The 54,848-nt window shown below is 62.1% G+C and carries 57 protein-coding genes (2 of these 57 only partly in view); 22 read left to right on the top strand and 35 right to left on the bottom strand.

What is annotated here, in order from left to right; translation table 11 throughout:
* Both AB4Z25_RS01705 and AB4Z25_RS01700 read right to left on the bottom strand, forming a co-directional pair.
* Positions 1 to 1,707, bottom strand: partial view of a PrkA family serine protein kinase gene (locus tag AB4Z25_RS01705; protein WP_112537793.1) — the 5' portion only. The gene continues 237 nt to the left of window position 1, outside the view; only the first 1,707 of its 1,944 coding nucleotides appear in the window; its start codon is at positions 1,705 to 1,707; the stop codon falls past the left edge of the window.
* Positions 1,708 to 2,056: 349 nt separating this feature from the next.
* Positions 2,057 to 2,308 carry a DUF982 domain-containing protein gene (locus AB4Z25_RS01700; protein ID WP_162698676.1) on the bottom strand — a complete coding sequence of 84 codons (252 nt, stop codon included), beginning with the start codon at positions 2,306 to 2,308 and terminating at the stop codon, positions 2,057 to 2,059.
* 195 nt (positions 2,309 to 2,503) lie between these two features.
* Here AB4Z25_RS01700 and AB4Z25_RS01695 point away from each other — a divergent pair, with 195 nt between their 5' ends.
* Positions 2,504 to 2,644 carry a hypothetical protein gene (locus AB4Z25_RS01695; protein WP_162698677.1) on the top strand — a complete coding sequence of 47 codons (141 nt, stop codon included), beginning with the start codon at positions 2,504 to 2,506 and terminating at the stop codon, positions 2,642 to 2,644.
* A 3-nt stretch (positions 2,645 to 2,647) separates the two neighbouring features.
* Here the strand turns inward: AB4Z25_RS01695 and AB4Z25_RS01690 are convergent, their stop codons facing one another.
* Positions 2,648 to 2,893, bottom strand: coding sequence for a BON domain-containing protein (locus tag AB4Z25_RS01690; RefSeq protein ID WP_162698678.1), 246 nt, complete (start codon positions 2,891 to 2,893; stop codon positions 2,648 to 2,650).
* 176 nt (positions 2,894 to 3,069) lie between these two features.
* On the opposite strand from AB4Z25_RS01690, the gene AB4Z25_RS01685 reads away from it, so the two are divergent.
* Both AB4Z25_RS01685 and AB4Z25_RS01680 read left to right on the top strand, forming a co-directional pair.
* Positions 3,070 to 3,657 (top strand): hypothetical protein, encoded by a 588-nt coding sequence (locus AB4Z25_RS01685; RefSeq protein ID WP_112537796.1) that lies wholly within the window; start codon positions 3,070 to 3,072, stop codon positions 3,655 to 3,657.
* A gap of 97 nt (positions 3,658 to 3,754) precedes the next feature.
* A complete protein-coding gene (locus AB4Z25_RS01680) occupies positions 3,755 to 3,901 on the top strand; it encodes a hypothetical protein (RefSeq protein WP_442207820.1) in 147 nt (48 codons plus the stop codon).
* A gap of 32 nt (positions 3,902 to 3,933) precedes the next feature.
* Here the strand turns inward: AB4Z25_RS01680 and AB4Z25_RS01675 are convergent, their stop codons facing one another.
* Positions 3,934 to 4,116 carry a hypothetical protein gene (locus tag AB4Z25_RS01675; protein WP_112537797.1) on the bottom strand — a complete coding sequence of 61 codons (183 nt, stop codon included), beginning with the start codon at positions 4,114 to 4,116 and terminating at the stop codon, positions 3,934 to 3,936.
* Positions 4,117 to 4,321: 205 nt separating this feature from the next.
* On the opposite strand from AB4Z25_RS01675, the gene AB4Z25_RS01670 reads away from it, so the two are divergent.
* Entirely contained in the window at positions 4,322 to 4,573 is a 252-nt protein-coding gene (locus AB4Z25_RS01670; protein WP_112386920.1) for a DUF2188 domain-containing protein, read from the top strand.
* Positions 4,574 to 4,634: 61 nt separating this feature from the next.
* On the top strand, positions 4,635 to 4,946 hold the full coding sequence (locus AB4Z25_RS01665) for a hypothetical protein (protein ID WP_442207819.1): 312 nt from the start codon (positions 4,635 to 4,637) through the stop codon (positions 4,944 to 4,946).
* A 3-nt stretch (positions 4,947 to 4,949) separates the two neighbouring features.
* On the opposite strand, the gene AB4Z25_RS01660 is transcribed toward AB4Z25_RS01665, so the two are convergent.
* Entirely contained in the window at positions 4,950 to 5,438 is a 489-nt protein-coding gene (locus AB4Z25_RS01660) for a GAF domain-containing protein (protein WP_112537798.1), read from the bottom strand.
* A gap of 151 nt (positions 5,439 to 5,589) precedes the next feature.
* On the opposite strand from AB4Z25_RS01660, the gene AB4Z25_RS01655 reads away from it, so the two are divergent.
* Genes AB4Z25_RS01655 through tsaA form a run of 4 tightly spaced genes read left to right on the top strand, consistent with a single transcriptional unit; the run spans position 5,590 to position 8,974 of the window.
* Positions 5,590 to 6,624: an iron ABC transporter substrate-binding protein gene (locus tag AB4Z25_RS01655; RefSeq protein ID WP_112537799.1), complete on the top strand. Its 1,035-nt coding sequence runs from the start codon at positions 5,590 to 5,592 to the stop codon at positions 6,622 to 6,624.
* Positions 6,624 to 7,658: a FecCD family ABC transporter permease gene (locus tag AB4Z25_RS01650; protein ID WP_112538009.1), complete on the top strand. Its 1,035-nt coding sequence runs from the start codon at positions 6,624 to 6,626 to the stop codon at positions 7,656 to 7,658. The genes AB4Z25_RS01655 and AB4Z25_RS01650 overlap by 1 nt, the downstream gene beginning before the upstream one ends.
* Positions 7,655 to 8,437: an ABC transporter ATP-binding protein gene (locus AB4Z25_RS01645; RefSeq protein ID WP_112537800.1), complete on the top strand. Its 783-nt coding sequence runs from the start codon at positions 7,655 to 7,657 to the stop codon at positions 8,435 to 8,437. Before AB4Z25_RS01650 ends, AB4Z25_RS01645 begins: the two co-directional genes overlap by 4 nt.
* Before the next feature lie 12 nt (positions 8,438 to 8,449).
* Positions 8,450 to 8,974, top strand: coding sequence for a tRNA (N6-threonylcarbamoyladenosine(37)-N6)-methyltransferase TrmO (gene tsaA / locus AB4Z25_RS01640; protein ID WP_112537801.1), 525 nt, complete (start codon positions 8,450 to 8,452; stop codon positions 8,972 to 8,974).
* Between the two features lie 11 nt (positions 8,975 to 8,985).
* On the opposite strand, the gene AB4Z25_RS01635 is transcribed toward tsaA, so the two are convergent.
* Complete coding sequence (locus tag AB4Z25_RS01635) at positions 8,986 to 9,195, bottom strand: TOBE domain-containing protein (protein ID WP_112386914.1); 210 nt, start codon at positions 9,193 to 9,195, stop codon at positions 8,986 to 8,988.
* 110 nt (positions 9,196 to 9,305) lie between these two features.
* On the opposite strand from AB4Z25_RS01635, the gene AB4Z25_RS01630 reads away from it, so the two are divergent.
* Positions 9,306 to 9,716 (top strand): NUDIX hydrolase, encoded by a 411-nt coding sequence (locus tag AB4Z25_RS01630; RefSeq protein WP_442207818.1) that lies wholly within the window; start codon positions 9,306 to 9,308, stop codon positions 9,714 to 9,716.
* 57 nt (positions 9,717 to 9,773) lie between these two features.
* On the opposite strand, the gene AB4Z25_RS01625 is transcribed toward AB4Z25_RS01630, so the two are convergent.
* From AB4Z25_RS01625 to AB4Z25_RS01615, 3 genes are read right to left on the bottom strand one after another with little or no spacing between them, the layout of a single operon-like run.
* Entirely contained in the window at positions 9,774 to 10,124 is a 351-nt protein-coding gene (locus AB4Z25_RS01625; protein WP_112386912.1) for a hypothetical protein, read from the bottom strand.
* Positions 10,125 to 10,181: 57 nt separating this feature from the next.
* The gene (locus AB4Z25_RS01620) at positions 10,182 to 10,850 is read right to left on the bottom strand and encodes a GntR family transcriptional regulator (protein ID WP_112537803.1); all 669 of its coding nucleotides are present in this window, start codon (positions 10,848 to 10,850) and stop codon (positions 10,182 to 10,184) included.
* On the bottom strand, positions 10,847 to 12,016 hold the full coding sequence (locus tag AB4Z25_RS01615) for a DUF2325 domain-containing protein (protein ID WP_162698679.1): 1,170 nt from the start codon (positions 12,014 to 12,016) through the stop codon (positions 10,847 to 10,849). The genes AB4Z25_RS01620 and AB4Z25_RS01615 overlap by 4 nt, the downstream gene beginning before the upstream one ends.
* 313 nt (positions 12,017 to 12,329) lie before the next feature.
* On the opposite strand from AB4Z25_RS01615, the gene AB4Z25_RS01610 reads away from it, so the two are divergent.
* The gene (locus tag AB4Z25_RS01610; RefSeq protein WP_112386909.1) at positions 12,330 to 12,590 is read left to right on the top strand and encodes a hypothetical protein; all 261 of its coding nucleotides are present in this window, start codon (positions 12,330 to 12,332) and stop codon (positions 12,588 to 12,590) included.
* A gap of 450 nt (positions 12,591 to 13,040) precedes the next feature.
* Here AB4Z25_RS01610 and AB4Z25_RS01605 read toward each other — a convergent pair whose 3' ends face one another.
* The 4 genes from AB4Z25_RS01605 to AB4Z25_RS01590 form a co-directional block, all read right to left on the bottom strand.
* Positions 13,041 to 13,346, bottom strand: a complete 306-nt coding sequence (locus AB4Z25_RS01605; protein ID WP_112386907.1) for a hypothetical protein — start codon at positions 13,344 to 13,346, stop codon at positions 13,041 to 13,043.
* Between the two features lie 105 nt (positions 13,347 to 13,451).
* Positions 13,452 to 13,874, bottom strand: a complete 423-nt coding sequence (locus AB4Z25_RS01600) for a secondary thiamine-phosphate synthase enzyme YjbQ (protein WP_112537805.1) — start codon at positions 13,872 to 13,874, stop codon at positions 13,452 to 13,454.
* Positions 13,875 to 13,938: 64 nt separating this feature from the next.
* Positions 13,939 to 14,292, bottom strand: coding sequence for a DUF1428 domain-containing protein (locus AB4Z25_RS01595; protein WP_112386905.1), 354 nt, complete (start codon positions 14,290 to 14,292; stop codon positions 13,939 to 13,941).
* A gap of 89 nt (positions 14,293 to 14,381) precedes the next feature.
* Positions 14,382 to 15,605, bottom strand: coding sequence for an MFS transporter (locus AB4Z25_RS01590; RefSeq protein ID WP_112515809.1), 1,224 nt, complete (start codon positions 15,603 to 15,605; stop codon positions 14,382 to 14,384).
* 304 nt (positions 15,606 to 15,909) lie between these two features.
* Between AB4Z25_RS01590 and AB4Z25_RS01585 the strand changes: the two genes are divergently transcribed.
* The 3 genes from AB4Z25_RS01585 to AB4Z25_RS01575 all read left to right on the top strand — a co-directional run bounded on the left by AB4Z25_RS01585 (position 15,910) and on the right by AB4Z25_RS01575 (position 18,933).
* A complete protein-coding gene (locus tag AB4Z25_RS01585; protein ID WP_112386903.1) occupies positions 15,910 to 16,908 on the top strand; it encodes an ABC transporter substrate-binding protein in 999 nt (332 codons plus the stop codon).
* A 116-nt stretch (positions 16,909 to 17,024) separates the two neighbouring features.
* Entirely contained in the window at positions 17,025 to 17,912 is an 888-nt protein-coding gene (locus AB4Z25_RS01580; RefSeq protein WP_112387442.1) for an ABC transporter permease, read from the top strand.
* Positions 17,905 to 18,933, top strand: coding sequence for a quaternary amine ABC transporter ATP-binding protein (locus tag AB4Z25_RS01575; RefSeq protein ID WP_112537806.1), 1,029 nt, complete (start codon positions 17,905 to 17,907; stop codon positions 18,931 to 18,933). Before AB4Z25_RS01580 ends, AB4Z25_RS01575 begins: the two co-directional genes overlap by 8 nt.
* A gap of 40 nt (positions 18,934 to 18,973) precedes the next feature.
* Here the strand turns inward: AB4Z25_RS01575 and AB4Z25_RS01570 are convergent, their stop codons facing one another.
* Both AB4Z25_RS01570 and AB4Z25_RS01565 read right to left on the bottom strand, forming a co-directional pair.
* Entirely contained in the window at positions 18,974 to 19,372 is a 399-nt protein-coding gene (locus tag AB4Z25_RS01570) for a DUF427 domain-containing protein (protein ID WP_112537807.1), read from the bottom strand.
* A 278-nt stretch (positions 19,373 to 19,650) separates the two neighbouring features.
* On the bottom strand, positions 19,651 to 20,592 hold the full coding sequence (locus tag AB4Z25_RS01565; RefSeq protein WP_112537808.1) for a phytanoyl-CoA dioxygenase family protein: 942 nt from the start codon (positions 20,590 to 20,592) through the stop codon (positions 19,651 to 19,653).
* Between the two features lie 132 nt (positions 20,593 to 20,724).
* Between AB4Z25_RS01565 and AB4Z25_RS01560 the strand changes: the two genes are divergently transcribed.
* Positions 20,725 to 21,594 carry an AraC family transcriptional regulator gene (locus AB4Z25_RS01560; protein ID WP_112537809.1) on the top strand — a complete coding sequence of 290 codons (870 nt, stop codon included), beginning with the start codon at positions 20,725 to 20,727 and terminating at the stop codon, positions 21,592 to 21,594.
* On the opposite strand, the gene AB4Z25_RS01555 is transcribed toward AB4Z25_RS01560, so the two are convergent.
* The 11 genes from AB4Z25_RS01555 to dnaG all read right to left on the bottom strand — a co-directional run bounded on the left by AB4Z25_RS01555 (position 21,591) and on the right by dnaG (position 35,203).
* Positions 21,591 to 22,475, bottom strand: a complete 885-nt coding sequence (locus AB4Z25_RS01555) for a DMT family transporter (protein ID WP_112537810.1) — start codon at positions 22,473 to 22,475, stop codon at positions 21,591 to 21,593. The genes AB4Z25_RS01560 and AB4Z25_RS01555 overlap by 4 nt on opposite strands.
* Positions 22,476 to 22,542: 67 nt before the next feature.
* Positions 22,543 to 23,343 (bottom strand): AraC family transcriptional regulator, encoded by an 801-nt coding sequence (locus tag AB4Z25_RS01550; protein WP_112537811.1) that lies wholly within the window; start codon positions 23,341 to 23,343, stop codon positions 22,543 to 22,545.
* 63 nt (positions 23,344 to 23,406) lie between these two features.
* Positions 23,407 to 23,568 (bottom strand): hypothetical protein, encoded by a 162-nt coding sequence (locus AB4Z25_RS01545; RefSeq protein ID WP_442207817.1) that lies wholly within the window; start codon positions 23,566 to 23,568, stop codon positions 23,407 to 23,409.
* A 74-nt stretch (positions 23,569 to 23,642) separates the two neighbouring features.
* Positions 23,643 to 24,890 (bottom strand): DUF930 domain-containing protein, encoded by a 1,248-nt coding sequence (locus AB4Z25_RS01540; RefSeq protein WP_442207816.1) that lies wholly within the window; start codon positions 24,888 to 24,890, stop codon positions 23,643 to 23,645.
* 120 nt (positions 24,891 to 25,010) lie between these two features.
* A complete protein-coding gene (locus AB4Z25_RS01535; protein ID WP_112537813.1) occupies positions 25,011 to 25,718 on the bottom strand; it encodes a DUF930 domain-containing protein in 708 nt (235 codons plus the stop codon).
* A gap of 187 nt (positions 25,719 to 25,905) precedes the next feature.
* The gene (rpoD, locus tag AB4Z25_RS01530) at positions 25,906 to 27,963 is read right to left on the bottom strand and encodes an RNA polymerase sigma factor RpoD (protein WP_112537814.1); all 2,058 of its coding nucleotides are present in this window, start codon (positions 27,961 to 27,963) and stop codon (positions 25,906 to 25,908) included.
* Positions 27,964 to 28,422: 459 nt separating this feature from the next.
* Positions 28,423 to 28,770, bottom strand: a complete 348-nt coding sequence (locus AB4Z25_RS01525) for a GFA family protein (RefSeq protein ID WP_112537815.1) — start codon at positions 28,768 to 28,770, stop codon at positions 28,423 to 28,425.
* 17 nt (positions 28,771 to 28,787) lie between these two features.
* Positions 28,788 to 29,825 carry an L-threonine 3-dehydrogenase gene (tdh, locus tag AB4Z25_RS01520; protein WP_112537816.1) on the bottom strand — a complete coding sequence of 346 codons (1,038 nt, stop codon included), beginning with the start codon at positions 29,823 to 29,825 and terminating at the stop codon, positions 28,788 to 28,790.
* 197 nt (positions 29,826 to 30,022) lie between these two features.
* Positions 30,023 to 31,210, bottom strand: coding sequence for a glycine C-acetyltransferase (locus AB4Z25_RS01515; protein WP_112537817.1), 1,188 nt, complete (start codon positions 31,208 to 31,210; stop codon positions 30,023 to 30,025).
* Between the two features lie 136 nt (positions 31,211 to 31,346).
* Complete coding sequence (gene recQ, locus AB4Z25_RS01510) at positions 31,347 to 33,203, bottom strand: DNA helicase RecQ (RefSeq protein ID WP_112537818.1); 1,857 nt, start codon at positions 33,201 to 33,203, stop codon at positions 31,347 to 31,349.
* Positions 33,203 to 35,203, bottom strand: a complete 2,001-nt coding sequence (gene dnaG / locus AB4Z25_RS01505) for a DNA primase (RefSeq protein ID WP_112537819.1) — start codon at positions 35,201 to 35,203, stop codon at positions 33,203 to 33,205. Before dnaG ends, recQ begins: the two co-directional genes overlap by 1 nt.
* Before the next feature lie 689 nt (positions 35,204 to 35,892).
* Between dnaG and AB4Z25_RS01500 the strand changes: the two genes are divergently transcribed.
* On the top strand, positions 35,893 to 36,750 hold the full coding sequence (locus AB4Z25_RS01500) for a hypothetical protein (protein ID WP_112537820.1): 858 nt from the start codon (positions 35,893 to 35,895) through the stop codon (positions 36,748 to 36,750).
* 14 nt (positions 36,751 to 36,764) lie between these two features.
* On the opposite strand, the gene AB4Z25_RS01495 is transcribed toward AB4Z25_RS01500, so the two are convergent.
* Positions 36,765 to 37,217 carry a GatB/YqeY domain-containing protein gene (locus AB4Z25_RS01495; RefSeq protein ID WP_112537821.1) on the bottom strand — a complete coding sequence of 151 codons (453 nt, stop codon included), beginning with the start codon at positions 37,215 to 37,217 and terminating at the stop codon, positions 36,765 to 36,767.
* A 273-nt stretch (positions 37,218 to 37,490) separates the two neighbouring features.
* Here AB4Z25_RS01495 and carA point away from each other — a divergent pair, with 273 nt between their 5' ends.
* Complete coding sequence (carA, locus tag AB4Z25_RS01490; protein WP_112538010.1) at positions 37,491 to 38,696, top strand: glutamine-hydrolyzing carbamoyl-phosphate synthase small subunit; 1,206 nt, start codon at positions 37,491 to 37,493, stop codon at positions 38,694 to 38,696.
* A gap of 80 nt (positions 38,697 to 38,776) precedes the next feature.
* Entirely contained in the window at positions 38,777 to 39,808 is a 1,032-nt protein-coding gene (locus AB4Z25_RS01485; RefSeq protein ID WP_112537822.1) for an acyltransferase family protein, read from the top strand.
* Between the two features lie 86 nt (positions 39,809 to 39,894).
* Here AB4Z25_RS01485 and AB4Z25_RS01480 read toward each other — a convergent pair whose 3' ends face one another.
* The 3 genes from AB4Z25_RS01480 to AB4Z25_RS01470 all read right to left on the bottom strand — a co-directional run bounded on the left by AB4Z25_RS01480 (position 39,895) and on the right by AB4Z25_RS01470 (position 43,748).
* The gene (locus tag AB4Z25_RS01480; protein WP_112537823.1) at positions 39,895 to 41,298 is read right to left on the bottom strand and encodes an MATE family efflux transporter; all 1,404 of its coding nucleotides are present in this window, start codon (positions 41,296 to 41,298) and stop codon (positions 39,895 to 39,897) included.
* A gap of 144 nt (positions 41,299 to 41,442) precedes the next feature.
* Entirely contained in the window at positions 41,443 to 42,687 is a 1,245-nt protein-coding gene (locus AB4Z25_RS01475; protein ID WP_112537824.1) for a TCR/Tet family MFS transporter, read from the bottom strand.
* A 155-nt stretch (positions 42,688 to 42,842) separates the two neighbouring features.
* On the bottom strand, positions 42,843 to 43,748 hold the full coding sequence (locus AB4Z25_RS01470) for a LysR family transcriptional regulator (protein WP_112537825.1): 906 nt from the start codon (positions 43,746 to 43,748) through the stop codon (positions 42,843 to 42,845).
* Positions 43,749 to 43,846: 98 nt separating this feature from the next.
* On the opposite strand from AB4Z25_RS01470, the gene AB4Z25_RS01465 reads away from it, so the two are divergent.
* Positions 43,847 to 44,842, top strand: a complete 996-nt coding sequence (locus AB4Z25_RS01465) for an aldo/keto reductase (protein WP_112537826.1) — start codon at positions 43,847 to 43,849, stop codon at positions 44,840 to 44,842.
* Positions 44,843 to 44,881: 39 nt separating this feature from the next.
* Here the strand turns inward: AB4Z25_RS01465 and ypfJ are convergent, their stop codons facing one another.
* Together ypfJ and AB4Z25_RS01455 are read right to left on the bottom strand one after the other, a co-directional pair.
* Positions 44,882 to 45,796, bottom strand: coding sequence for a KPN_02809 family neutral zinc metallopeptidase (gene ypfJ / locus AB4Z25_RS01460; protein ID WP_112537827.1), 915 nt, complete (start codon positions 45,794 to 45,796; stop codon positions 44,882 to 44,884).
* 80 nt (positions 45,797 to 45,876) lie between these two features.
* Positions 45,877 to 46,362, bottom strand: coding sequence for a DUF2306 domain-containing protein (locus tag AB4Z25_RS01455; RefSeq protein WP_112537828.1), 486 nt, complete (start codon positions 46,360 to 46,362; stop codon positions 45,877 to 45,879).
* Positions 46,363 to 46,519: 157 nt separating this feature from the next.
* Between AB4Z25_RS01455 and AB4Z25_RS01450 the strand changes: the two genes are divergently transcribed.
* The 3 genes from AB4Z25_RS01450 (at position 46,520) to AB4Z25_RS01440 (ending at position 52,303) form a co-directional block, all read left to right on the top strand.
* On the top strand, positions 46,520 to 47,545 hold the full coding sequence (locus tag AB4Z25_RS01450; protein WP_112537829.1) for a zinc-dependent alcohol dehydrogenase family protein: 1,026 nt from the start codon (positions 46,520 to 46,522) through the stop codon (positions 47,543 to 47,545).
* Between the two features lie 173 nt (positions 47,546 to 47,718).
* Positions 47,719 to 51,207, top strand: a complete 3,489-nt coding sequence (gene carB / locus AB4Z25_RS01445) for a carbamoyl-phosphate synthase large subunit (RefSeq protein ID WP_112515786.1) — start codon at positions 47,719 to 47,721, stop codon at positions 51,205 to 51,207.
* 67 nt (positions 51,208 to 51,274) lie between these two features.
* The gene (locus AB4Z25_RS01440; RefSeq protein ID WP_112537830.1) at positions 51,275 to 52,303 is read left to right on the top strand and encodes an alpha/beta fold hydrolase; all 1,029 of its coding nucleotides are present in this window, start codon (positions 51,275 to 51,277) and stop codon (positions 52,301 to 52,303) included.
* Positions 52,304 to 52,336: 33 nt separating this feature from the next.
* Here AB4Z25_RS01440 and AB4Z25_RS01435 read toward each other — a convergent pair whose 3' ends face one another.
* The 3 genes from AB4Z25_RS01435 to AB4Z25_RS01425 all read right to left on the bottom strand — a co-directional run.
* The gene (locus tag AB4Z25_RS01435) at positions 52,337 to 52,774 is read right to left on the bottom strand and encodes a VOC family protein (protein ID WP_112537831.1); all 438 of its coding nucleotides are present in this window, start codon (positions 52,772 to 52,774) and stop codon (positions 52,337 to 52,339) included.
* 94 nt (positions 52,775 to 52,868) lie between these two features.
* Complete coding sequence (locus AB4Z25_RS01430) at positions 52,869 to 54,344, bottom strand: UdgX family uracil-DNA binding protein (RefSeq protein ID WP_112537832.1); 1,476 nt, start codon at positions 54,342 to 54,344, stop codon at positions 52,869 to 52,871.
* On the bottom strand, positions 54,344 to 54,848 hold the 3' end of the coding sequence (locus AB4Z25_RS01425) for a putative DNA modification/repair radical SAM protein (RefSeq protein ID WP_112537833.1). The gene runs 728 nt beyond the window's last position; the window shows 505 of its 1,233 coding nt (coding positions 729–1,233); its start codon lies beyond the right edge, outside the window; the stop codon is at positions 54,344 to 54,346. The genes AB4Z25_RS01430 and AB4Z25_RS01425 overlap by 1 nt, the downstream gene beginning before the upstream one ends.

Below are 54,848 nucleotides of genomic sequence, written 5' to 3'. Positions count from 1 at the left end.
GTTCGCCCGCGACCGCAAGCAGAACTTGACGATCTCGTTGCGGAAGTCCTTCGGATTGGCGATGCCGGCGGGCTTCTCGATCTTTGTCAGCTCCTGGTTCAGGAGCTCGCGGTCGAGCAGCTGGCCGGTGTCGGGATCCTTGAAATCGACATCCTCGATCCAGGCATCGGCATAGTCGACATAGCGGTCGAAAAGGTTCTGGCCGTAGTCGGAATAGGATTCCAGATAGGCTTTCTGGATCTCGTTGCCGATGAACTCCGCATAGCGCGGCGCAAGATCGGCCTTGATGAACTCCATATAGCGTTTCTCGGTATCGTCAGCGAACTGCTCCCTGCGGATCGCCTGTTCCAGCACATACATCAGATGCACGGGATCGGCGCCGACCTCGCTCGTATGATGGTTGAAGGTCGAGGCGAGAATCTTGAAGGCGAAGCGGGTCGAGACCCCATCCATGCCCTCATCGACACCGGCCGCATCCTTGTATTCCTGGACGCTTCTGGCGCGCGGATCGGTTTCCTTCAGGCTCTCGCCGTCATAGGCCCGCATCTTCGAGAAGTAGGTCGAGTTTTCATGCTTGCGCAGGCGTGAGAGCACCGAGAAGCGGGCCAGCATTTCGAGCGTGCCGGGTGCGCAGGGCGCATCGGCCAGTTCGGATCCCTCGATGAGCTTGTCGTAGATCTTCTCTTCCTCGGTCACCCGCAAACAATAGGGAACCTTGATGACGCAAATGCGGTCGATGAAGGCCTCATTGTTCTTGTTCGCCTTGAAGGTCTGCCATTCCGCTTCGTTGGAATGGGCGAGAATGACGCCGGAGAACGGCACCGCACCAATATTCTCGGTGCCGATATAGTTGCCCTCCTGCGTCGCCGTCAGCAGCGGATGCAGCATCTTGATCGGCGCCTTGAACATCTCGACGAATTCGAGAATGCCCTGGTTGGCCCGGTTGAGGCCGCCGGAATAGGCGTAGGCATCGGGGTCGTTCTGCGAATAGTGCTCGAGTTTGCGGATATCGACCTTGCCGACCAGCGAGGAGATGTCCTGGTTGTTCTCGTCGCCCGGCTCCGTCTTGGCGATGCCGATCTGGCGAAGCCGCGACGGCTGCATCCGGACCACCCGGAACTTGGAGATATCGCCGCCGAATTCATCGAGCCGCTTCAGGCACCACGGGCTCATCAGCCCGGTCAGCCGCCGTGTCGGGATGTTGTACTGCTCCAGCAGCATCGGGCCCATGATCGCGGGATCGAAGAGGTTGAGCGGGCTTTCGAAAACCGGGCTGACATCGTCGCCGGCTTTCAGCACATAGATCGGATGCACTTCCATCAGTTGCTTCAGCCGCTCTGCGAGCGACGACTTGCCGCCACCGACAGGGCCGAGCAGATAGAGGATCTGCTTGCGTTCCTCGAGACCTTGGGCGGCATGCCGGAAGAAGGACACAATCCTCTCGATCGTCTCTTCCATGCCGTAGAAACCGGTGAAGGCGGGATAGGTACGGATGGTCCGGTTCATAAAGATCCGCCCGAGGCGGGCATCCTTCGAACTGTCGACCATCTCAGGCTCGCCGATCGCCGCGAGCAGCCGCTCGGTGGCGTTGGCATAGGCCATCGGATCTTTCTTGCAGAGGGTCAGATAGTCGGCGATCGACATATCCGTTTCGCGTCGCGCTTCGTAACTCCTCGCAAACGCATCGAACAACGATTCATTCAGCATGGGGCCTCCATTGCGGGTTGTGCCACAGCCTCCGGAGTGCCCGATCACGTCACACGTGATCTTGCATCCCATTGGGAATCAATATGTTTCGTGAATTGATAGGACACCTGACGGTCAACCATTTCAATGCACGTTTACGTGCATTCACCGAAGTCGAGGGTCGTACCAAACTATCTGCTATATTAGCGAATTACGCCGTCGAGCGGTATCGGAAAATTTGGGGACATGACATATCCGTCAAAAAGGTGTGTTATTTCGCCACTGATTCTTTTGGCGTATTACCGACTCTGCCGCGCAGGTTTTTCGCAATGCACTCGGTTATTTTTGCGCCGCACAATCACCAGAAGACTTAGGCCGCTACGTTTATGTGGATATGTGCCTCGTTTGCCGCATCGATGAATGCGCGCCGCGCGGTGGTGGGCTGCTTCTTTCCACGAATCGACAGCAGGCACATTCTGATTGCCCGGTCATAGGCCTCGCCGTGATCGACTGGCCACTCCTCCATCAGATAGGCCGCCGCGTCATAGGTATTCTCGACCGTGCGAAGGCCGAGATGCGGAAGGCGAAGAGCGACCGGATTTTCCCAATAGTTCTTGTCCATCGTGAACACCTCCTGCATGGTTAACGGCGCAGGCGCGCATTTGGTTTTCACCGGTTGGCATGTGTGGTTTACGCTTCGTTTGCCGATCGCCTCTATGGTGTCGCGCCATGGCACACCGGAAAATCGCCGGAGGTTCGCGCTGAGCGGGAACTTTACGCTTCCGCATGTGTTTTTGCTTGAACGGGGAATAGTCAGATGTTGCTAAAGTCGCCGGTGTTCCGCATATCCGTTTTGGCCATCATCATGGCGGGGCTGGTCGTGCTCAACCCCTTCGGCCGCAACCTCGGGGACCCGGTGACCACGGGAAGCATTCCCGCGGCGTCCCCGGTGCATTGAACCTCAGAGCGTTCTGACAAGGTTGCAGACATGCGCGCCGACGATCGATCGGGCGATTTCGCCGGCTTTTTCGATCACCGACGTGCTTGGTGCCGTCCCTTCGAGAAAGATCGTGCCGGCCTCTTCGACGACTTCGATATGGGCATCTTCCATACCAACGCCATAGGCGATTGCAGAAGAGACACTCTCGGCCGCTCCGGCGAGCGTGGCGCCGACAAGCCGGCCTGATTGAATGAATGAGCTGAACATCGTCGTGTTCCTCCTGTGATGGTGAAACGCACAACGGCGCATTCCGTTCATCTAGCATTCATCTTTGTGCAGAAGATGGCAGCCGGGAACAAAGCCGAACCCGCACCGTTAGCCGGAAAGGAACACCCGGATGCCACGCATGGCGCGCGGGACCGGGTAACCGGAGGAGAACGGCAATGGCAAATCTCTACAATGACAATGCCCCGGCTGGCACGCTGGGTTCCGCCTACAACACGCTGACGGCCTTTTTCGACAGCCGCGCCGATGCAGACCGCGCCGTCGCGCGGCTGAAGGATGCAGGCGTCGCCGATGAAAGCATCCGCTTTATGCCTGGCTACGAAGCAGACCCGGAAGCCGCCGCCAGAGCCGGCGAACGCTCGGGCTTCTGGGCAGCGCTCGAAGACTGGTTCTTCCCGGATGACGATCGCGAAACCTATGCCGAGGGCCTGCGCCGCGGCGGCTTCCTGATTTCCGTTAGTGTCGTCGATGCGCTCTATGACACCGCCCACGACATTCTCGATGACGAAGGCAGCATCGACATGGACGAACGTGCAGACATGTGGCGCAGCGACGGCTGGGAGGCCCGCAACAGCAGCTTTGCCGGCAGCGCCAATAGCGGCCGAGCTGCCGAAGATCTTTCCACGTCAGAGCAGGCCATGCCGGAGGAAAGCCCGGTCGGCAGCCGCGATCCCGATCACAGCTCGCCGCGGGTGCGCGCCTACCACTTCGACCAGATGGCACCGGGCTATCGCCGCGACCACTGACCTGAAGACAAGGGAGGCCGCCGAATGCCGGCCTCCCCTGCTTGGCAGTCAGACGAGACGCGCTATCTCACCCGCATTGGAAAACGGGAGTTTCGGCATGAGCGACAAGAAGAAATCCGACGAGGAACAGAAGACCGACAAGGAACAGGACGACTATCTGGAAGAAGCCCTGGAAGAAACCTTCCCGGCCAGCGATCCGATTGCACCCGGCCATACCGGCAAGAAGCCGTCGGACAGGAAATAGCCTGCTACGTGCCGGCGATAGAAAGAGAAAAACTATTGAGCGCTGACGCGATCAGCGGCGGCGTCAGCGTCTTCCGCCGGAACATGGCCGCTATTGGTGACCTCGCCGGCAATCGCCGACAGATCGATGTTACCCCAGATCGACTTTTCCTTGCTGCGATCGACGCGGCGGGACGATTTGACTTCTACGATGAACGGCTTCGATTGAGCGCGCATAAATGTCCTGTCGAAATATGTTGATGCGAATCTTTCAACGCTCTCAGCCTACGAAGCGTTCCATCACCGTGCAAGACGGCCCTCACCGCTTATCCAGCCCCACGCATGCCTCGTCCTCAGGAACCGGCAGCACCGCCAAGCGTTGATCCCTGTGCATGGCAGCTGCCCCGAAAAAATCAATATTAAACGCTTGAAGGAAAAACCGATGTCGATTACCTACCACGTCGGCGAACATGACGAGGCCTGGGCTTACCGCTTGGGCGATGTCTGGTCAGAAGCCTTTCCAACTCACGAACTCGCATTGGCCGCGGCAAAGCAAGCCGCAGAGCGGCAACAGCTTGGCGGTCAGGATGCGGAGATTACCTTTCAGCGTGCGGATGGCACGTGGGCAACAGAGCGTGTGAGCGGTGGTGACCGCCCGCAGGCTGATGTCGTCGACGATGCGCCGGACACATAATGCAGATCAATAAAAGGCTTCGGCCGAAAAAGACGACGGAATGACCCTGAAAGAACGTTTCTTGAAATCGCAGCACGCGTGGATGATCGGCGCCTGCTACTCCTCGAAGCACCCGGACTTCTCGCGTTATGGCGGCATCGACGTGGCTGTGGCGCCGCGTTGGCGTGAATCCCCGGATGCCTTCATCAACGACATGATGGACAGCCTCCCCCGGCGTCTGGCAGAGCGCCAGTTGGCGCTACGCAACCCGCGCCGCCCTTTCGAGCCGGGCAACGTGGAATGGGTGTTTACCAGCAAGCACCGCGGCCTTCGTGCGCCTGACGGCGCCAGACCGGGTACCGGCTCCTCTCTCAGCCGCCAGCGGCGGATGTGACAATCAAAAGCTCGCGGCGATGAAAATTTCCGCGAGCTTTTCGATTCCGGCCTGATCTTCGGAATCGAAGCGCGACGGCATCGGGCTGTCGAGATCGATGACGCCAAGCACGCGTCCCTCATGAATCACAGGCACGACCAGCTCCGAACGCGACGCGGCATCGCAGGCGATATGCCCCGGAAACGCATGCACGTCCTCGACGACCACTGAAGCCTTGCGCTCGACGGCTGCGCCGCAGACACCCTTGCCGACCGGGATGCGCACGCAGGCAGGCTTGCCCTGGAAGGGACCAAGCACCAGTTCGTTTTCCTGCTTCAGAAGATAGAAGCCTGCCCAGTTCAGCTCCGGCATCATCTGGTACATCAGCGCCGATGTGTTGGCGGCATTGGCGATCATGTCGCTCTCTCCCGACAGCAGCGCCTCAAGCTGCTGTGCAAGCTCGCGGTAGAATTCCACCTTGCTGGTTGTGTCGATCGTCGCTGCCTGGAACATGGGAAACCCGCCTTTTCGTTGCCGCAGATATAGTCCCGGCCACCGCCCGGCTTCAAGGGCAAGGAAGCAAAGGTTCGGCATCGCGGAGATATTCCAACAGATATAACGCTATGCCATAGTGCGGCTCCGATCCAACGAGCCAGCCCTTCCCATGAAGCTTTTTACCGCCCTTCTCGTCGCTGCCTTCAGTCTTCTTTCCGCAGGCGCCGAGGCCCGCGTCATCACCGATGCGGCGGGCCGCAAGGTCGAGATCCCGGACAAGGTGAGCCGCGTGCTGGCCGCCGGCCCTCCGGCATCGGTTCTGATCTACGTCCTGGCGCCGGATAAGCTGACGGGCTGGGTGCGCCAGCCGAGTGATGCTGAAAAGGCCTTCCTGCTGCCGTCGGTCCGCGATCTGCCCGTTTTCGGCCAGCTGACCGGCAAGGGCGGAACCGCCAATATGGAATCGGTGCTCGCCGCCAAGCCCGATATCATCATCGATGTCGGCACCGTCAATCCGACCTATTCGTCGCTCGCCGACAAGGTGCAGGCCCAGACCGGCATCCCCTATGTGCTCATCGATGGCAGCTTTGCCCGAAGCGCCGAAACGCTGCGCCAGACCGGCGAGATCCTCGGCGTCACCGAACGCGCCGCCAAGCTTGCCAACTACGCATCGACGGCAATCGGCGGACTGAACGCCAGGCTGGCCGCCATTCCACAGAGCGACCGGCCGCGCGTCTATTACGGCCGTGGCCCCGAAGGTCTGGAAACCGGCCTGGCTGGCTCGATCAATCTGGAGATCCTTGAAGCTGCCGGCGCGGCCAATGTCGCGGCGGCTGCCGGCAAGGGCGGGCTGACGCAGGTTTCGCTCGAACAGATCCTCTCCTGGAAGCCGGACACCATTCTCGCCGCCTCCGGAAAATTCGCGGCCAGCGTCAAGACCGATCCGCTCTGGGCCGGCCTCGATGCCGTCAAGAACGGCCGCGTCTTCGTCACGCCCAGCCTGCCCTTCGGCTGGTTCGATTCCCCGCCCGGCATCAACCGGCTGATCGGCATCGCCTGGCTGGAGCGCCTCTTCTACCCGAAAGTCTTCACCGGCGATCTGAAAGCCGAGGTCCGTGATTTCTTCAAGCTCTTCTATCAGGTCGACCTGACCGAGGATCAGCTCGCAACGCTGCTGAAGGGCTCCGGCGTTTCGCCGCAATGATGGCCGCGCGGGATGAGAGCGAGGGAGCCGCGCAACCCGGCAATCGATGGCTCTGGCCCGGACTTGCCGGTCTGCTGCTGCTCGCCTTGCTGTCGATGATGACCGGCAAATATGGCAGCGGGCCACGGCCGCTGATCGAGGCGTTGACGACGCTGGCCGGTGGCAAGGCCGGTGATCCTCTGCTTGCAACCGTCCTCTGGAACGTCCGCCTGCCCCGCGTTGCCGCCGCAATCGTCGTCGGCGCGGCGCTGGCAGCGGCCGGCGCCACCTACCAGGGCATCTTCCGCAATCCGCTTGTCTCACCCGATATTTTGGGTGTCTCCGTCGGCGCCAGTCTTGGCGCGGTGCTCGGCATCTTTCTGTCGCTGCCGGTGTTCGCCATCCAGGCGCTCGCCTTTGCCGGCGGCCTGCTCGCCGTCGCCGCCGTCTATGCGGTCGGCGCGGCCGTGCGCCACCGCGATCCGGCGCTGACGCTGGTTCTGGCAGGCATCGCCATCCAGGCGCTGGTGGGTGCCGGCATCTCGCTGATCAAGATCCTCGCCGACCCCTATGATCAGCTCCCCGCCATCACCTATTGGCTGCTCGGCAGCATGACCGCCGTCACCCGCTTCGACGTGCTCTCCATTCTGCCTGCCGTGCTGATCGGCCTCGTTCCGCTCATCCTCCTGCGCTGGCGGATGAACGTGATGACGCTCGGCGACGAGGAAGCGCAGACACTCGGCATCGACACCAAGAAAACCCGGCTGGCGCTGGTCTGCGGCGCCACGCTGATCACCGCCGCCACCGTCTCGGTCACCGGTATCGTCGGCTGGATCGGCCTGATCATCCCGCATATCGCCCGCATGCTTGCCGGGCCCGACTTCCGCAGGCTCCTCCCCGCATCAATGATCCTCGGCGCCGCCTATCTGCTGATCGTCGACATGCTGGCCCGCAGCATCGCCACCATCGAGGTGCCGCTCGGCATCCTGACGGCCGTGGTCGGCGCCCCCTTCTTCCTCTGGCTGCTGACATCGGGAAAGCGGGGCTGGCAATGAGCTTCGAGCTGAAAACGCTGACCTTCGGCTATGGCGACAGGGTGATCGGCAGCAACATCGACCTCGCGCTGAGATCGGGCGAGGTGCTCGCCCTGCTCGGCCCGAACGGCGCCGGAAAGACAACGCTCTTCAAGACCATGCTTGGATTGCTCCCGGTCAAGGCGGGTAAAATCCTGCTGGATGGCCGCGCGCTCTCCGGCTGGTCTCGCCGGGAACGCGCTGCCCGCATCGCTTATGTGCCGCAAGCCCATGCCGCGCTCTTTCCCTTTGCTGTGCTGGATGTCGTGCTGATGGGCCGTGCGGCCCGCATCGCTCCCTTCGCCATGCCTTCGCGGCAGGATCGCATCATCGCCCAGGATGCGCTGGAGAGCGTCGGCATGGCGCCGCTTGCGGCCAAGCCCTATACCGAAATCAGCGGCGGCGAGCGGCAGCTGGTGCTGATCGCCCGCGCCCTGGCGCAACAACCGCAGATCCTGATCATGGACGAGCCCTCCGCCAGCCTGGACTACGGCAACCAGATGCGCCTTCTCGCCCATATCCGCCGGCTTGCCCGCCAGAACCTTTCGATCATCCTGTCGACCCACAATCCGGATCACGCCTTCCTCGCCGCCGATCGCGTCGCGCTTTTGAACGGCGGTTCGCTGACGGCGCTCGGAACACCGGCTGACGTCCTGACGCCCGAGACGCTGAAAGAGCTTTACGATATCGACGTCGTCGTCGGCGCCCTTGACGGCAGCGCCCGCATCTGCGCTCCGCGCCTCGATCAATTTCCCGCCTAGAAAGGAAGAACCATGGTCCGCGAAAACGAATTACGGGAAAACGAGGTGGCGATCGAACCGCCAGAGGCAAGCGATGCCGGGCTGGTCTTCATCGGCCGCGTCCACACGCCCTGGACGTCGCGCATGGAAACTCCGCGCCAGGGCAGGCACGACGGGCCGCTCTGCCGGATCGAGATCTTCGAGCCATGGATCGCCGCGCTGAAAGGCGTTGATGCCTTCGAACGGCTGGAAGTCCTCTACTGGCTCGACCGCTCGCGCCGCGATCTGGTGTTGCAGAGCCCGGCCAGCAACGGCAAGGTCCATGGCACGTTTTCACTGCGCTCCCCCGTCCGCCCCAATCCGATCGGTACCTCGATCGTCAAGCTGGAGCGGGTCGAAGACGGCATGCTCTTCGTGCGCGGCATGGATTGCCTCGACGGCACGCCGCTGCTCGACCTCAAGCCCGACCGGACGCTGTTCAAGCCGATCGCCCCTCCGCAGAAGGGCGACTACGAGACCGGCGATACCGGCACCGCAACCCACTGCCAGAAGGCGTGACCGGACGAATGTCAGTCGACGGCGACCATGACGTCCGAAGCCTTGACCACGGCATAGGCCTCGGCGCCGGGCTTCAGCCCGAGCTCATCGACGGCCTCGTTGGTAATCGACGCGGTGACGATGGCACCATTGCCGATATCGATACGGACATGCGCCGTCGTCGCGCCCTTGGTGACTTCGACAACCTTGCCCTTCAGACGGTTGCGCGCGCTGATTTTCATCCAATGTCCTCCTTGATTTGGCGAGACCTTAGACGGCCCGCACCATTCATGTCAAAAGCCGTGCGAATAGCCAGTGGATCGCTCGTGGCATCATTGAGGGGAAGGTAGTCGTGAAGGTGATACGGATCGCAGCAGCGCTGATTGCCCGCGAAAATGGCGACGTGCTGCTGGTGCGCAAACGGGGCAGCGCGGTTTTCATGCAGCCGGGCGGCAAGATCGATGCCGGGGAAACGGCGATTTCCGCGCTGGTGCGTGAGCTCGATGAAGAGATCGGCCTGCAAACGCATGAAGAGCGACTTGAACCGCTCGGCACGTTCGAAGCGCTTGCGGCGAACGAACCGGATCACCGCGTTATCGCCGATCTCTTCCTGCTGGCCAAGCTCGCCGGAACGGTCGCGCCGCGCGCCGAGATCGAAGAGATCCATTGGATCGATCCGCACCACCCGGGAGACCTTCCGATGGCGGCACTCACAGCGGACCATATCCTGCCTTTCTGGCGCCAGCGGCTGGCAGGCACCTGAAGAGCGCGCAAAGAAAAGCCCGGCGCTGAGGCCGGGCCTTTGACTATTCGCTGATATTTACTGCGCCGAAGGTGCGGCCGGAGCCGGTGCTGCGGGTGCCGGAGTTGCTGGCGCTGGTGCGGCAGGAGCCGGAGCAGCGGCCGGTGGCGTTGCCGGAGCAGCCGGTTCGCTCGTTGCTGCCGGCGGAGTGGCCGGAGCAGCAGGAGCCGCCGGTGTCGTCGTGGTGCTGGTTTCGCCTGCAGGCGCCGTTGCCGGAGCCGGGCCAGAACGCGGCCAGTAGGATGCGGCCAATGCAATAATTACAATGACGGCCGCAATACCGATCCACATCGTCCAGGGCGAACGGCGATCGGCCACGGGCGGCGTGGTACGCAAATCAGGGTTTGGTCTGTTGAAATCATTTGTCATGGGTGTCCTCCTGTACGCGCTAAACGGAGAACTGCGGCAAAAGGTTCCACTTTACCGCTAGGAGACGGCAGCAATGCCCTGCCTCCCGTGCCCCGCCCGCTCGCGTCCGCCTGCGGCACGCGCAGCGCAGAGCGCCCCTGCCCGGATTGCATCACCGGCATCGATCGCCTCGGTGATCGCCCGCAGCTCGGCAAGCCGCTCGCCGCGCTTGCCACCAGTCTTGCTGGACAGCCGCCCCAGCATGATGACGCGTCCATTCAGCTGCCGGAAGAAGCCGGCTGCGACCTTGTTTCCGCATCCAGCCGCCAACAGCGAAAAGAACTCACTCTCCTTCATCAGCGCATCGCGCTCGTCTGCGGCAGCTTCCAGAGCGGCGAGAATGGCGTGAAGTTCGAGGACCTGCGCCTTCGTGGCATTGCGGGTAAAGCCCTCGCCGATCAGCCGTTCGAGTGCCTCGCGGGTTTCCTCTATTTCCCGCGCCTGCTGCATCTCGATCGCAATCACCGAGCGCCCGCGCCGCGCATTGATCAGCAACCCCTCGGCATCGAGATGCTGCAGTGCCTCGCGCAACACGGTGCGGCTGATGCCCATCTCTTCGCAGATCTGCCGCTCGATCAGTTTCTGACCGGGCTTCAGCGTGCCGAAAAGGATCGAGTTGCGCAGCGCATCCGTCACCTGTTCGCGAAGCGAGATGCTTCGCGGCAGGCTGAGCCCGAGATTGCTCATGCCGGCACTCTCCCGCTTTGCGGCCCGGTTGCGGTCAGGTCGCCGAGGGCAGCGATGAAGCTCGCAAGGCTGGCCGAGCGCAGCGGCATGAACGGCTTGCCGCTGTCCCGGCAGTGCCGCTTGACGATCCCGGCGGCGGTATGGCTAACGCAATCGACCGGAAACAGCGTCACCGACGTCTGCGCGATCAGCCCGGGAAGCAGCGACGTGCTTTCCTCGACGCCGCCGTCGTGAAACAGCAGCTCGATGCCCGCCTGCCCGGCAAGCAGCCGCAACCGCTCGAAAAGGTTCCGCCGCCCGCCGACATAGAGAAGCGTGATGCCGGATTGCGCAGCAGCAGACGGCGCGTCTGCATCCCCGTCATCGAGCAGCGCTCGCTCGAGACCGGTGTTCTCACGCAGCAGCGCCAGATTTTCCCGGACCAGCGCCGCCGCGCGTTTGCCGGCCGCCACCCCCTGCGCTTTGCTCTCGTCAAGCCGCCGCTCTAATGCCTCGGCCCGCTCGCGCGCCGCCTGCAGCTTCTCGATCAGCGCGGCATTGACACCATCACCATGCTCCGCCGCCACATTCACGGCCTTGGCGCGAAGCACGATCTCCTCAAGCGCGTCGACCCGGCGCTGCAAGGCATTCCGTTCCTCAGAAGACCGGTGCAGCTGCGCTTCCTGCCGGGCAATCTTCTCGTCCTTCAAGGCAAGCTCGGTCTGCAGCGCGCGTAGCCGGGTGATATCCAGGCGGCTTGAACTGCCAACGAGATGCGAGAGCATATGCACCTCGCCGAAGACATCCTGCAGCAAGCCGTGATCGGCCGCCGGATGGCTGATCACCGCCCAATAGGCGCCGGAAATTTCTCCCTCCTCCATGCAGGTATTCCAGAGTGTTCGAAGTTCCGCTGCGGTGCCGAGCCGCGCGAAGCGCTTCAGAACAGCCTCATGGCGCCGGTCGAGCGCCTTGTTCAAAAGCTTGCCGGCCAGATCGCGCTGGCCGGCAGCGCGGACGCCGCGGCTGTGCAGCGCATGATCGCTCGCCGTCTTCGCATCGATATCGCCGAGCTTGGCGATGACCTGCCGCAATTCGCCGGCCGTCAGGCATGTGCCGATGATCGAGCAATGGAAGGTTGGCGAAATCTCCCAGGTCTTCCGCCTCTGCATCTTTACGGAAACACCCACCAAGCGATCGCCTCCCGAAAGGAGAGTCAGTTCGCTGGAGAAGCTCTTCTGCGGTCGGTTGTAATGGGCCAGAGGCGGCATCGTGAACTCGAAGCGTTATATTCAGAGAAATATGACGCTATCACCAACGGCATGGAACGGACAAGCGCTTCGGGCAGCTCCTTCACATCGCGAAGGCCGAAATTGTTCGTCCTCTCCACCATAAATTTCCGTAACAGCCTGTCCCGCAAGGTGACGGTGCCGCGCAGATGCGGCCGGAACCTCTGGCTGCACCCGCCGTTCCCTCTGCATCGCTAAACGGAGGTATTCGATAATGCGAAAGATGATTTGTGCTACGATGGCTGCAGTGGCAGCATTGAGTTTCAGCGTTCCTGCCATGGCCGAGACGGTCGTGGTCAAGAAGCGCGTCTATACCGAAGACCGCGGCGAAGTCCGCCCGGATATCAGGATCAGCGACCGCGGTGTCGCGATTGGCGCCTACCGCGAGCGGGATCGCGATCGCTGCGTGACCAAGAGCATCACCCGCGATGACGGCGAGCGCACCGTCACCAAGACGATCAGGCACTGCCGCTAAAAATCACCAAGGAGGCCCGGCCGAAGCGGAGCCCGGGTCTCCCGACAACCAGAACATCTCCGCATCGCCCCACGGGAGGGAACCATGTCTGACCAGCTGCCGATGTTCATCCTGCAATCGATCGCAGTCTTCGGGCTCGTGGGAGCCCTGTTCATCCGGGCGTGAAGCCCTGAATTCCGGCGGCTATCAGCATTCTTGATACCAGCATCAGAATCAATGAAGCAAAAGCGTACCGGAATAGACAAAAGTGTCCTTTGCAACCGTACCGCGGAGTACTAGATAACTCCCCGTCGCCTCTTCTTTTCCCCGAGGCGGCCTAGAACTCAGCCTCGCTCGTGCGAGGCTTTTTTCGTTTTGGGCAATAAAAAACCGCCCTTGCCGCGATCCGGGGAGACTTTGGCAAAGGGCGGTTCTGTGGCGCCGCATCGGGGAGACCGGCGCCTGCTACTGTTAGCGACGGATCAGCGGGCAACCACGAACGTTCGCAAAGGTCATTCTATCAAGGCCACGGCGGTCACGGCCGGTAACGACGACGCGGCGCGGCGTAACGGCAGTGATACGCACATCGCGCAGGCCGCTCCAGCGCGCCTTGCGCACAGCTTCCATCGGCGAGCAACCGCGCATCGGCGGACGATACTGCACATCGACGACAGCGGCGCGGTCAGCACCGGCTGCGGAAGCCGCCGTGGTGCCGAACGGAATAGAAGCGATGGCAAGCAATGCTGCAAAGGAAGCCTTGGCAATAAAGGTGGTCATGGGGTTTTCCTCGTTTCATGTGGCGGTCGAAGCTCCCTTGCGGGGATGATTCGACAATAGAGAGCTAATTCTGAATGGTGTTCGAATTGCGCATTCAGTTTCGGTTCAGCCACTGAAATGAAACAGGATTTCGCGATGATGGGGCCGGTCGCGGTGTTCGAAAAGATAGATCCCCTGCCATGTCCCGAGCCCCAGCCGGCCATTGATCACGGGGATGCCGATCGACACCTGCGTCAGTGCCGACTTGATATGGGCGGGCATATCGTCGCGCCCTTCCATCGTGTGAACGACCCAGCGCATCGACGGATCCGATGTCGGCGGCACGAGGCGGGCGAAGAAGGCCTTCAGGTCGGTGCGCACATCGGGATCGGCATTTTCCTGGATCAGCAGCGAGCAGGACGTGTGCCGAACGAAGACGGTCAGCAGCCCCTCTTCCGCGTCCTGCGCCCGCACGAAGGCCTCGGCCTCGCCGGTGAATTCATAGAGGCCCTGGCCGCGGGTTGCGACCGTGATCGACGTGACTGGCATGCGAAAGGCTCCGGTTATCAGCTCCGGGTCACCTGTCGCTCCGCATGCCCGATGTCAATGGCGTCTAGAGGCGCAGCAGTTCCTTGAAGCCGCCATAGATCATCCGCTTGCCGTCGAATGGCATCTGCCACTTGTCGCCTTCCAGCCGGGGATCGGCCATCACCTTCTTGTTGATCTCGTCGCGCACCTCGCGGGATGGATAGAGGATCCAGGAAAACACGGCGATCTCGTCTTCCTTGAGATGCACCGCCCGCGGGAAGGACGTCACCTCGCCATAGGGCACGTCGTCGCCGACGCATTCGACATATTCCAGCGCCCCGAATTCCTTCCAGATCGCTCCGGCATAGGCGGAGAACTCCTTGTAGGCCTCGAGCTTGTCCTTCGGCACGGGAACGATGAAACCATCCACATAAGCCATTTCTCTTCCTCCTTTTCGTCTGTCGATGGACATAGGACGATTGACGTCCTGTCAAACCGACAGCCCGGAAAAAGAAAATCGCGGACCGTCTATCCCTGTAGCGTCTTCACCTTGGCAAGGTCAGGGAAGAGCCGCGTCCAGAGCAGCACGACCACGATCGTGCCGACGCCGCCGATGATCCCTGCGGCGACCGGCCCCATGAAGCCCGCCAGCATGCCGGATTCGAATTCGCCGAGCTGGTTCGATGTGCCGATGAACAGCGAGTTGACGGCGTTGACGCGCCCGCGCATCTCGTCCGGCGTCAGCAACTGCACCAGCGAACTGCGCACCACGACGCTGACCGTATCGGACGCACCGACGACCAGCAGGGCCACCACCGACAGCGCGATATTGGTCGAGACGGCAAAGACGATCGTCGCCAGCCCGAAGACGGCGACGGCGGCGAACATCTTCTTGCCGACATTGCTGCTCAGCGGACGCCGCGCCAGCACGATCGACATGGCAAGCGCGCCGATGGCGGGGGCTGCACGCAAGAGGCCAAGCCCCCAGGGACCGGCATGCAGGATATCGCGGGCAAACATCGGCAACAGCGCCGTGGCGCCGCCGAGCAGAACCGCAAACAGATCAAGCGAGATCGTCCCCAGCATCACCGGCCGGCTCTTGATGAAGGACACCCCGGCAAACACCGAGGTGAGCGTTACCGGCTCACGCTTCGAAGGCGTCCAGCTCATGCGGATCGATATGACGTTGATACTGGCGGCCGTAAACATCACCGCCGAAACCGCAAACGGCGCCACCGGATGCGCGCCATAGAGCAGACCGCCGAGCGACGGGCCGATGATCAGCGCCGTCTGCATCATCGACGTCGAGGTGGCCACCGCCCGCTGCAACATCGAAGATGGCACGATATTCGGCAGCAGCGCCGCCATCGTCGGCCGCTCGAAGGCGACCGTCGCGCCCATGATCGTCACCGCGACGAGAATCCCCGCCGGCGTCAGCCAGTCCTGCCATGTGGCGATCGCCAGCACCGCGGCGGTGACCGCCTCGATCAGCTGGCAGATCAGCCCGATCCGCCGCCGGTCGAACCGGTCTGCGACATGGCCGACGACGAAGGTCAGCACCACCATCGGCAGGAACTGGCAAAGCCCGACAAGCGCCAGCGCAAAGGCGCTATGCGTCTTGTCGTAAATCATCCAGCCCATCGCGATTGCGGCACACTGGAACGAAAGCGACGAGAAGACGCGCGAGGCGGCGAAATTGAGATAGCCGGGGTGCTTGAGAACGCTGTCCCGGGGAGCGTGAACTGTGTCCATCTGGAAACTTCCGGCCGGCGGAACCCACGGGCCATTGATAGGAATTTTATAAGCCCCTGTTCTGCCTCTATGAACCCGATGTCAACTGCGGCGAAAGTGCACTACCGATTTGGGGATTCGGGACGATTGTCCCGATCGCGACAAAGCATTTAAGCAATCGTTGAAAGAAAGCGCCATTGCGCCATATTCTGACGCAATCGGAATGGCGCTTGCACGCCCTGTGCAGGCTCAATGTGCTTGCTGGCAGACGCGGTGCTGCCAGCGCCCGGGTTCACGTTGCACCGCGACCAGAGGGAACAAAAAAATGAAAGCACTTTTGGCTTCTACCGTCCTTGCTGCCGGCCTGTTGGCTATGGGCGGCGCAGCATCCGCTGCTGAATGCGGCAATGTCACGATCGCAAGCATGAACTGGCAGTCTGCCGAAGTTGCTGCAAATCTCGACAAGGTCATTCTCGAAACCGGCTACGGCTGCACCGCCGAAATCGTCACCGGCGATACCGTTCCGACACTGACCTCGATGGCTGAAAAGGGCGAGCCCGATATCGCGCCGGAAGCCTGGGTCAGCCTACAGCCGGAACTCGTCAAGCGCGGCCTCGAAGGCGGCAAGGTCGTCGCCGCGGCCAAGATTCTCTCCGACGGCGCCATCCAGGGCTGGTGGATCCCCAAGTATGTCGCCGACGCCCACCCTGACATCAAGACCATCCCCGATCTCTTCAAGCACCCGGAACTGTTCCCGGCCCCTGAAGACAAGAGCAAGGGCGCCGTCTTCAACGGCCCGCAGGGCTGGGGCGGCACTGTTGTCACCACGCAGCTCTTCAAGGCGAACGGCGGCGACAAGGCAAACTTCACGCTCGTCGACACCGGCTCGGCCGCCGGCCTCGACGGCTCGATCGCCAAAGCCTACGAAGGCAAGCAGCCGTGGGTTGGCTATTACTGGGCGCCGACTTCGCTGCTCGGCAAGTATGAGATGGTGAAGCTCGGCTTCGGCGTCGATTATGACGCGGCCGAATGGAAGCGCTGCACCTCGATCGCCGACTGCGCCGATCCGAAGCCGAACGCCTGGCCGTCGGATGACGTTCAGACCCTCGTCAGCAAGAGCTTCGCCGACCGCGCCGGTCCTGCCATGGACTACCTGAACAAGCGCGCCTGGACCAACGACACGGTCAACAAGCTGATCGCCTGGATGAGCGACAACCAGGCAACCGGTGAAGACGGTGCGAAGCACTTCCTCAAGGAAAACGGTGATCTCTGGACCAAGTGGGTCTCCCCCGAAGTCGCAGAGAAGATCAAGGCTTCTCTCTGATCCCCGATATTTCGCAAGCGGGCGGCGTCTTGACACCAGGACGCCGCCCGCCCGATGTTTTCAAGCGACGCCCGTAAGAAGAATGGGCCGCCGCTGCTTTTGCCATGGGGACCGACATGGATTGGCTTTGGAAATTTCCAACGATGAACGACGATATGCTGCGCGACCTGAAAAGGGCCGTGGATGAAGGCTTTCGCGGCTTCACCCGCGCCTATGGCGACAGCATCGAAGGGCTCTTCAGCCCGCTGCAAAGTTTCCTGATCTGGGCCGAAAGGCTTCTCACCGGCGCACCGTGGCCGGTGGTCATCCTTGCCGTTGCCGCCATTGCCTGGGTGGCGAGCCGTAGCTGGAAGATCGTCGCCGGCTGTGTGGTGACACTGCTTCTGATCGGCTGGTTCGACATGTGGCAGGACACGATGAAGACGGTATCGATGATCTTCGTCTGTACGGTTCTGTCGATCGTCATCGGCATTCCGATCGGCATCGGCATGTCGCGCTCGAACCGTATGCAGAACATCGTCAATCCGGTGCTCGACGTCATGCAGACCATGCCGAGCTTCGTCTACCTGATCCCCGTCGTCATGCTGCTCGGCATCGGCCGTGTGCCCGGCGTCATCGCGGTCGTCATCTACGCCCTCCCCCCGATGATCCGCCTGACCAATCTCGGCATCCGCATGGTCGACAAGGATGTGCTGGAAGCCGCCGACGCCTTCGGCTCTTCCAGCTGGCAGAAGCTGCGCAACGTCCAGCTGCCGCTCGCGCTGCCGACCATCATGGCCGGCATCAACCAGACCATCATGATGGCGCTCGCCATGGTCGTCATCGCCTCGATGATCGGCGTCCAGGGCCTCGGCCAGCCGGTGCTGAAGGCGATTGCCAACCAGTATTTCACCCTCGGCGTCTTCAACGGTCTCGCCATCGTCGGCATCGCCATCATCTTCGACCGCATCAGCCAGGCTTACGGTCTGCGCCTGCAGAAGCACCGGGAAATCGTGCATGGCTAGTCAATCGATCGAAATCCGCAATCTCTACAAGATCTTCGGTCCCCGCGGCCGCGACTTCGTGGAAGCCGTCACCAAGGGGATGTCGAAAACCGAGCTCAACAAGGAGCACGGTCACGTTCTCGGTCTGAAGGACATCAATATCCATATCCCCGGCGGAAGCATCACCGTCATCATGGGGCTTTCAGGCTCCGGCAAATCGACGCTGATCCGCCATATCAACCGGCTGATCGACCCGACTTCGGGCGAAGTGCTCTATGGTGGCACCGACGTCTGCCAGATGAACGAGGAAGAACTTCGCGAATTCCGCCGCCACAAGACAGCGATGGTCTTCCAGAAATTCGGCCTCCTGCCGCACCGCACGGTGCTGCAAAACACCGTCTACGGCCTGGAAATCCAGGGCGTGGCGAAATCCGAGCGCGAGGCCCGTGCCGATATCTGGATCAAGCGGGTCGGGCTGGAGGGCTTCTCCAACCACTACCCGAACCAGCTGTCGGGCGGCATGCAGCAGCGCGTCGGCCTCGCCCGGGCGCTGACCAACGATGCAGATATCCTGTTGATGGACGAAGCCTATTCGGCCCTCGATCCGCTGATCCGCGTCGACATGCAGACCGTGCTTCTCGAGCTGCAGCGAGAACTGAAGAAGACCGTCGTCTTCATCACGCACGATCTCGACGAGGCGCTGCGCCTCGGCGACAAGATCGCCATCCTGCGCGACGGCGAGGTCATCCAGCAGGGCACGGCGGCCGATATCGTGCTGAGCCCCGCCGACGACTACATCAAGGCCTTCGTCAAGGAAGTGAACCGCGGCCGGGTCATCCGCATCGACGCGCTGATGGAGCCGCTCAGCAACCCCGCAGGCGACTCGTCGGTCCGGATTCCCGGCAGCTACAATGTCGAGGAAGCCATGCGCATGATGACGGAAAACAACGCCACGCAGGCGACCGTCATCGGCGAGAGCGGCACACCCGCCGGCCGCGTCTCGCTGGAAGGCCTGGTGCGCTGTCTCGTCCGGACGAACTGAACGCGATGCGCGGCGCCAAGCCGCGCATCGTCACCCCGCGTCAGAACTGCCCGGCTTCGGGCACCTGCAGCTCCTCGATGGAATCGACGCGATCCGGATAGAAGGCCATATGGTCCTTGATCTCGCTGACCGCAGGGTTCGGCGTCTCATAGGTCCAGATAGCATTCTTCGAGCGATCCCCACCCAGCACGATGCTGTAATAGGAAGCATCGCCCTTATACGGGCAATGGGTCGAATGATCGGTGCGCGCCAGCAGCGACATGTCGATATCCTTGCGGGGAATATACTGCACCGGCGGATAGGACGCCTCGCGCAGCGTCAGCGCATCATGCGTATCGGCAATCACCTTGCCGTCGAGTTTCACAACGATACGGGCCGGATTATGCTCGACGCTGATCGGATGATCGGGTCCGGGAATCTTGACGGGCCTGCCTGACATGGGTGCCTCGAATAGATTGATCCACAGAGAGATAGGGAGGACTTGTGAGATGCCCAAGGGGCGGGAGTGCCGGACACGCCGATTGTGAGCGGAGAGCGCTCCCCAACCTCCCCCTCATTCCTGTGCTTGTCACAGGAATCTAGCCGGCCCAAGTCCTTGGGCCGAAAAGACTCTTCCCACCGCGCAGACGCACGGTGACTGGATTCCTGTGACAAGCACAGGAATGAGGGCACCTAAGAGGCGCCCCCCGCAAAATCAAACTCCGTGGCGGTACCCCATCAACCCCAGCGATCCAACCCCAGCAACTTCCGCCCCAGCGGCGTCAGTTCCGCGGTCGTCGCATTGTTCTTCTCCCATTCGCGCGGGTCGCCCGGGAAGGCGTCGCGCTTCGGGCTGTCGAGCTCGCGCCACAGGCGGATGCGCTCGTCGCGTTCCTCGGCATTGTCGTATTCCGCCGGATGCATGGAGATATACTGCGCCATGCGGACGCGGTTGTCGGAATGGTTCGGGCGCACACCATGGGCCAACAGCGAATTGAAGATCATCAGGTCGCCGGGCTCCATCGAGATATTCTCGGTCGACAGACCGGTCATGTCAGGATGCATCGGATCGCGGTCTGCAGGCTGCGTCTTCACCCATTCCTCGTAATGCTCGAAGAGATAGGGAACGCACTGGAAGCCGCCGACATCGCCGTCCTGCTTCTTCAGGCTGAGAACCGCCTGCACACCGATCGGCAGCGGGTCGATCGAGGTGTCGACGTCCCAATGGATGAAGCCGTTCGGATTGCCCTTGACCTTCTTCGGCGGATTGAGGTTGGCGCGGTCGATTGTCACCCACAGGTCTTCGCGGTCCCAGATATCGACGAACACGTCATAGACGCGCTTCTCCATCCGGTTGTCCCACAGCGCCTGGTGATTGTAGATCTCCAGCATGCCGGTGTTGTTGAGTTCCTTCATCTTGTGCTCGCGGCGCTGCGGCGCGTACCAGGTCGAAGGATCGTTGGGGTCCTTCTCGTCAAAACGCCAGAGCACTTCCACAAGCCGCTCGACATTCTCCGCAGGCACCGCCTGACGGACAATGACGTAGCCCTTCTTCGTCCAGTGCTGCCAGTCGGCCTCCGAGAGCACGCGAAGCGGAAGCTTCTTCTTGATATCCTTGAGCTGCGTGGTGACCGAACCTGCGGTCGGATGCGCGTCGCGCTTCATGGCTGTCTGCTGCATGTCTCTCTCCCATTGCGGTAATCCCTGTCGGTTCAGGCGATGGAGAGAGTGTAGCTGCAGCGTGGCGGCAATGTTGCCTGCCTATGGCCTGTTCTGATACTATTTTGGCGTCGTCAATGTAACCAGCGCCCGATGAGACCCTATCTCGAAGTTCTCCCACGCCAATCCGGTGTCAGCTGGCCGATGCTGAACAGGCGGCTCGACGATGCCATTCCCTTCGTCTGGCACCACCATCCGGAATTTGAGCTGACGCTCACCCTCAATTCCGTCGGCCAGCGCTTCATAGGCGATCACACCGGCGAATATGAGGATGGCGACCTCGTGCTCGTCGGCCCCAACCTGCCGCATACCTGGGCGTCACGCGAAAAGCTTGACCCCGCCGTGCCGCACCGCGCCCTGGTTCTCTGGTTTCACCCGGACTGGATGCGGCAGATGACGGCGGGCGCGGTCGAGCTTCGGCCGATCGAGCAACTGATGGTCCGCGGCCAGAATGGCCTGCAGTTTTCCAAGGAGACCGGAATGGCTGTCCGCCCCCAATTCGAAACCATCTTCGACCGGCCACCGGCCGAGCGCCTGCTCTCGCTGCTCTCGATCCTCACCCAGGTCGCCGCCGACCGCCAGGCAGCGCCGCTTGCCAGCACGCCCGGCCAGCAGCCGGCGCTGCAGGAGAGCCGCGAGCGCATCGACCGGGTACTCACCCATCTTCATCTGAACTATGCGCGGCCGCTCGGGCTCGACGAGCTTGCCGATATTGCCGCCCTCAGCGTCTCGGGCCTGCACCGCATGTTCCGCCGCCATACCGGCACGACGGTCAGCGACTATCTGATCCGCATGCGGATCGGCGATGCCTGCGCCCGCCTCTCCTCGACCAGCCAGCCGGTCGCCCATATCGCCGACGCCGTCGGCTATGCCTCGCTCGCCAATTTCAATCGCCAGTTCCGCGCCGAAAAGGGCATGACGCCGCGCGACTACCGCGCCCATTTCCGCCGTGACGAAGGCTAGGCCGCCCCGCGTCTGCGGCCAGCGAGGGCAAGCCCTGCGACCGCCGCCAGCACGGCACCGATGCCGATGACCTGGTTGAGACTGACGGGTTCGCCGAGCAGCATAAAGGCGAAGATAACGGCCGAGACAGGGGCTACGGCGGTGAACAGCGAGGCTTCCGAGCCGCTGACCCTTTCGGCCCCGGCATACCACAGCATGAACCCCGCCACCGTCGGCACCAGGGCGTAGTAGAGCACGGAAAGCAGCGCCGTTCCTGACGCCGCCGAAATCGCGTGGCTTTCGAACAGCGCCGGGATGGCAGCAGCCACAAGGCCGATCGCCGCCATCAGCGACGATTGCGCCAGAGGCGGAATGGCAGTCGCAAGCCGCTTGTTGAGCAGAATGAACAGCCCCTCGCAGAGAACCGCGCCGGCGATCATGACGTCACCGACAAGAGACCCACGACCGGCGCCGGGCGCAAAGACGATCGACAGCACACCGGCCGCAGCAAGGCCGATCGCCAGCAGCAGAAAGCGATCCGGCCGCTCGCCGAGCAGCAGGATGGAGATGGCAGCCGAGACGACCGGCAGTGTTCCGATGATGACTCCGGCATTGGCGGCCGAAGTGATAGACAGCCCCGAGATCAACAGTGTCGTATAGCCGACGCTGCCCGCTGCCGCCTGGATGACGAGGATACCCCAGTCGTGGCGCGGCAGCCGCGGAAACCGTGTCCCGGTTGCCCGCATCAGAAGCAGGAAGAACGGCAGTGCCGCAGCAAAGCGCAGCGCCGTCGCCGTGAACGGCGGTAAGCCCGCCGCAATCAGTTTGCTGGCGATCACGGTGCTGCCGACCGTCGTCATCGCCAATGTCAGATAGAGATAACCCTGCTGCTGCCGTGTCATGTCCTGCTCCCTGGATCGAAGCCAGATGAGCGGGAAAGCAGGCCGGGGTCTTGAAGGAAATTGCAGGCTATCTGGAAGCGCCGCGGGCATAGATGCCGGGAGAGAGCCCGTAGCGCGCCGTAAAGGCCCGCGTCATATGGCTCTGATCGGCAAAGCCGCTGGCCGCCGCCACCTCGGCAAGCGGCATCTTCCGGCCGATCAACCGCCTCGCCAGATGCACCCGCGCCTGAACCAGATAGGCATGCGGCGTGAGACCGGTGGCGCGGCTGAAGGCCCGCACCAGCTGAAAACGGCTGAGCCCGCTTTCCAGCGCCAATGCGGCAAGCGAGACCGGTGCTGCCGGATCGTCATCGATCAGCGACCGGGCGCGGCCGACAGAGGCAGGAACCGGCGCGGCATCCGCAGTCTGGCGCCCTTCCCGCAGAATATCGGCCGTCAGCGTCACCAGAAGCTCGTCTGAGCGCAGCGGCTCCCCGCTGCCGGTGACGGCCGAAAACAGCGCCAGGAAGCGCTGGGCCATCCGGTTGTCGCGAAGCACGGGATGCGGAATTTCGCAGCGCCGCGATCCACCCTCGGCCGCTTCCATGGCGAGTTCGCCGAAGACGCCAGGATCGAAATAGAGGATACGCCACGCCCTGTCCTCGCCAAGCGGCATGCCGTCGTGAACTTCATTGGGATTGACGGTGATGATATCGCCCGCCTCGGCCTCGACCATGCCGCGGCCGCTCAGCGATTTCTGGGCGCCGCGATGGATCAGCCCGATCCCGAACTGCTCATGCGTATGGCGCGCGAAACTCTGCCGGCTCACCGCCTCGACAGCGTCGATACCTGATACCGCCGAGCGGTACATTCTGAATCCGCCATCCATGCTGCACTCTCCGCAATAGCCAAGAGTGCCAGCCGCCGGATGGCGGCACAAGGCGTCAAGCGATCAATGGACCGTCTGCGGGCCAAATTCCTGGGAAAGGATCTGCAGCGCATCTTCAAGGGCTGCGACAAGGATATCGGTCAGTTCGTCCGACTTGTTTTCGATAAAAGCCAGAGCCACGGCTTCATCCTGGGATTCGAGGAAGTGCTCGACATCGTTCGACATATCATCGTCCTTTCATTCACCGGAACATCGGCGATGACGGGAGAATACGGGGGCTGTCTTGCGCAAAGCTGGCGCTATTCGGGAAAGCGGCGGCTGCGCCATTCGCTGCGCGGCACCGCATTGCCGACATCAAGCGCAAAGGACACGACTTCGGTCGCGGCGTCATTGACCTCGCAACGGAACCGCACGTCATACCAGGTTTCTGCGGTCCGGAAGGCGCCGCGTTTCACATCGAGAACGGTACCCTTCGCTAGCGCGTACATCGGCACGATCACCGGCCGGTAGGCGGGCGATCCGTGAACCAACTGTTCGCGCAGCTCGGTGCTGCAGAGCTGCGCAGCGCGGCGCCCGCGCGGAATACCGTTCATTGCTGTACTCGCCACCTGGTCGCCGTCGTCATCCTGCGAAAACAGCGTCTTTGCCTCGGCAAGGCCGTCCTTCGGCGCATCCGGCTTCTCGGCATCAATGGGCTTTTCGACAGGCTTTGCCTGCTCGATGCTGGTCATCGCCGTGCCCGAAGCATCGATCTCAGGGCCGTTGTTCTCCGAATGCGCGTCGGCAATATCCACCTGCGGCAGATCGATGTCGTCGGGCACCGGCTTGGCAGGTGGCTCCTTGGCGCCATCGGGCTTGTCGCCGGCATCGGCCTTGGGCTTCGGCTCGCCTGCGGCATCCTCATGGGTCGGCGCGCTGGTGGCAGGCTTGGCTTCGCCCTCGGCGCTATTGCCGGTATCGGATTTCTTCGGGCCGCTATCCTTGTCGCCGAACTGGAAGACCGGGCGGAGCACAGGCATGGGCGAACCCTCCCCCTGCTTGCCGTCAGCCTGCTTGTTTGCGGCGTCCTGCTCGGCCTTCGGCGGTTCGGCTTTCGGCTCCTCAGACTTCTTCTCTTCCGGCGGAGGAGGAGGTGGTGGCGGAGGCGGCTCCTGCTTTGCCTGCTCTTCCGGTTTCTTCTCTTCCGGAGGCGGCGGTGGGGGCTCTTCCTTCTTGACCTGCTCCTCGGCCTTCTTTTCCTCAGGCGGAGGGGGCGGCGGCGGTTCCTGCTTCGCCTCCTCCTGCGGCTTCTTCTCTTCCGGTGGCGGCGGAGGTGGCGGTGGCGGCTCTTCCTTCTTCGCCTGCTCTTCCGGCTTTTTCTCCTCGGGCTTCGGCGGCTCGGGTTTCGGTTCTTCCTTCTTTTCCTCCGGCGGCGGCACCATTTCGACCTGCACGGCCTCTTCCTGCTGCGGCTCAGGCTGCGGCGTCGGAAGTTTCACCAGAAGCACGGCAGCGACCAGCACATGCAGCGCAACCGATGCCGCCACACCCCAACTGATCCCTGCCAAATGCTTCTTCGTGAGTTTCTGCATTGCACCTAAAACCGCTTGATGCCGATGTGGCGTCAAAAGCAGGCAGCATCAAGCCGCAAAACAGAAAGATGCATGATTTCCAGTCAATATAAGGCGTCAGTCGGCCGGACCGTCGTCGGCCACGAGATTGTGATCCCGCCAGAGGTTGCGTGGAAGGGGATCGCCGGCGGCAAAGGCAAACGACTTCACCACCCCTGCACTGTCGACCTCGCAGCGGAAGCGGATCGCGTACCACATCCTCCCGCTGCGAAACGCGCCACCTTCGACATCGATGCTGCCGCCCCTGACCTTCTCCGGTGCCATGGCATAGGGCGCGATTGCATCGGGGCTGATACCCGGCCGCGACCGGCGCAGCTGTTCCATCGCCTCGAGCCCGCAAAGCTGCAGATTGCGTTCGTCACCGGAAAGTTGGCGCAGCGCCGCCTTGGCCTTTCTGCTGCGGGGATCGCTGAGCGTCCGGCCGGAGAACAGCTGGCTCGCTTGCACCAGCGCATCGGCAGGCGGATCGATCTTGCTCACAGGCGGCCGTAGCGGCTTGAAGACTGGGAGGGCGGGTGAAGGCTCTGCGGGGGCCGTACCCACTTCGGTTTGCTGCGGAGCAGGATCAGCGCGGCGTTCGGAAGGCATATCCGCGGGCGGCGCCGGGACAATATCGACGCTGACGCTATCCTCGCCGGGGGCATTGAAAATCGCAGGCTTCGGCAGATAGACGAGCAGCAAGGCGATGAACAGCGCGTGCACCAGCAGGGAAGCCGGAGCGCCCCAGTTGATACCCGCCTCTGGCTGTCGCTCGGCCCACGCCACCGGTCATCCTGCCTTTGTCTTTGGATGCGACGTGATCGTCATGCACTGCGGCCCGTTGCTTGCTGGAACTCCGGCCATCCTCTGCCGAATTGTGGCATGACGGCGGCAGGCAAACGCCTTAGTTGCACCCTGCCCAAAAGAAAAGCCCGGCACATGGCCGGGCTTCGTATTTCGTGACGTCGTCCACTCAGCTGTCGAGGAACGAGCGCAGCTTGCGTGAGCGGCTCGGGTGCTTGAGCTTGCGCAGCGCCTTCGCTTCGATCTGGCGGATACGTTCGCGGGTAACCGAGAACTGCTGGCCGACTTCTTCGAGCGTGTGGTCGGTGTTCATGCCGATGCCGAAGCGCATGCGAAGAACACGTTCTTCGCGCGGCGTCAGCGATGCCAGAACGCGGGTCGTCGTTTCGCGCAGGTTCGCCTGAATGGCGGCGTCGATCGGCAGAAGCGCGTTCTTGTCCTCGATGAAATCGCCGAGGTGCGAATCCTCTTCGTCACCCACAGGGGTTTCGAGCGAGATCGGTTCCTTGGCGATCTTCAGGACCTTGCGGACCTTTTCGAGCGGCATGGCAAGCTTTTCGGCCAGTTCTTCCGGCGTCGGCTCACGGCCGATTTCGTGCAGCATCTGGCGCGAGGTACGAACGATCTTGTTGATCGTTTCGATCATGTGCACCGGAATACGGATCGTGCGGGCCTGGTCGGCGATCGAGCGGGTGATCGCCTGACGGATCCACCACGTCGCATAGGTCGAGAACTTGTAACCACGGCGGTATTCGAACTTGTCGACCGCCTTCATCAGGCCGATATTGCCTTCCTGAATGAGGTCGAGGAACTGCAGGCCGCGGTTCGTGTACTTCTTGGCGATGGAGATGACGAGGCGAAGGTTCGCTTCGACCATTTCCTTCTTGGCGATACGCGCTTCGCGCTCGCCCTTCTGCACCATATGCACGATACGGCGGAATTCCGAGATCGAGATACCGGTTTCGGTCGCCAGATTCTGAATTTCCTGGCGGATGTCGCGGATCGTCGTGTTTTCGCCCTTGGCGAATTCCTTCCAGCCGCGGGCGGCCAGATTGGCGATCGACTTCATCCAGTTCGGGTCGAGCTCGGCGCCCTGGTACTGTTCCAGGAAGGAGTCACGCTTGACGCCGTAGGATTCTGCCAGACGCAGCAGGCGGCCTTCGTTCTGAACGAGGCGCTTGTTGATATCGTAGAGCTGCTCGACCAGAGCCTCGATACGGTTCTGGTTCAAGGACAGCGACTTGACCGCCTTGATCAGCTCGTCCTTGAGCTCCTTGTAGCGGCGCTCCTGCGCCGACGACAGCGTACCCGTCGCGGCAAGGCGCTGCTCGACCTGCTGGTCCTGCAGCTTGCGCAGCTTCTTGTAGGTCTCTGCGATCAGGTCGAGGGTTTCCATGACCTGCGGCCGCAGCTCGGCTTCCATCGCGGCCAGCGAAAGGTTGGACTCGTCTTCGTCCTCTTCCTCTTCCTCGATCGGCATGCCTTCGCCGCCGACATCGGTGATGTCGTCGTCGCCGGTACGGGCGCGGCGGGTCTTTTCCTTCTCTTCGGCAGCCTTGCGGTCCGCCTCGATCTTTTCAGGGCTCTGGAACTGCGGCGCAGCCTTGGCTTCCGGACCCGAATAGGTCGTTTCCAGATCGATGATCTCGCGCAGCAGCGTCGTGCCTTCGTTCAGTTCGTCGCGCCAGATGATGATGGCCTGGAAGGTCAGCGGGCTCTCGCAGAGACCGGCGATCATCGTTTCCCGGCCGGCCTCGATGCGCTTGGCGATGGCGATTTCGCCTTCGCGCGACAGCAGCTCGACGGAACCCATTTCGCGCAGATACATGCGCACCGGATCGTCGGTACGATCGGTCGGTTCCTTCTTCTTCGCCGTCGCAAGCGCGGTGCCGCTCGAAGGCGCGAGTTCTCCGCCTTCGTTGTCGTCATCGCTGCCGCTATCGTCGTCGTCGCTGTTGCTGCCGCCCTGGGCTTCTTCAGCTTCTTCGTCTTCGATCACGTTGATGCCCATGTCGGAGAGCATCGACATCGTGTCTTCGATCTGTTCGGACGTCACTTCTTCGGACGGAAGAACGGCATTAAGCTCGTCCATCGTCACATAGCCGCGCTTTTTCGCGGCCTTGATCATCTTCTTGACCGCGTCATCGGAAAGATCGAGAAGAGGGCCGTCGGTTGCGCCGTCGCGTTCGACTTCCGCTTCTTCGTTCTCTTTGACCTTCGTTGCCATTTATGTCGTCGCCTTCCTGACGCTATTCAAACTCGCTGGTGATGGCCGCTACGAGACTGCGTGCAACCGCCGGTCTCGAATCACCAATTACCCACCTAACGGGATGACCTTTAAAGCCTGATTAACCACGATTGCCGGCGCCGGATGACAGAGCTTCAATGCTTCTAAATTTCCGGCCATGGTTTGTGCGATCCGCCTTGACCCAAGTTCACCGCTTTAAGTCGAACGGTGATTCCCACAATTTTTCATCTCGTCAAGCTTTTCCACAAAAAAAGCTGCCGAAAACACGGAAAATGCCTTATCCACAGGCTGACGAACCGCTTAAGCGATTGCCAGCCTTAGATAGGATGTCACCAGTGAAAGACAAGGGCGTAAAGCTCTCGTCCCCTCTTATCCGAGTCAATGGCGGTTTTATAGTGGCATTTGCGGCCCCATGTCTTGACGCCGCAGTATAGGCCGCTACCGCGACGCGCCATCAAAGGGATTGATCTTCAATGCCCCGATATCGACCGCCGGAATGCAGCGCAGGTTGATCGCCGCCATTGCCGTTCCATCCGGTGCCGTCGCCTCGCTATACGGCGCAATACCGCAATCCGCGCAGAAATTGTGCCGGATTGCGTGGCTCTTGAACGTATATGTCGACACCTTCTCGCGCGGCGTCTTCAGCTCGAACTGGGTCATCGGCACGAAACCGAGCAAGCCGCCGCGCTTGCGGCAGAAGCTGCAATTGCAATCCAGTGCCTCGGCGAACTCGCCCTCGACCTCGAAGGCGACGTTGCCGCAGTGACAGCTTCCCTCGTATTTCATGCCGTTTTCCTCCTCGTTTACAGCCAGTCCATGACCACCTTGCCGGAATTGCCGGAGCGCATCGCCTCGAAGCCATCGCGGAATTCACCGATCTTGATGCGGTGGGTGATGACAGGCGCAAGATCCAGTCCGCCCTGGACGAAGGCGATCATCTTGTACCAGGTCTCGAACATCTCGCGGCCGTAGATGCCCTTGAGGTTCAGCATCTTGAAGATCACCTTGTTCCAGTCGATCTCGAAACCGGCCGGCGCAATGCCGAGGATGGCGATCTTGCCGCCATTGTTCATCTTGTCGATCATGTCACGGAACGCGGGTGCGGCACCCGACATTTCAAGCCCGACGTCGAAGCCCTCGGTCATGCCGACCGACTTCATCACATCGGCCAGGTTTTCCTTCGAGGCGTCGACGACGTAATCGATCCCGAGCTTGCGGGCGAGATCGAGGCGGTTCGGGTTGATATCGGTGATAACGACCTTGCGGGCGCCGGAGCGCTTGGCAACCAGTGCGCCCATGATGCCGATCGGCCCCGCACCGGTGACGAGCACGTCTTCGCCGACGAGATCGAAGGACAGAGCGGTGTGAACGGCATTGCCGAACGGATCGAAGATCGCCGCGATCTCATCCGGAATATCATCCGGGATCGGCACGACATTGGCTTCCGGAATGCAGACGAACTCACCGAAGGAGCCCGGGCGGTTGACGCCGACGCCGAGCGTGTTGCGGCAGAGATGCCCGCGGCCGGCACGGCAGTTGCGGCACTTGCCGCAGACAATATGCCCCTCGCCGGAGACACGCTCGCCGACATGGTATTTGGTGACAGCGGAGCCGATCTCGGCGATCTCGCCGCAGAACTCGTGACCGACGACCATCGGCACCGGAATGGTCTTCTGCGCCCACTGGTCCCAGTTCCAGATATGCACGTCGGTGCCGCAGATCGCCGATTTCTTCACGCGGATCAGCACATCGTTCGGGCCGACCTCGGGAACCGGCACGGTCTCCATCCAGAGCCCGACCTCCGCCTTCGACTTCACCAGCGCCTTCATCATGTTCGACATATTTTCTTCCTTCGATTGGCGCCCGGCCTCACCGTCCCTTCTCGCCAGCGGGGAGAAGGTGCCCGAAGGGCGGATGAGGGGGCTGCCCCCGTAAACATCAACTGCTCTTCGCTTGCGCTCCGAGCCTCGCTTCGCTCGCCCCCTCATCTGTCCTGACGGACATCTTCTCCCCGCTGGGGAGAAGGGGGAAACCGCATCTAGATAACCCCAAGCTCCCTGCCCGCTTCGGCAAAGACGGCAATTGCCCGCTCGACATCAGCGGTCGAATGCGCCGCCGACATCTGCGTGCGGATACGGGCCTGGCCCTTCGGCACGACAGGGAAGGAAAAGCCGACCACATAGACGCCCTTCTTCAGCATCAGCGCCGCCATGTCCTGCGCCAGCTTCGCATCGCCGAGCATCACAGGAATGATCGCATGCCCCTCGCCCGCCAGCGTGAAGCCGAGCTTGGTCATTTCGGTGCGGAACAGCGTCGCGTTGGCCGTAAGCTTTTCGCGCAAGCCATCGCCGTTCTCGATCAGGTCGAAGACCTTCAGCGATGCAGCGGCAATGACCGGAGCCAGCGTGTTCGAGAACAGATAGGGGCGCGAGCGCTGGCGCAGCCAGTCGATGACCTCGGCCTTGCCGGACGTGTAGCCGCCCGAAGCGCCGCCCAGCGCCTTGCCGAGCGTCCCGGTGATGATATCGACCCGGCCCTCGACGCCGCAATATTCGGGCGAACCGCGGCCGTTTTTGCCGACAAAGCCGACCGCATGGCTGTCATCGACCATGACCATCGCGCCGTATTTGTCGGCGAGATCGCACACGCCCTTCAGATTGGCGATGATGCCATCCATCGAGAAGACGCCATCGGTGGCTATCATCTTGAAGCGGCTGCCCTCGGCCTTCTTCAGCTCTTCTTCGAGCGCTGCCATGTCGTTATTGGCATAGCGGAAGCGCTTGGCCTTGGAGAGGCGCACGCCGTCGATGATCGAGGCATGGTTCAGCGCGTCCGAAATGATCGCATCCTCTTCGCCGAGCAGCGTCTCGAAGAGACCGCCATTGGCATCGAAGCACGACGAATACAGAATTGTGTCTTCCATGCCGAGGAAGGAGGAGATGCGCGCCTCGAGCTGCTTGTGCTCTTCCTGCGTCCCGCAGATGAAGCGCACTGAGGCCATGCCGTAGCCGTACCGGTCGAGCGCCTGCTTGCCGGCTTCGGCAAGCTCCTCGTTGTCGGCAAGGCCAAGGTAATTGTTGGCACAGAAGTTCAGGACGCGGTCGCCGGAAGCCACGGCGATCTCCCCCGCCTGCTTCGAGGTGATGACACGCTCAGACTTGTAAAGCCCTGCTTCCTTGAGGGACGCGAGCTCGGTGGTGAGGTGTGAAAGAAATGCTTTTGTCATTGTAAATGCCATAATCCCCAAAAATTCCTCCGATGGGCGCTGCAATTAGCACAAAGCAAGTGCAGATGTCGCCGATCCGGTACGAAATATTTTCAAGGACAGGCACTTTTCGCGCGCCATGCCTGGGCGCCGCCCCTTAGTCGTCGTGGCTAAGGATCACGTCCAGGAAGGCGTCGCCGTAGCGCTCGAGCTTCGATTGGCCGACGCCGGAGATATCCAGCAGTTCCTTGCGGCTGCGCGGCCGCTCGGTGGCAAAGGCGATCAGGGTCGTGTCGGGGAAGACGACATAGGGCGGGACCCCGAGCGATTTGGCAATCGAGGTGCGCTCGGCCCGGAGCGCCTCGAACAGCAGCCCGTCGGCACCCGACAATCCGGCATGGCGGTTGGTCCGCTCGGCTTTCCGGCTGCTGCGTCCGGCGACCACCCGGTCCTTGCGGAAAAACACCTGCCTCTCATGCTTGAAGACGGCGCGCGCCTCCGCTTCCAGCTTCATCGCCCCATAGGCGTCGTGATCGATGCGGATCAGGCCCATGGCGAGCAGTTGGCGGAAAATCGATTGCCAGGTCTTGGCAGCGATATCCTTGCCGGCACCAAAGACCGGCATCGTCGTATGGCCGAAGCGTTCGGTCTTCTCGTTGGCATTGCCGAGCAGCACGTCGATGACATGGCCGGTGCCGAAGCGTTCGCCGGTCCGGTAGACGGCGGCCAGCGCCTTGATCGCCGCTTCCGTTCCATCCCAGGTCTCGACCGGCTTGGTGCAGGTATCGCAGCTGCCGCAGCCGCCCGAATGCGCCTCGCCGAAATGCGCCAGAATAGCCTGGCGGCGGCAGGAGGCGGTCTCGCAGATGGCGAGCAGCGCATTCAGCTTGCCGCGCTCGATGCGCTTGATTTCATCGGCCGCGTTGCCCTCGTCGATCATACGCCGCCGCTGGATGACATCGGCCATGCCATAGGCCATCCAGACTTCGGAGGGCAGCCCGTCGCGCCCGGCGCGTCCGGTCTCCTGATAATAGGCCTCGACGGAACCCGGCAGATCGAGATGCGCGACATAGCGCACATTCGGCTTGTCGATCCCCATGCCGAAGGCGACGGTGGCGACAAGGCAGAGTTCGTCTTCCTTGAGAAAGGCATCCTGGTTGGCGTCGCGCATCGCCCGGTCCATGCCGGCATGGTAGGCAAGCGCCCTGATCCCCTGCGTGTTCAGCCACTCGGCCGTGTCCTCGACCTTGGCGCGCGACAGGCAGTAGACGATGCCGCTATTGCCCTTGTGCCCGGACAAGAACCGCAGCAGCTGCTGGCGCGGCTGATCGCGCTCGACGATTTCATAGGCGATGTTCGGCCGGTCGAAACTGGTGGTAAAGACCTCGGCGCCTTCGAGCCTAAGGCGCTCGATGATGTCCTCGCGCGTATGCGGATCGGCAGTGGCCGTCAGCGCAATGCGCGGCACGCCGGGATAGTGCTCTGAAAGCCTGCCAAGCTCGCGATATTCGGGCCGGAAATCATGTCCCCACTGGGAGACACAATGCGCCTCATCGATTGCAAACAGCGCGATCCTGGCATCGCCGATGATCTCGCGGAAGCCGTCCATCAGGATACGCTCGGGCGTCACATAGAGCAGATCCAGCGTGCCCGATGAGATACCCCGGCGGATCTCGACATATTCGTCGCGGCTGATCGAGGAGTTCAGTGCTGCAGCACGGATGCCGAGCTGCTTCATCGCCTCCACCTGATCGCGCATCAGCGCAATCAGCGGAGACACGACGATGCCGATGCCATCGCGGCAGAGCGCCGGGATCTGGAAGCAGAGAGATTTGCCGGCACCAGTCGGAAATAGCACCACGGCATCGCCGCCAGATGCGACATGCTCGACCACCGCCTGCTGCTTGCCGCGAAAAGCCGGAAAGCCATAGACGCGCTTCAATATGTCGAGCGGCGCCCTGCCATTGCCGAACAGCGCACCACCCGCCGAAAATGCCTTGTCACCGCCGTCCATCAATGGCTCGCCGCGCCCTTGACCCGGCCTGAAAGCACGCCGAAGCCGTCGATGATCGCTTCCTGGTTTTCAAGCCGCAAACCTTCGAAATGCACTTCCTGCAAGGCGCGCATCAGCTGATCGATGATCTCGGCATTGCCCTCTTCCGTCGCCTCGGCGATTTCCCGCTCGAGCTCGATCTTCTGCCAGCGCAACGCTTTGGCGCGCTTGTGGAAGGCCAGCGCCTGACGGTAGCCCTCGCGCGCATCCTCCATCGCCGCCTCTTCGGTGGCGGTCCAGAGCCGCGCGTTGCGCACCTGCTGATCGAGCCCCTTGAGAAGACCGGAAAAGTCCTGGCGCTCCAGCTCTTCGAAAAGATACTCGCGCGTCAGATGCGGACTGGCGACCATCGCCGCCGCACCCAGCATTGCCGACCACAGGCGCTGCAGGTCGCGGTTGTCATATTCGATGGCGGCGATTTCGTCGTAGTCGTCCTGCATCAGCGCCGGATGATTGATGACGGTCAGCGCCAGCACGCTTTCGCGCAGCGCCGGAATTTCCTGGTGGCCGCGCACCAGACCGGATCGCGTCAACCGCTCGGAGACCAGATTGACAGTCCGCGCACCACCCGCCTGCGGGCGGCCCTGACCGTCCTTGCCGCGGAAATTGCCGCCACCGCCATTGCCGCGTTCGAAATTGCGGCGGTCGCCGCCTCTATTCTGAAACTGCGGCTGGAAGAACCTGTTCAGGCGGTCGCGGATATCCTGCTGGTAGTGGCGGCGGACGTTCTCGTCGCCGATGACAGCCACCATCTGCTTCAGCCGTGCTTCGAGCTCGGCGCGCGCCTCGGGCGTATCGAAATTGCCGCCACCGACTTCCCGGCCCCAGAGCATTTCCGCCAGCGGCTTCGCCTGGCTCATCACCTTGTCGAAGGGCGCGCGACCTTCGTTGCGCACGAGATCGTCAGGATCCTTGCCATCGGGCAGCAGCGCGAAGCGCACGGTGCGTCCCGGCTTCAGATGCGGCAGGGCCAGATCGGCCGCGCGGTTGGCAGCACGGATACCGGCGCCGTCGCCATCGAAGCAGAGCACCGGCTGCGACGTCATCTTCCAGAGCAGATCGAGCTGGTTTTCGGTGAGCGCGGTACCAAGCGGCGCCACGGCATTTTCGATCCCCGCCTGGTGCAGCGCAATCACGTCCATATAGCCTTCGACGGCAATCACCGTCGGCTCGCCGTCAGCACCCTGCAGCGACCGGCGGGCACGGGCGAAATTGTAGAGAACCTGCCCCTTGTGGAAGAGCTCGGTCTCGTTCGAATTCAGATATTTCGCCGGCGCATCCGGCGACATGGCGCGGCCGCCAAAGGCGATCACCTTTTCCCGCGACGAAAGGATCGGAAACATGATTCGATCACGGAACCGGTCGTAGCTGACCGGAATGTCGGATCCGTGCACAACGAGACCGCAGGCTTCGATCTGCTCCTTGCCCACGCCCTTGCCCGACAGAAATTCCTTAAGCGCGTTGCGGCTGTCTGGCGCGAAGCCGAGTCTAAAGGTCTCGATCGTCCGTCCCGTCAGGCCACGGTCGCGAAGATAGGCGCGCGCGCGGGCGCCATTCGCCTGTTGCAGCTGATCCTGGAAGAATTGCGTCGCGAGCTCCATGACGTCGAGCAGCGACGTCCGCTCCTTCTCGCGCTTCTCCATCGCCGGATCGGCAACCGGCATCGGCACGCCCGCCATATCGGCGATCTGCTGCACGGCTTCGGGAAAGCTCAAGCCCTCGAGCTCGGTCAGGAACCGGAAATGATCGCCCGTGACGCCGCAGCCGAAGCAGTGGTAGCGGCCCTTGCGATCTTCGCAGTGAAAGCTCGGCGATTTCTCGCCATGGAACGGGCAGCAGGCCCAGTAATCTCCGCGCGGCACATTGGTCTTGCGCTTGTCCCAGCTGACACGGCGGCCGATCACGTCCGAAATCTGGACGCGGTCGCGTATGTCATCGAGAAAGGAATTGGAAAAGCGCATCAGGACCTCGTGGCTGAGCGATCATATAAGCAGGTTTCACCCCCGCCGCCACGAACTTCGAGGGAATTGCGCGCTATTCACAGGCTTTCGCGCGCCGCCGGCCTCAGAAAATCAACAATCAATAAAGCGTGACGCCCTGCGGCAGGAGGGTGCGACAATTGTGCACGCAGGGCTGCTGTCACGCCAGTTTTCAAGCATTTCCAAAAACATATGAAAATATTGATGTTTTCATTATTTCAATGACTTGTTTCTATCTGCGGCGGTGAAAACGCCTGATGGGAAGCGTGCTAATGAAAAGCCTTGGCGGGCATTCAGACTATCCACAACCCAATTATTATATTTTTGTAATTTGAATACTCCGCTGCGGCGCAATACCGTCTTCTCATCAAAGCGATCCCCGAGCGAGGCACCATCCCTACCCCCGGCGCCGCCTCGCAAGGGTGCCTTTGCAAATACACCGCCAGTGTGGGCCTAGCCCAGCGTCGCTGTCGGCAGCAAAGAGCAAGAAGGCAGGAGCGCCCCCAGCTCCTGCCTTCTTTAATTTCAGGCACAGCTGTGCCGGATTTTTTGCAATTTAACCTTGCCGGTTAACTCACCTAACCATTTTTGGGACACTCCGTTCAAAACGGACATTGACTCGGGACGCTGAGAAGGCAAATGGAATAGCCGTCGCCTTGCCGAGTTCCCAGATGTCTTCGACCGCCGAAACACTTGCTATAGACGATCGCTTTTTTGGAGCAGTACTGATCTGCGCCAACGAGATGCTGACGATCTATAAGGAAAGCCCGAGAATCGCCTCCATTTTTGCTGCCCAGCAACGGTGGCTGATGGCGCATTCAGGCTTTGCATTGCATTACGGATTGCCTGGCGAGGAGAAAAAAGGCCTGTATTCCGGGCGTTTCGTGGATTTCGTCGTCAGCAACAAGATCGCCAGCCGCAACACCGCCGCCGCCTTCCTCCAGGAAATGCTCGTCTACCGTTTCCTGCGCCCCTCAAGCGGCCAGGCCGACCGGCGCACGCGCCTCGTCGAGCCGACGGAGACTGCCGAGCAGCACTTCTTCAAGTGGCTGCAGACACATCTTTTCATTCTCGACAACCTGGACGGTGGCAAGCGCGCCGAAAAGCTCAGCACCGAGCCGGCACTCATTGCCAAAATTCAACCCCTGATTGCTCAGGCTATCATCGCCACAAAGGCGGTGCGCGATCCCGGCGCCACCTACAATCTCTTCAACTGGGCAAATTCCGGCGGTCTTGTCATGGACTATCTGATGTCCCGCCTGCCGGCATTCGATGGCGCGGCCGAACGGATATCCATTGGCCCGGTATCGCTCAGCGACCTGCGCACCCAGTTCATGATTTCCAACACTCATCTGAAGCGCCTACTCAGCCAGGCGGCGGAGATGGGAAGCGTCGGCTGGGACGAGCCGCCGCGCAAGGGCGACCTGTGGCTTTCGCGCGGCTTCATTCTCGAATACCGCGATTACCAGGCAGCCAAGTTCGCGGTCGTCGATGCGGCGGCCGAGACTGTGCTCGGCCGCGCCATCTGATTTACATCACTGATTTACTTCAAGAGTTCCTTGACGGCGCCCGAAGCCTTGGCGAAATCCATCTGCCCGGCATAGCGCTCCTTGAGAGCCGCCATCACCTTGCCCATGTCCTTCGGGCCTTCGGCGCCGGTCTCCGCGATGATCGCCGAGATATTGGCGCGCACTTCGGCATCCGAAAGCTGCTTCGGCAGGAAATCCTGGATCACGGTGATTTCGGCGCGTTCCTTCGCGGCCAGCTCAGGGCGCGAATTCTCTTCGTAGATCTTCGCCGATTCGTCGCGCTGCTTCACCATCTTGGCAAGGATCTGCAGAATCTCGTCGTCGCTGGCTTCTTCCTTGCCGGCTCCGCGATTGGCGATATCACGATCCTTGGTGGCCGCCTGAATGAGACGGATCGTCGAAAGGCGCTCGGCATTCTTGGCTTTCATCGCCTCTTTGAGGGCGGTGGCGAGTTGATCGCGCAGCATTATTTCACTCCTGTTGAATGGCGCTACATAAACCACGCAAATGGGGAGGATCAAATAAATTGCGATATCAGCACCAGAAAGCGCAGGAAAAGCGTGTCCCGATACGTTAGAAAAGATTGACGGCAGGCGAGAGCGTGGCTATCTACCGCCACCTGCACCAAAATTCGTGATCAGGCCTGAGACGCGCGGCGGCGAGCTGCGCCCACACGCTTGCGAACACAAATGGCAGCCTGACGGCCCAAGACGTCGAGAGCAGCCGGAAACGGGATGATGATGACCGCGACAGCCCCCTGGACCATTGAAAAGCCGACCGCCCTGCTCGTTCTCGCAGATGGCACCGTCATCGAAGGAAAGGGCATCGGCGCGACCGGCAAGGTCCAGGCCGAAGTGGTCTTCAACACAGCACTGACCGGCTACGAGGAAATCCTCACCGACCCTTCCTATCTCGGCCAGATCGTCACCTTCACCTTCCCGCATATCGGCAATATCGGCACCAACGAAGAAGACATCGAGGACCTGACGCCGGCAGCACGCCACGGCGCGGTCGGCGTCATCTTCAAGGCCGACATCACCGAACCCTCCAACTACCGCGCCGCCAAGCATCTCGACGCCTGGCTGAAGGCCCGCGGCATCATCGGCCTCTGCGGCATCGACACGCGCGCCCTCACCGCCTGGATCCGCGAGAACGGCTCGCCGAACGCCGTCATCGCCCATGATCCGAATGGCGTCTTCGACGTCGACACGCTGAAGGCGGAAGCCAAGGCCTGGAGCGGCCTCGAAGGTCTCGACCTCGCCAAGATTGCTTCTTCCGGCCAGTCCTCGCAGTGGACGCAGACGCCCTGGATCTGGAACGAAGGCTATGGCGAACTCGGCGCTGCCGATGCCAAGTACCACGTCGTCTGCCTCGACTACGGCGTGAAGCGCAACATTCTGCGCCTCTTCGCCGGTCTCGACTGCAAGGTCACCGTCATGCCGGCAACGGCGAGCGCCGAAGACGTGCTTGCGGTCAACCCCGACGGTATCTTCCTGTCGAACGGCCCGGGTGACCCGGCTGCCACCGGCGAATACGCCGTTCCAGTTATCCAGACGCTGATCAAGACCGATATTCCGGTTTTCGGCATCTGCCTCGGCCACCAGATGCTGGGCCTCGCGCTCGGCGCCAAGACCGAAAAGATGCACCAGGGCCATCACGGCGCCAACCATCCGGTCAAGGACCACACGACGGGCAAGGTCGAGATCGTTTCGATGAACCACGGCTTCGCGGTTGACACGAAGTCGCTGCCCGAAGGCGTTGAGGAGACTCACGTTTCGCTCTTCGACGGCACCAATTGCGGCCTGCGTGTCTCCGGCAAGCAGATCTTCTCGGTGCAGCACCACCCGGAAGCCTCGCCCGGCCCGCAGGACAGCCACTACCTCTTCCGCCGCTTCATCAACATGGTGCGCGCCAAGAAGGGCGAAGAGGCGCTTGCCGAACGGTAAGAGCAGCCGCTATTTCTTAACAGCACCTTAAGTGCGGCGGTGTTACTCATCAGTCAGTTTATGCGTTGACTGGACAATGAATGAGAGAGCGCCGCCACATTGCAAGCCTTGACGGATTGCGCGGCATCACCGCGCTCGCCGTCGTCATGGCGCATGTCTATCTGGTCTTTCCAGCGCTCGGTCCGCTGCCTCTGCCTGATATCGGCAGCGGCGCCGTGGCGATCTTCTTTGCCGTCAGCGGTTTCCTGATAGCCTATCTCTATGGCGACAGGCCATTCTCCAGAAAGAATGCCGCCGATTTCCTCGTCAGCCGCTTTGCTCGCATCTATCCGGTCTATCTCGCCGCCGTGCTGCTGGTCGTTGTCCTGTCGGCCGTTCCCGGCCTCGGTTACATAGATCCGATAACGGGACCCTTCCAGATCGTCCGTCATATCGTCATGCTCGGCTCGACCGGCGTTCTCTGGACGATCCCGCCGGAGATCCAGTTCTATCTGGTCTTCCCGTTCATCTGGATGTTCCTCGCCAATCCGGTCCGCTACCAGTGGATCGCTGTGCTGATCGGCTGCCTGCTGGCGATCGACGGTCTTCTCGGCTTTCCGGGAAGCGGCATCCTCTTGATATCGAAGCTGCCCTATTTTCTGCTCGGCGTGCTGGCCGGCTACCTACACCCGCGCCTGCAAAGTGCAGCCCGCGGCATAACAGTCGGGGTCATGGCGATCCTCTTGCCGGCCTTTTTGCTCAGCCATCGCGCCCTCTCGATCGAGGTCTCCGACACTCTCTGGGGCATGTCGACCGCGCTTGCCGCTGCTCTCTCCGTTCTGCTCGTCGCTCGCGAGCATCCAATCTCTGCAGCGGTCTTCGCCTCCCGCCCCCTCCGTTTTTTGGGAACGATCAGCTTTTCGCTCTATCTCCTGCATGTGCCGTGCCTGTTCCTGACGGCCAAGCTGCTCGCAGGAATGCCGCTCTGGCTCGTCATCCCCATCGGATGTGCAGTCGCGCTCGCAGTCGCCACCGCAAGCTACCACGTCATCGAGGCGCCATGCCGCATCTTCCTCGTCAATCGCTGGAAGCGCCGCAATCCGCGCAAGGCAGAGCTCTTGACCTCAACCTGACTTGATGAATGACAGCCGTGTCGGCGCACGCATCGGCATTGCCAGCCACGGACTGGTAGCAAACTGATGGTGACGAATGGCCGGGTTCAGGCGCCGGCCATTCTCCCCTCGCGGCGCACGAGAATATAGAAGCGGGCGCAGAGCATCGTCGCCGCTGCCGCAAGCCCGACCAGGAAGCCGAACCAGATGCCGACGCCGCCGAAGCCGAGCGGGAAGGCCAGCAGCCATGCCAGGAAGAAGCCGATCGGCCAATAGGCGATCAGGGCCAGGATCATCGGCACCCGCGCGTCCTTCAGCCCGCGCAGCAGGCCGCTGGCGATCGCCTGGATGCCATCCACCAGCTGGAACAGCCCCGCAACGACGATCAGCGGACCCGCATAGGCGAGTACCGCCGCCGCTTCCGGGTGACTGGTATCGAGGAACCAGCGCGCGAAAAACTCCGGCATGACGGCAAACAGGATACCGCCGAGCGCCGAAACCACACAGGCGATGATCATCACGGTGATCGAGGCACGCACGACGGCCAGATGATCGCCCTGCCCGTGGGCAACACCGATGCGAACCGTTGCCGCCTGGCTGAGGCCGAGTGGGATCATGAAGGCGATCGACGCCCATTGCAGTGCGATGCCGTGGGCGGCCAGCTCGATCGTGCCGATGCGGCCCATCAACAGCGACGCTGCGGTAAACAGGCTGACTTCGGCCAGGATCGTGATGCTGATCGGCAGACCGAGACGCACGACGTCCCAAAGCGCGTGCCAGTCCGGCCGCCAGAAGCGCACCAGGATCTCGTAGCGGCGCGTCTCTTCCTTCATCTGCACATAGGCGAGGATGAACAGGAAGCCCGCCGTCTGCACGGCAACGGAAACGATCGCCGCGCCTTCCAGACCCATCGCCGGAAAGCCGAAATGGCCGAGCACCAGGATGTAGGCAAAGATCGCGTTCAAGACCAGCATGGCAATCGTGACGTTGAGCACCACGGCCGCCTTGCCGATGGCGCTCACCAGCGCCCGCATGACATTGTAGAGCAGGCCCGGCAGTACGGCGAAATGGCCGATCAGGATATAGCCATGCGCGAGCTTGGCTACCTCAGGCTTCTGCCCGGCGGCCAGCAGGATTTCCTCGGCATAGAAGAAGGCTGGCTGCATCACCAGCCAATAGGCGGTAACGACCCAGAGACCCATGCGCATCGAGCGGCGCACCGTGACGATATCGCCACGCCCATAGGCCTGCGCCACCATCGGAATGACGGCGATCGCAAAGCCCGAGCCGAAGATCAGAATGGTGAACAGGAACTGCGCTGACAGCACCATGGCCGCCAGGTTTTCGGCGCCGAGCTGGCCGACGATCATCACATCGGTCGTGTTGATGCCGAGCTGGGCGAGCTGCGCGCCGATGAAGGGTATGCCGAGCGCCAGCGTCGCACCGAAATGCGATCCCCAATGGTTGTCGGTGTGCGGCGCGAGCTTGTTCACGTCAACAGGCGTGTCCATGGCAAAAGTCCAATTGTTTTGAATCGTTTTCGGCCGCGGAATGGCGGCAAGTTATTACCGGGCCTTAGATCAAAGCCCGGCAAAGAGCTACCCTAAAACAGGCAAATGCTGAAATATTCATCACAGCATCACTGAATCTGATGGCTATTCTGCCAGAGCTTCGATCGTCTTTGGCCGCGACGGTCGCACCTTGATGAAGAACACCACCGCCGCCACGAGAATGAAGAAAGCCGCCATCAGATAAGGGGCACCTGCAAAGGTAACCGGCGCATCAGGCTTGGTGAAATAGCCGAACAGCTGCGTGAAGATCACCGGGCCGATGATCGTGGTGATGCTGCTGAGGCTGGTCAGCGCCCCCTGCAGCTCACCCTGCGCCGACGGCGGCACCTTGCCGGCCGCAATGCTGCGCAGCGGCGGATCAGCGACGTTCTCCATGACCGTCATGACGATGATCACATAGACCATCCAGCCCTCCCAGGCGAAGGCATAGCCCGTCAGGCCAACGACCGAAAAGCAGAGACCGATAACCGCCGTCTTCCACTCGCCGAGAACAGGAACGACCTTCGGCAGTACTAGTCCCATGACGATCGCCGCGCCGATGCCGTAGATGCCGAGCGACAGGCCGATCTGACCCTCGCTCCAGCCATAGCGGTAGGTGCCGACGAAGGACCAGACGGCTGGATAAACCGAATGCGCCAGCCAGAACAGGAACATCACGGCGGCAACCCAGCCGATGCCGGGATAGTGGCGCATCTGCTTCAAGGCGCCGAGCGGGTTGGCGCGCTTCCATTCGAAGGGGCGGCGATGCTTGGCATCCAAGGTCTCGGGCAGCAGGAAATAGGCGGCGGCGAAATTCAGGAACGACACCAGCGCCGCCCCGAAAAACGGCACGCGCGGACCAAATTCGCCGAGAAACCCGCCAATGACAGGGCCGATGGTAAAGCCGACGCCGAAGGCAATGCCGATCAGGCCGAAATTCTTCGCCCGATTCTCTTCGGTGCTGATATCGGCGATATAGGCCGAGCAGGTGGCGAAACTGCCGCCGCTGAAGCCCGCCAGCGCCCGGCCGACAAACAGCATCCAGAAGCTGGTGGCGACCGCGCAGATGAAATTGTCGATGGCGAAGGTGAGCACCGAAATCAGCAGGATCGGCCTGCGTCCGAACCGGTCACTGAGATTGCCGAGCAGCGGCGCGAACAGAAACTGCATGATCGCATAGACGACGAGCAGCCAGCCGCCATCCAGCGCCGCGTCGCTGACGCTGCCGCCCGTCAACTCTTCCAGATAGGCGGGAAGAACCGGCATGATGATCGCAATGCCGATGACATCGAGAAACAGGATCATGAAAACCAGGAACAGGCCGCGGCGTACGAATTTGGGATCAAGCATGAGTCATCTCTCAACAGCTGCTGTTTTCTGGAAAGACGATCTCATCGCCGGGAATGTTACATAGCCGAAGCAGAAAAATGAAACAATACGTGAACATTTCAAAGTTTTTGATGGCGAAGACAATGAAATTGATCGCGCCCGCGAACAAAACGGGATTATGAGCCCCTCCGCCCCTCGGCCTTGACGAAATCGACGAATGCGCGAAGTGCGGGCGGCATGTGCTTGCGGCTGGCATAATAGAGGAACGGCCCGGAGAATTCCGTGACCCATTCCTCGAGGATCGGCACCAGTTCGCCCCGTTCAAATCCGGGAAGCAGCACTTCCTCGAAAGTCCTGATGACACCAAGGCCGGAAATCGCAGCGCCGACCTCCATCTCGATCGAGTTGGCAACCAGCGGTCCGGACACCGAGAGTGTCAACGTCCCCTCGCCGCGGTCGAACTCCCAGGCGAAATGCGCGCGGCTGCGAAAGCGATGGCGGATGCAGTCATGCTCCAAGAGGTCGCGCGGATGAGCGGGTGTGCCGCGCCGTTGCAGATAGGCAGGCGATGCAGCCGTGACGTAACGCTGGCGGCGCGGGCCAATCGGCACGGCGATCATGTCGCGCTCCAAGCGCTCATCGTAGCGGATACCCGCATCGAAGCCCGCCTCGACGACATCGACAAAGTCGTCCTCCGCAAGGATCTCCAGCTTGATCTCCGGGTAAAGCGCCAGGAACCGGCTGGCGATCTCAGGCAGGAAGAGCCGCGACACAATGGTCGGCACGTTCAGCCGCAAAGTGCCGGCCGGGCTGTCGCGGAAACTGTCGAGCTGCCCGAGCGCCGAGACAACCTCCCCCAGCGCCGGCGCCAGCCGTTCCAGGAGACGTTCGCCTGCCTCGGTCGGCGTGACGCTGCGGGTCGTGCGGTTGAGCAGCCGCACGCCGAGCCGCTCCTCCAGCCGCCTCAGAGAATCGCTGAGCGACGACGGCGAAACGCCGCGCTTGCGGGCCGCGGCACGGAAGCTCCGCTCCCTTGCAATCGCCGTGAAGGCATCCAGATCACTGAGGGGCAGATCATCCATTGTGCATTTTCCCGTACGGCTCATTCGCCACTATCCGGATTATCGCACACATCCGCAGCCGATAGAAAGAGTGCCGAACGCATCACAAGGAGAAGACAATGCAAACCTATCGCCTGGGAAAGACCGGCCCCGAAGTCTCCGCCATCGGCCTCGGCTGCATGGGCATGTCAGGCATGTATGGACCCGCCGACCGGGCCGAAAGCATTGCAACGATCCACGCCGCATTGGATGCCGGGATCAACCTGCTCGATACCGGCGATTTCTATGGCATGGGCCACAATGAAATGCTGATCGGCGAAGCGCTGAAGAACCGAAAGCGCGAGGACCTCATCCTCAGCGTCAAGACCGGCGCTTTGCGCGATCCGCTCGGCGCCTGGAACGGCTACGATTCTCGCCCGGCAGCGCTGAAGAATTTCATCGCCTATTCGCTGCAGCGGCTCGGCACCGACTATATCGACATCTACCGCCCTGCCCGTCTCGATCCGAACGTGCCGATCGAGGAAACCGTCGGTGCCATCGCCGACATGATCAAGGCCGGCTACGTCCGTCATATCGGCCTCTCCGAAGTCGGCGCCGACACAATCCGTCGTGCCGCCGCCATTCACCCGATCGCCGATCTGCAGATCGAATACTCGCTGATCTCCCGTGGCATCGAGGATCAGATCCTGCCCACCTGCCGCGAACTCGGCATCTCGATCACGGCCTATGGCGTGCTGTCGCGCGGCCTGATCAGCGGCCATTGGCAGAAGGGACAGGATGGCGGCAAGGGCGATTTCCGCGCCGTCAGCCCGCGCTTCCAGGCGGCCAATATCGACCAGAACCTCGCCCTCGTCGAAGAACTGCGCAAGATCGCTGCGGAAAAGCAGGTCAGCGTCGCCCAGATCGCCATCGCCTGGGTCGCCGCACAAGGCAGGGACATCGTTCCGCTCATCGGCGCCCGCCGCCGCGACCGGCTTAGCGAAGCGCTCGGTTCACGCGCCGTCGAACTGACGGCCGGAGACATGGCGGCCATCGAGCGGGCAATCCCGAAAAACTCTGCCGCTGGCGCCCGCTATCCGGACGCGCAGCTGAAGCATATGGATAGTGAACGCTAAAATCGGACGGCTCCACCGGAAAGCGGCGGAGCCTCTCGCTCAGACCGGACCGCTGAACGTATCGCAAGCCGAAACCTTGCCGGTGTCAAAACCCTGCTTGAACCACTTCACGCGCTGCGCCGACGTGCCGTGGTTGAAGCTGTCGGGGACGACATAGCCCTGGCTGCGCTTCTGCAGCGTATCGTCGCCGATCTGCTGGGCGGCATTCAGCGCGTCCGCGATGTCGTCGGGATTGATATAGCCCTTGCGCTGCTCAAACTTGGCGAAGACGCCGGCGAAGCAATCAGCCTGCAGCTCGACGCGCACCGACATCTTGTTGGCATCGACCTCGCTCATCCGCTGGCGGGCCTCGTTGAATTTCGGCAGCACGCCGAGGATGTTCTGGACGTGATGGCCGACTTCGTGGGCGATGACATAAGCCTCGGCAAATTCGCCCTTGGCGCCGAACTGCTGGCTGAGCTGGCGGAAGAAATCGGTGTCGAGATAGACCTTGCGGTCGACAGGGCAATAGAACGGCCCCGTCGCCGCCGATGCCGCACCGCAGCCCGAGCGCGTCGAGCCGGAAAACAGCACCAGCGCCGGCTTCTCATAGGTCTGTCCGGACGCCTGGAAGATGCCGGTCCAGGTATCCTCGGTATCGGCAAGCACCGTGCGCACGAAGGCGGTCATGTCATCATTGGCAGGCGTGCCGCGGCTCTGGGAATCGCTCTGCTCGTAGCCCGAGCCGCCATTCATCGTGCCGTCCATCACCTGCATCAGGTCGATACCCATCGCCTTGAAGATGAAATAGATGACGACGAGGAAGATGATTGTGCCGATCGACAGCCCGCCCCCGCCGCGGCGCATGCCGCCCGAGGGAAAGCTGAACCCGCCTCCGCGGCCAAAACCACTGCTCGAAGGGTCTCCGCGGCGATCCTCGATATTGTCCGATTGACGGCGGCCCTTCCATTCCATCTCAACTCTCCCCGGCAGTGCCAAATGCACCTCTGCAGCCAACAGTTATATATCCGCCGCGACTGTGAATTCCAGCGGCTTCATGCGGCCGGCCGCAGCCGCGAAGAGAGCACGATGGCTGCGGCGGCACAGGTGACCACAAGCCCGGCGGCAAGCGCGACCATGTCGTGCCCGGAAAACACCACTGAGTTCATGATCCGCCCCGGCAGGAAGGTGAACAGCCCGGCAATGACGATGCCGCCGAAATAGATCGAGCGGACGATATGGCGATGCCTGACGACATCGTGGCGCCGTGCCGCGGCAATCGCCTGCCAGGCACCGAACAGCGTGGCGATCGATAGCAGGTGAATGGGGCTGAAACCGTAAAACATGTTGAGCTCGTGAATGAAGAAGGTGGAGAGCGCGGTGATCACCATCAGCCCCATCCAGATCTTGCCGAGCAACCGGTGCCGCGGCGTGCCCTTGGGCCGCGACAGCAGATAGGCGCCGAGCAAGGCAGCGGGCACAACCGTCGCAACATGAATCTGGATTGCAGGCTGCGCATCGAGCAAGGGTTCTAGGGTCATCTACTATCTCCTCGGGAACACCGTGATCTTTCCGCCGGATGCGGCGCCGCGCAAGAGGCGAGTGCCAACTCTTTCGGCTCTTCACGGGGCCTTGCCGTTAAGCCTTGACGCATCAGCCCATTTTTGCGCCTGATGGCGTCGGAGCGAGGAGAAAATCATGAAGGCCCTGCGTCTGGAAGCAACCGGCAGACTTGCCGTGGTGGAAGCCGAAAAGCCGGTTCCCGGCCCGAACGATATCCTGGTCAAGGTGGATGCCTGCGGCATCTGCGGTACCGACCGCCATCTTTTCCACGGCGAATTTCCCTCGACGCCGCCCGTCATCCTCGGACACGAATTCACCGGCATCGTCGAGGCGGTCGGTTCCGGCGTGAAGAATTTCCGGGCTGGGATGCGCGTCACCGGCGATCCGAACATTTCCTGCGGCCTTTGCCCGGAATGCCAGCGCGGCCGGGTCAACCTCTGCCGCAACCTGCGCGCCATCGGCATCCACCGCGACGGCGGCTTCGCCGATTATGTATGCATGCCGGAAACGCAGGCCTACGCCCTGCCCACCGGTCTCGATCCTCTGCACGGCGCCTTCTGCGAACCGCTGGCCTGCTGCATCCACGGCGTCGACATGGCCGGCATCACCACCGGCCAATCGGTCGTCGTGCTGGGCGGCGGCGTCATCGGGCTGCTGGTCGTCCAGCTCGCCCGCCTCGCCGGCGCAACACGCGTGGTGCTGGTGACCCGCAATGCCAAAAAACGCCGCCTCGCCGAAGACCTTGGCGCAACCGCGACAGTCGATCCGTCAGCCGGCGATGTCATTGAGTTGATATCGGGCAAGAACGGCATTCTCCCTGATGGTGCAGATGTAGTCATCGAATGCGCGGGGGTTCCGGAGACCATCGAGCAGGCGCCCCGCCTCGCCCGAAAAGGCGGCACCGCCGTCATCCTCGGCGTCATGCCGCAAGGCGCAAAGGTCTCGATCGAACCCTTCGACCTGCTGTTCCGGGAAATCCGCCTGCTCGGCTCCTTCGTCAACCCCTTCACCCACGCCCGCGCAGCCGATCTGATCGCGTCGGGTGCCATCAAGGTCGAGCCGCTGATTTCCCGCAGGATCGGCTTCGAGGAGGCCCTCAGGACCATCATCAGCCCCGCACCGGCAGGCGAGATCCGGGCCTTGGTGATACCGGGCCTTTGACACCCCTCGGGAGCGTCAGCGGATTCCTGTCGATTCCGCAATTTATGGGGTTCCGTTTCGGTTTCGCTTTGCCTATAAGCCGCTTCTAGCCTGAAAAGACCCTCAATGCGCGACCCGACCCGGTGCCTCCCACCCTGGCCGGTTTTCTGCGCAGCTAGAAACGGATATCGCCCATGCCGAAGCGCCAAGACATCAAATCGATCCTCATCATCGGCGCAGGACCGATCGTCATCGGCCAGGCTTGCGAATTCGACTACTCGGGAACCCAGGCCTGCAAGGCGCTGAAGGAGGAAGGCTACCGCGTCATCCTCGTCAACTCCAACCCGGCAACGATCATGACCGATCCGGGCCTGGCGGACGCGACCTATGTCGAGCCGATCACCCCCGAAGTCGTCGCCAAGATCATCGCCAAGGAGCGACCCGACGCGCTGCTGCCGACCATGGGTGGCCAGACGGCGCTGAACACCGCGCTTTCCCTCAAGAGAATGGGCGTTCTCGACCGCTACAATGTCGAGATGATCGGCGCGAAACCCGCTGCCATCGACATGGCCGAAGACCGCGCCCTCTTCCGCGAAGCCATGGACCGGATCGGCCTGGAAACCCCGCGTTCGATGCTGGCCAACGCCACCGACATCAAGGATCTCGACCGCAAGACGCATGAGGCTGAGCGCAACAAGCTCAAGGAAAGCCTCTCCGGCGCCGATCTCGACAAGGCGCTCGACGCGCTCGAAAACCAGTGGAACCTCGGCGAAACCGACCGCAAGCAGCGCTACATCAGCCATGCCATGGCGATCGCCGCGCAGGCGATCGACGTCGTCGGCCTGCCCGCCATCATCCGCCCGTCCTTCACCATGGGCGGCACCGGCGGCGGCATTGCCTACAATCGCTCGGAATTCTTCGAAATCATCGGCGGCGGCCTCGATGCCTCGCCGACGACGGAAGTGCTGATCGAGGAATCGGTTCTCGGCTGGAAGGAATATGAAATGGAAGTCGTCCGCGACAAGGCGGACAACTGCATCATCATCTGCTCGATCGAAAACATCGACCCGATGGGCGTCCATACCGGCGATTCGATCACCGTCGCGCCTGCCCTGACGCTGACCGACAAAGAATACCAGATGATGCGCAACGCCTCGATCGCGGTTCTGCGCGAGATCGGCGTCGAGACCGGCGGCTCGAACGTCCAGTTCGCCGTCAACCCGAAGGACGGCCGCCTCGTCGTCATCGAAATGAACCCGCGCGTCTCGCGCTCCTCGGCGCTGGCTTCCAAGGCCACCGGCTTCCCGATCGCCAAGGTCGCGGCCAAGCTCGCCGTCGGCTACACGCTCGACGAGCTCGACAACGACATCACCGGCGGCGCGACACCGGCCTCGTTCGAGCCGTCGATCGACTACGTCGTCACCAAGATCCCGCGCTTTGCTTTCGAGAAGTTCCCGGGCGCCTCGCCTGTTCTCACCACCGCCATGAAATCGGTCGGCGAAGTCATGGCGATCGGCCGCACCTTCGCGGAATCGCTGCAGAAGGCGCTGCGCGGCCTCGAAACCGGCCTCACCGGCCTCGACGAGATCGAAATCCCGGGCGTCGAAGAGGGTGAATCCAGCCAGAACGCCATCCGCGCCGCCATCGGCACGCCGACGCCGGATCGTCTGCGCATGGTCGCCCAGGCGCTGCGCCAGGGCATGAGCCCGGAAGAAGTCCACGAAGGCTGCAAGATCGATCCGTGGTTCATCGCCCAGTTCAAGGCGATCGTCGACACCGAAGCCCGCATCCGCGAGCACGGCCTACCGCAGGATGCCGCCAATCTCCGCAGCCTCAAGGCCATGGGCTTTTCCGACGCCCGCCTGGCAACACTGTCGGGCAAGCGCCCGAAGGAAGTGGCGGAACTGCGCAACAGCCTGAACGTCCGCCCGGTCTTCAAGCGCATCGATACCTGCGCTGCCGAATTCGCCTCGCCGACCGCCTACATGTATTCGAGCTACGAAACGCCCTTCGTCGGTGCAGCACGCTCGGAAGCCGAAGTCTCCGACCGCAAGAAGGTTGTCATCCTCGGTGGTGGTCCGAACCGTATCGGCCAGGGCATCGAGTTCGACTATTGCTGCTGCCATGCCGCTTTCGCACTCCGCGATGCCGGCTACGAAGCGATCATGATCAACTGCAACCCGGAAACCGTCTCGACCGACTACGACACTTCCGATCGCCTCTATTTCGAGCCGCTGACGGCCGAAGACGTGATCGAGATCCTGCGCGCAGAGCAGGAAAAGGGCGAAGTCGTCGGCGTCATCGTCCAATTCGGCGGCCAGACCCCGCTGAAGCTTGCCGAGGCGCTCGAGAAGAACGGCATCCCGATCCTCGGCACCGCGCCTGATATGATCGACCTTGCCGAAGACCGCGACCGCTTCCAGAAGCTGCTGGTCAAGCTCGACCTGACGCAGCCGAACAACGGCATCGCCTACTCCGTCGAGCAGGCCCGCCTCGTCGCCACCGAAATCGGCTTCCCGCTGGTCGTGCGCCCGTCCTACGTTCTCGGCGGCCGCGCCATGCAGATCATCCATTCGGAATCGATGCTGCAGACCTACCTGCTGGATACCGTGCCGGAACTGGTGCCTGAAGACATCAAGCAGCGCTATCCGAACGACAAGACCGGCCAGATCAACACCCTGCTCGGCAAGAACCCGCTGCTCTTCGACAGCTATCTCTCGAACGCCATCGAAGTCGACGTCGACTGCCTCTCGGATGGTACCGACGCCTATGTCGCCGGCATCATGGAGCATATCGAGGAAGCCGGCATTCACTCCGGCGACTCGGCCTGCTCGCTGCCGCCGCGCACCCTGTCGACGGAAATGCTCGACGAGCTGGAGCGTCAGGCAAAGGCCATGGCCAAGGCGCTCAACGTCGTCGGCCTGATGAACGTCCAGTTCGCCATCAAGGACGGCACCGTCTACGTGCTCGAAGTCAACCCGCGCGCCTCGCGCACCGTGCCCTTCGTCGCCAAGACCATCGGCGCGCCGATCGCCAAGATCGCCGCACGCGCCATGGCCGGCGAGAAGCTCGATGCGACCTTTGCCGCCTATGGCGAAAAGCCCGATCCGCGCAACCTCAAGCACATCGCCGTCAAGGAAGCCGTCTTCCCCTTCGCCCGCTTCCCGGGCGTCGACACGCTGCTCGGTCCGGAAATGCGCTCGACCGGCGAAGTCATCGGCCTCGACACCGATTTCGCGCTGGCCTTCGCCAAGTCGCAGCTCGGTGCCAGCGTCGAGCTGCCGCGTGACGGAACGGTCTTCGTCTCGGTTCGCGACGAGGACAAGCCGCGCGTTCTGCCGGCGATCCGCCTGCTGGTCGCCGAAGGCTTCAAGGTCCTGGCAACCGGCGGCACCGCCCGCTATCTCGCCGAACAGGGCATCACCGCCACCAAGATCAACAAGGTTCTGGAAGGACGCCCGCATATCGAGGACGCCATCCGCAACCGTCAGGTCCAGCTGGTCATCAACACGACCGACGGCAACAAGGCGATCTCGGACTCCAAGTCGCTGCGCCGCGCCACGCTGATGCAGAAGGTACCCTACTACACGACGATGGCAGGCGCCGAAGCCGCAGCGCAGGCGATCAAGGCGCTGCGCGCCGGCAATCTCGAAGTCCGCCCACTGCAGAGCTATTTCGCGTAAATCGCGAAATTCTTAACCGGCTTTCTGATATTCCTCGCCGCAGGGAACGCTGCGGCGGGGAAGCAAGATGAGAAGCATAGCCATCCGGATCGCCAGGATTCTCGCCGGCATTGCCGGAGCTGTCATCGGCATCGCGCTTCTCTTATTCGCCGGCTTCTACGCCGCCTCAATCTGGCGTGAGAGCCTGCCGCCCGGCCGCGACGGTCAGCCCGGGGAATATCTCCAGGCAGACGGCCTCGACCTGCACTACAAGCAATGGGGACCGGATAGCGGTCAGCCGATCCTGCTCATCCCCGGCGCCATGGCATGGTCGGAAACCTGGGAGCCGATCGCCGGGCGGCTGGGCGCAGCCGGTTTCCGCGTTATCGCCCCCGACCTGCCGCCGTTCGGCTATTCCGAACGCCCATCCTCCGGAGATTATTCGCGCAACGCACAGGCCCGCCGCATCCTCGCCTTTGCAGATGCCCTGGGGCTGAAGAGCTTCGTGCTGCTCGGCCATTCTTTCGGCGGCGGCGCAACCGTCGAGACCGCGCTGACCCGGCCGGATCGTATCGACGGCCTTGTTCTCCTCGATGTCGCACTCGGCCTTGGCCACCCGCCATCAAAGCCGCCGCTGGCGCCGCTTTTCGCAGCGCCGGGCCTGCGTGAGGCGATCATGGCAGCCACCTTCACCAACCCTCTCATGATCGGCAAAGGGCTGCGCGATTTCGTCGACGACGACGATGCCGTCGCCACACCGGAACGGATCGAAGTCTACCGCCGCCCGCTTGACGTCAAGGGCACCAGCCACGCGATCGCCGACTGGTTCGTCACCGGTCTCTTCGGCAACGAGGAAAACTCCCGCGCTTTCAAAGCGGAAAATTACCGTGGCTTCGAAAAGCCAGCGCTCCTCATCTGGGGCAAGGAAGACAGCGTCACGCCGCTGGCGCAGGGCGAAGAGATCGCCAGCCTGCTGCCGAAGGCGCAGCTTTCCGTGCTCGACGGCGTCGATCACATCCCGCAGATCGAAGCACCGGAGAAGACCGCCAGCCTGATCGCCGCGTTCATGACGTCGCTGCCGGTGACGGATACGAATGGCGCCGCTTCGAACCCATAACGGCGGCGCTCAGATGCCATCGTTGATCTCGCCTTAGCCGAGTTCCTCGGCAAGCCCGATCAGCAACCCTTCGGGCCCACGGATGTAGCAAAGCAGATAGGCATCCTCGTACCTGACGACGTCTCCCACCAGCTGCGCACCACATGCACGAAGCCGCTCGAGCGTTTCGTTCAGATCATCGACGGTGAACATGGCGCGGAGATAGCCGAAGGCGTTGACAGGCGCATTCCTGTTATCCGCCACGACCTCGGGCCGGATGAAGCGTGAGAGTTCCAACCGGCTGTGGCCATCCGGCGTACGCATCATGGCAATCTCGACATGCTGATCGCCGAGCCCCGTGACGCGCCCCGCCCACGCGCCTTCGATCGTGGCGCGCCCTTCGAGTTCCAGACCAAGTTCGCCAAAGAACGCGATCGCTCTCGTGAGATCGTCGATGACGATGCCGATGTTGTCCATCCGCTTCAGTGCCATGACTGCAGTCTCCCTTATCGTTACCTCATGCAAAGGATGCTTGAGACGACCCGCAACCGACAGCTCTTGGGCCCTCTTTTTTTGAATCGGATTGTCAGGCAGCGGAATCAGTTTTCGAAAGCGCCGCCATAAGCCTCTGTATTTCCACCATATCCCGCTGGAACAACGCCGTCTGCTCTGCCCTGTCGCGCTCATCGGGGAGCCGCAGCAGATAGGACGGATGCACGGTGGTGAACAGCAGCCGTCCGTTCGCCATCCGCATCGCCTGCCCCCTGATATCGCTCAGCTTGTGCTTCGTTTCCGTCAGCGAAGCGAGCGCCGTCGCGCCCATCGCCACGACGATTTTCGGCTTCACCAGATCGAGCTCCAGTTTCAGCCACCAGCGGCAATGCTGCACCTCGCCCATATTGGGGCGCTGGTGGATGCGCCGCTTGCCGCGCGGCTCGTATTTGAAATGCTTGACGGCATTGGTGACATAGAGTGCCGATCGGTCGATCCCTGCCGCCTGGATCGCCTGATCGAACACCTTGCCGGCCGGCCCGACGAACGGGCGCCCCGCCAGATCCTCCTGATCGCCCGGCTGCTCGCCGACGAAAACGACATCGGCATTCCCGGGGCCCTCGCCGAACACCGTCTGCGTCGCCTTGGCATGCAGCGGACAGCGCGTGCAGACGGCGGCCTGCTCCCGCAGCGCCTCGAGCGTCCCGGCAGGCGCCGGTTCCGGCTGCGGCTGGTTGCGAGCCGCTTCCTGCAGGCGATCGTGAAACGGCTGCGGCGTGCTCGCCTCGCGTTTGGCCATCTCAATCACCCGGCTCTCCGCATTGGCAATCAGCCCGGGAATGAGATCGGCCTCCGGCAGGTTTTTCCAGTATTTCTTCGGCATTTCGGCCTGCATCGCCTTCACCTTCAGCCGCGCCGGGTTGAAGATATTGGCATAGTAGGTGCGCCACAATTCGTCGGCGTCGTCGGTAAGATCAGGCTTTTCGCAGGGCTCATGGCTGGTCGTCAGCTTCACGCCGTCCCACCCGGCCGAACCCTTCGGTGTCAGGATGATCCAGTCCATGTCGTTGAACCGCCGCTGGAAGAACGACGCCTTACGCACGACGATATGATGATCCGGCTCGAACCAGGCGAGAAACTTCCGCCGCCCGTTCATCGAGATACCGCTGCCGACCTCCTTGAAGCGCACGAAGGCGGTCATCTTGTGCGCGTCGCGGCGCACGCTCTTTTCCAGAAGGCGGGCTCGCGCCACATCCTCGTCGGAAACGATATCAAGCAGCTTTTTGTCGGATTGCAGCCGCCAGAGCAGCCGGTACAGCAGCGAGAAGCGCACCGGATCGCAATGGCAGATGACCGCGGATGCCAGATCGATGAAGGCCTGCGGCACCGTCATCGGCTTCCCACCCGCGGGCTGCGGCGGCAGCACGTCTTCTTCCCAGAACAGCTGCTTGTCGCCGCCCCTCTCCCACCACTCGATATCCTCGGGCGGAATGCCTGCCAGCGCCAGCGACCGGGCGGCATCGCGCCACTCGAAAAAGTCACCCTTGCCCTGCAGCGCCACCTTCAGCATCAGAGCAACTGCAGCTGTTCGGGTTTCGGTTCGAACATGGCACGCAAATCCGGCCGCTCGATCAGCCGTCTCGGCGTCCATCCCTCGGCCGTCACGAAGGCCTGCACCTTCTTGATCGACACACCGAGCCGCGCCAGATCCTCGATGCGAAGCCTGCGGAAACGGCGGCCGGAGAGAATGCCCTTCACCGCCTTGGTGCCGAGCCCCGGCACACGCAGCAGCATCTCTTTGACGGCCCTGTTGATATCGACAGGAAACTGCTCGCGGTGGCCAAGCGCCCAGGCAAGCTTAGGATCGAGATCGAGATCCAGCATGCCGCCCTCCTGTGTCGCGGTGATCTCGTCGATCCCGAAACCATAGAAGCGATAAAGCCAATCGGCCTGGTAGAGCCGGTGCTCGCGCATCAGCGGCGGTTTGATCAGCGGCAGATTTCTCGATGAATCCGGGATCGGGCTGAAGGCGGAATAATAGACGCGGCGAAGCCCGTAGCTGCCGTAGAGCCGG

The sequence above is a fragment of the Rhizobium sp. RAF36 genome (genome assembly GCF_052114105.1).
Classification (GTDB): Bacteria; Pseudomonadota; Alphaproteobacteria; order Rhizobiales; family Rhizobiaceae; genus Rhizobium.
Note: the sequence above shows the minus strand (reverse complement) of the source record. Positions and strands in the feature narration are given on the sequence as shown.

Bases quoted from the DNA above. Each gene is read 5' to 3' on its own strand.
- rpoD (WP_112537814.1), bottom strand. From the start codon at position 27,963: ATGGCAACGAAGGTCAAAGAGAACGAAGAAGCGGAAGTCGAACGCGAC.
- AB4Z25_RS01670 (WP_112386920.1), top strand. From the start codon at position 4,322: ATGTCGATTACCTACCACGTCGGCGAACATGACGAGGCCTGGGCTTAC.
- AB4Z25_RS01500 (WP_112537820.1), top strand. From the start codon at position 35,893: ATGTCTTCGACCGCCGAAACACTTGCTATAGACGATCGCTTTTTTGGA.
- carB (WP_112515786.1), top strand. From the start codon at position 47,719: ATGCCGAAGCGCCAAGACATCAAATCGATCCTCATCATCGGCGCAGGA.
- AB4Z25_RS01550 (WP_112537811.1), bottom strand. From the start codon at position 23,343: ATGGATGGCGGATTCAGAATGTACCGCTCGGCGGTATCAGGTATCGAC.
- AB4Z25_RS01690 (WP_162698678.1), bottom strand. From the start codon at position 2,893: ATGTTCAGCTCATTCATTCAATCAGGCCGGCTTGTCGGCGCCACGCTC.
- AB4Z25_RS01650 (WP_112538009.1), top strand. From the start codon at position 6,624: ATGGCCGCGCGGGATGAGAGCGAGGGAGCCGCGCAACCCGGCAATCGA.
- AB4Z25_RS01660 (WP_112537798.1), bottom strand. From the start codon at position 5,438: ATGTTCCAGGCAGCGACGATCGACACAACCAGCAAGGTGGAATTCTAC.
- AB4Z25_RS01600 (WP_112537805.1), bottom strand. From the start codon at position 13,874: ATGCCAGTCACGTCGATCACGGTCGCAACCCGCGGCCAGGGCCTCTAT.
- AB4Z25_RS01515 (WP_112537817.1), bottom strand. From the start codon at position 31,210: ATGACAAAAGCATTTCTTTCACACCTCACCACCGAGCTCGCGTCCCTC.
- AB4Z25_RS01495 (WP_112537821.1), bottom strand. From the start codon at position 37,217: ATGCTGCGCGATCAACTCGCCACCGCCCTCAAAGAGGCGATGAAAGCC.
- AB4Z25_RS01580 (WP_112387442.1), top strand. From the start codon at position 17,025: ATGGATTGGCTTTGGAAATTTCCAACGATGAACGACGATATGCTGCGC.
- AB4Z25_RS01435 (WP_112537831.1), bottom strand. From the start codon at position 52,774: ATGGCACTGAAGCGGATGGACAACATCGGCATCGTCATCGACGATCTC.
- ypfJ (WP_112537827.1), bottom strand. From the start codon at position 45,796: ATGGAATGGAAGGGCCGCCGTCAATCGGACAATATCGAGGATCGCCGC.
- AB4Z25_RS01595 (WP_112386905.1), bottom strand. From the start codon at position 14,292: ATGGCTTATGTGGATGGTTTCATCGTTCCCGTGCCGAAGGACAAGCTC.
- AB4Z25_RS01695 (WP_162698677.1), top strand. From the start codon at position 2,504: ATGTTGCTAAAGTCGCCGGTGTTCCGCATATCCGTTTTGGCCATCATC.
- AB4Z25_RS01555 (WP_112537810.1), bottom strand. From the start codon at position 22,475: ATGACACGGCAGCAGCAGGGTTATCTCTATCTGACATTGGCGATGACG.
- AB4Z25_RS01635 (WP_112386914.1), bottom strand. From the start codon at position 9,195: ATGAAAATCAGCGCGCGCAACCGTCTGAAGGGCAAGGTTGTCGAAGTC.
- AB4Z25_RS01565 (WP_112537808.1), bottom strand. From the start codon at position 20,592: ATGCAGCAGACAGCCATGAAGCGCGACGCGCATCCGACCGCAGGTTCG.
- AB4Z25_RS01545 (WP_442207817.1), bottom strand. From the start codon at position 23,568: ATGTCGAACGATGTCGAGCACTTCCTCGAATCCCAGGATGAAGCCGTG.
- AB4Z25_RS01655 (WP_112537799.1), top strand. From the start codon at position 5,590: ATGAAGCTTTTTACCGCCCTTCTCGTCGCTGCCTTCAGTCTTCTTTCC.
- AB4Z25_RS01605 (WP_112386907.1), bottom strand. From the start codon at position 13,346: ATGACCACCTTTATTGCCAAGGCTTCCTTTGCAGCATTGCTTGCCATC.
- AB4Z25_RS01570 (WP_112537807.1), bottom strand. From the start codon at position 19,372: ATGTCAGGCAGGCCCGTCAAGATTCCCGGACCCGATCATCCGATCAGC.
- AB4Z25_RS01430 (WP_112537832.1), bottom strand. From the start codon at position 54,344: ATGCTGAAGGTGGCGCTGCAGGGCAAGGGTGACTTTTTCGAGTGGCGC.
- AB4Z25_RS01620 (WP_112537803.1), bottom strand. From the start codon at position 10,850: ATGAGCAATCTCGGGCTCAGCCTGCCGCGAAGCATCTCGCTTCGCGAA.
- AB4Z25_RS01450 (WP_112537829.1), top strand. From the start codon at position 46,520: ATGAAGGCCCTGCGTCTGGAAGCAACCGGCAGACTTGCCGTGGTGGAA.
- AB4Z25_RS01480 (WP_112537823.1), bottom strand. From the start codon at position 41,298: ATGGACACGCCTGTTGACGTGAACAAGCTCGCGCCGCACACCGACAAC.
- carA (WP_112538010.1), top strand. From the start codon at position 37,491: ATGACCGCGACAGCCCCCTGGACCATTGAAAAGCCGACCGCCCTGCTC.
- AB4Z25_RS01680 (WP_442207820.1), top strand. From the start codon at position 3,755: ATGAGCGACAAGAAGAAATCCGACGAGGAACAGAAGACCGACAAGGAA.
- AB4Z25_RS01590 (WP_112515809.1), bottom strand. From the start codon at position 15,605: ATGGACACAGTTCACGCTCCCCGGGACAGCGTTCTCAAGCACCCCGGC.
- AB4Z25_RS01625 (WP_112386912.1), bottom strand. From the start codon at position 10,124: ATGACAAATGATTTCAACAGACCAAACCCTGATTTGCGTACCACGCCG.
- AB4Z25_RS01645 (WP_112537800.1), top strand. From the start codon at position 7,655: ATGAGCTTCGAGCTGAAAACGCTGACCTTCGGCTATGGCGACAGGGTG.
- AB4Z25_RS01585 (WP_112386903.1), top strand. From the start codon at position 15,910: ATGAAAGCACTTTTGGCTTCTACCGTCCTTGCTGCCGGCCTGTTGGCT.
- AB4Z25_RS01525 (WP_112537815.1), bottom strand. From the start codon at position 28,770: ATGAAATACGAGGGAAGCTGTCACTGCGGCAACGTCGCCTTCGAGGTC.
- AB4Z25_RS01675 (WP_112537797.1), bottom strand. From the start codon at position 4,116: ATGCGCGCTCAATCGAAGCCGTTCATCGTAGAAGTCAAATCGTCCCGC.
- tsaA (WP_112537801.1), top strand. From the start codon at position 8,450: ATGGTCCGCGAAAACGAATTACGGGAAAACGAGGTGGCGATCGAACCG.
- recQ (WP_112537818.1), bottom strand. From the start codon at position 33,203: ATGGACGGCGGTGACAAGGCATTTTCGGCGGGTGGTGCGCTGTTCGGC.
- AB4Z25_RS01610 (WP_112386909.1), top strand. From the start codon at position 12,330: ATGCGAAAGATGATTTGTGCTACGATGGCTGCAGTGGCAGCATTGAGT.
- AB4Z25_RS01455 (WP_112537828.1), bottom strand. From the start codon at position 46,362: ATGACCCTAGAACCCTTGCTCGATGCGCAGCCTGCAATCCAGATTCAT.
- AB4Z25_RS01700 (WP_162698676.1), bottom strand. From the start codon at position 2,308: ATGGACAAGAACTATTGGGAAAATCCGGTCGCTCTTCGCCTTCCGCAT.
- dnaG (WP_112537819.1), bottom strand. From the start codon at position 35,203: ATGCGCTTTTCCAATTCCTTTCTCGATGACATACGCGACCGCGTCCAG.
- AB4Z25_RS01685 (WP_112537796.1), top strand. From the start codon at position 3,070: ATGGCAAATCTCTACAATGACAATGCCCCGGCTGGCACGCTGGGTTCC.
- AB4Z25_RS01575 (WP_112537806.1), top strand. From the start codon at position 17,905: ATGGCTAGTCAATCGATCGAAATCCGCAATCTCTACAAGATCTTCGGT.
- AB4Z25_RS01440 (WP_112537830.1), top strand. From the start codon at position 51,275: ATGAGAAGCATAGCCATCCGGATCGCCAGGATTCTCGCCGGCATTGCC.
- AB4Z25_RS01465 (WP_112537826.1), top strand. From the start codon at position 43,847: ATGCAAACCTATCGCCTGGGAAAGACCGGCCCCGAAGTCTCCGCCATC.
- AB4Z25_RS01560 (WP_112537809.1), top strand. From the start codon at position 20,725: ATGAGACCCTATCTCGAAGTTCTCCCACGCCAATCCGGTGTCAGCTGG.
- tdh (WP_112537816.1), bottom strand. From the start codon at position 29,825: ATGTCGAACATGATGAAGGCGCTGGTGAAGTCGAAGGCGGAGGTCGGG.
- AB4Z25_RS01475 (WP_112537824.1), bottom strand. From the start codon at position 42,687: ATGCTTGATCCCAAATTCGTACGCCGCGGCCTGTTCCTGGTTTTCATG.
- AB4Z25_RS01470 (WP_112537825.1), bottom strand. From the start codon at position 43,748: ATGGATGATCTGCCCCTCAGTGATCTGGATGCCTTCACGGCGATTGCA.
- AB4Z25_RS01485 (WP_112537822.1), top strand. From the start codon at position 38,777: ATGAGAGAGCGCCGCCACATTGCAAGCCTTGACGGATTGCGCGGCATC.